Annotated in this window: 56 protein-coding genes, 2 pseudogenes and 1 riboswitch (2 of these 59 only partly in view); of the genes and pseudogenes, 17 read left to right on the top strand and 41 right to left on the bottom strand. The window is 31.3% G+C overall.

Translation table 11 applies throughout. The annotated features are described in order from the left end of the window. A protein-coding gene (pepF, locus tag J3R86_RS05450; protein WP_207518411.1) for an oligoendopeptidase F crosses the window boundary here: on the top strand, positions 1-766 show its end. It extends 1046 nt beyond the left edge of the window; 766 of the gene's 1812 nt are visible here — the last part of the coding sequence; the start codon falls outside the window, past its left edge; it ends in the stop codon at positions 764-766. Positions 767-830: 64 nt separating this feature from the next. Here the strand turns inward: pepF and phoU are convergent, their stop codons facing one another. The 6 genes from phoU to cvfB all read right to left on the bottom strand — a co-directional run bounded on the left by phoU (position 831) and on the right by cvfB (position 6505). Beyond that, on the bottom strand, positions 831-1472 hold the full coding sequence (phoU, locus tag J3R86_RS05455; protein ID WP_207518412.1) for a phosphate signaling complex protein PhoU: 642 nt from the start codon (positions 1470-1472) through the stop codon (positions 831-833). A gap of 5 nt (positions 1473-1477) precedes the next feature. Continuing rightward, positions 1478-2326 (bottom strand): phosphate ABC transporter ATP-binding protein PstB, encoded by an 849-nt coding sequence (pstB, locus tag J3R86_RS05460; protein WP_207518413.1) that lies wholly within the window; start codon positions 2324-2326, stop codon positions 1478-1480. Between the two features lie 47 nt (positions 2327-2373). Continuing rightward, a complete protein-coding gene (pstA, locus tag J3R86_RS05465; protein ID WP_207518414.1) occupies positions 2374-3291 on the bottom strand; it encodes a phosphate ABC transporter permease PstA in 918 nt (305 codons plus the stop codon). 1 nt (position 3292) lies between these two features. After that, positions 3293-4219, bottom strand: coding sequence for a phosphate ABC transporter permease subunit PstC (gene pstC / locus J3R86_RS05470; RefSeq protein ID WP_207518415.1), 927 nt, complete (start codon positions 4217-4219; stop codon positions 3293-3295). 168 nt (positions 4220-4387) lie between these two features. After that, entirely contained in the window at positions 4388-5335 is a 948-nt protein-coding gene (locus tag J3R86_RS05475) for a phosphate ABC transporter substrate-binding protein PstS family protein (protein WP_207518416.1), read from the bottom strand. Positions 5336-5599: 264 nt separating this feature from the next. Next, complete coding sequence (cvfB, locus tag J3R86_RS05480) at positions 5600-6505, bottom strand: CvfB family protein (RefSeq protein ID WP_207518417.1); 906 nt, start codon at positions 6503-6505, stop codon at positions 5600-5602. A gap of 145 nt (positions 6506-6650) precedes the next feature. Here cvfB and J3R86_RS05485 point away from each other — a divergent pair, with 145 nt between their 5' ends. Continuing rightward, complete coding sequence (locus J3R86_RS05485; RefSeq protein WP_002465042.1) at positions 6651-8252, top strand: ABC-F family ATP-binding cassette domain-containing protein; 1602 nt, start codon at positions 6651-6653, stop codon at positions 8250-8252. 140 nt (positions 8253-8392) lie between these two features. On the opposite strand, the gene J3R86_RS05490 is transcribed toward J3R86_RS05485, so the two are convergent. Then, positions 8393-8488: a type I toxin-antitoxin system Fst family toxin gene (locus J3R86_RS05490; RefSeq protein ID WP_002465043.1), complete on the bottom strand. Its 96-nt coding sequence runs from the start codon at positions 8486-8488 to the stop codon at positions 8393-8395. Between the two features lie 715 nt (positions 8489-9203). Next, positions 9204-9379: riboswitch (Lysine riboswitch) on the top strand. Positions 9380-9462: 83 nt separating this feature from the next. On the opposite strand from J3R86_RS05490, the gene J3R86_RS05495 reads away from it, so the two are divergent. The 8 genes and pseudogenes from J3R86_RS05495 to lysA all read left to right on the top strand — a co-directional run bounded on the left by J3R86_RS05495 (position 9463) and on the right by lysA (position 18281). Beyond that, positions 9463-10665 carry an aspartate kinase gene (locus J3R86_RS05495; RefSeq protein WP_207518418.1) on the top strand — a complete coding sequence of 401 codons (1203 nt, stop codon included), beginning with the start codon at positions 9463-9465 and terminating at the stop codon, positions 10663-10665. 63 nt (positions 10666-10728) lie between these two features. Further along, on the top strand, positions 10729-11718 hold the full coding sequence (locus J3R86_RS05500) for an aspartate-semialdehyde dehydrogenase (RefSeq protein ID WP_207518419.1): 990 nt from the start codon (positions 10729-10731) through the stop codon (positions 11716-11718). Position 11719: 1 nt separating this feature from the next. Further along, positions 11720-12604: a 4-hydroxy-tetrahydrodipicolinate synthase gene (gene dapA / locus J3R86_RS05505; protein ID WP_207518420.1), complete on the top strand. Its 885-nt coding sequence runs from the start codon at positions 11720-11722 to the stop codon at positions 12602-12604. Next, a complete protein-coding gene (dapB, locus tag J3R86_RS05510; protein WP_207518421.1) occupies positions 12604-13326 on the top strand; it encodes a 4-hydroxy-tetrahydrodipicolinate reductase in 723 nt (240 codons plus the stop codon). The genes dapA and dapB overlap by 1 nt, the downstream gene beginning before the upstream one ends. A gap of 26 nt (positions 13327-13352) precedes the next feature. Next, the gene (dapD, locus tag J3R86_RS05515) at positions 13353-14072 is read left to right on the top strand and encodes a 2,3,4,5-tetrahydropyridine-2,6-dicarboxylate N-acetyltransferase (protein WP_207518422.1); all 720 of its coding nucleotides are present in this window, start codon (positions 13353-13355) and stop codon (positions 14070-14072) included. A 714-nt stretch (positions 14073-14786) separates the two neighbouring features. Next, positions 14787-15938 (top strand): amidohydrolase, encoded by a 1152-nt coding sequence (locus J3R86_RS05520; RefSeq protein WP_207518423.1) that lies wholly within the window; start codon positions 14787-14789, stop codon positions 15936-15938. 4 nt (positions 15939-15942) lie between these two features. After that, positions 15943-17032 (top strand): annotated as a pseudogene (locus tag J3R86_RS05525) (alanine racemase). Continuing rightward, positions 17016-18281, top strand: coding sequence for a diaminopimelate decarboxylase (lysA, locus tag J3R86_RS05530; RefSeq protein WP_207518425.1), 1266 nt, complete (start codon positions 17016-17018; stop codon positions 18279-18281). Before J3R86_RS05525 ends, lysA begins: the two are co-directional and overlap by 17 nt. Before the next feature lie 219 nt (positions 18282-18500). On the opposite strand, the gene J3R86_RS05535 is transcribed toward lysA, so the two are convergent. The 6 genes from J3R86_RS05535 to msaA all read right to left on the bottom strand — a co-directional run bounded on the left by J3R86_RS05535 (position 18501) and on the right by msaA (position 21752). Further along, entirely contained in the window at positions 18501-19250 is a 750-nt protein-coding gene (locus J3R86_RS05535; protein WP_207518426.1) for a hypothetical protein, read from the bottom strand. 12 nt (positions 19251-19262) lie between these two features. Then, complete coding sequence (locus J3R86_RS05540; protein WP_207518427.1) at positions 19263-20123, bottom strand: ABC transporter ATP-binding protein; 861 nt, start codon at positions 20121-20123, stop codon at positions 19263-19265. After that, positions 20117-20296, bottom strand: a complete 180-nt coding sequence (locus J3R86_RS05545; RefSeq protein ID WP_207518428.1) for a hypothetical protein — start codon at positions 20294-20296, stop codon at positions 20117-20119. Before J3R86_RS05545 ends, J3R86_RS05540 begins: the two co-directional genes overlap by 7 nt. 183 nt (positions 20297-20479) lie before the next feature. Further along, positions 20480-20878, bottom strand: coding sequence for an Msa family membrane protein (locus J3R86_RS05550; RefSeq protein ID WP_207518429.1), 399 nt, complete (start codon positions 20876-20878; stop codon positions 20480-20482). Between the two features lie 194 nt (positions 20879-21072). Beyond that, positions 21073-21273 (bottom strand): cold shock protein CspA, encoded by a 201-nt coding sequence (cspA, locus tag J3R86_RS05555; RefSeq protein ID WP_000809131.1) that lies wholly within the window; start codon positions 21271-21273, stop codon positions 21073-21075. A gap of 170 nt (positions 21274-21443) precedes the next feature. After that, positions 21444-21752, bottom strand: a complete 309-nt coding sequence (gene msaA / locus J3R86_RS05560; RefSeq protein WP_207518430.1) for a DUF1033 family protein — start codon at positions 21750-21752, stop codon at positions 21444-21446. A gap of 159 nt (positions 21753-21911) precedes the next feature. On the opposite strand from msaA, the gene J3R86_RS05565 reads away from it, so the two are divergent. Genes J3R86_RS05565 through J3R86_RS05575 form a run of 3 tightly spaced genes read left to right on the top strand, consistent with a single transcriptional unit; the run spans position 21912 to position 23983 of the window. Beyond that, positions 21912-22181 (top strand): acylphosphatase, encoded by a 270-nt coding sequence (locus J3R86_RS05565; RefSeq protein ID WP_207518431.1) that lies wholly within the window; start codon positions 21912-21914, stop codon positions 22179-22181. An 18-nt stretch (positions 22182-22199) separates the two neighbouring features. Beyond that, a complete protein-coding gene (locus tag J3R86_RS05570) occupies positions 22200-22835 on the top strand; it encodes a 5-bromo-4-chloroindolyl phosphate hydrolysis family protein (RefSeq protein ID WP_207518432.1) in 636 nt (211 codons plus the stop codon). A 17-nt stretch (positions 22836-22852) separates the two neighbouring features. Beyond that, positions 22853-23983 (top strand): toxic anion resistance protein, encoded by a 1131-nt coding sequence (locus J3R86_RS05575; RefSeq protein WP_207518433.1) that lies wholly within the window; start codon positions 22853-22855, stop codon positions 23981-23983. Positions 23984-24136: 153 nt separating this feature from the next. Here J3R86_RS05575 and J3R86_RS05580 read toward each other — a convergent pair whose 3' ends face one another. The 11 genes and pseudogenes from J3R86_RS05580 to J3R86_RS12175 form a co-directional block, all read right to left on the bottom strand. Beyond that, positions 24137-26026, bottom strand: coding sequence for a vWA domain-containing protein (locus tag J3R86_RS05580; protein WP_207518434.1), 1890 nt, complete (start codon positions 26024-26026; stop codon positions 24137-24139). A gap of 13 nt (positions 26027-26039) precedes the next feature. Continuing rightward, complete coding sequence (locus tag J3R86_RS05585; protein ID WP_207518435.1) at positions 26040-26831, bottom strand: ATP-binding protein; 792 nt, start codon at positions 26829-26831, stop codon at positions 26040-26042. A 103-nt stretch (positions 26832-26934) separates the two neighbouring features. Beyond that, on the bottom strand, positions 26935-27138 hold the full coding sequence (locus J3R86_RS05590) for a DUF6501 family protein (protein ID WP_002464633.1): 204 nt from the start codon (positions 27136-27138) through the stop codon (positions 26935-26937). 23 nt (positions 27139-27161) lie between these two features. After that, on the bottom strand, positions 27162-27971 hold the full coding sequence (locus J3R86_RS05595) for a VOC family protein (protein WP_207518436.1): 810 nt from the start codon (positions 27969-27971) through the stop codon (positions 27162-27164). 110 nt (positions 27972-28081) lie between these two features. Continuing rightward, complete coding sequence (locus J3R86_RS05600; RefSeq protein WP_207518437.1) at positions 28082-28501, bottom strand: hypothetical protein; 420 nt, start codon at positions 28499-28501, stop codon at positions 28082-28084. Between the two features lie 271 nt (positions 28502-28772). Further along, a complete protein-coding gene (locus tag J3R86_RS05605) occupies positions 28773-29603 on the bottom strand; it encodes an ATP-binding cassette domain-containing protein (protein ID WP_207518438.1) in 831 nt (276 codons plus the stop codon). Positions 29604-29807: 204 nt separating this feature from the next. Further along, on the bottom strand, positions 29808-31061 hold the full coding sequence (sucB, locus tag J3R86_RS05610; protein ID WP_207518439.1) for a dihydrolipoyllysine-residue succinyltransferase: 1254 nt from the start codon (positions 31059-31061) through the stop codon (positions 29808-29810). 15 nt (positions 31062-31076) lie between these two features. Then, positions 31077-33875, bottom strand: coding sequence for a 2-oxoglutarate dehydrogenase E1 component (locus J3R86_RS05615; protein ID WP_207518440.1), 2799 nt, complete (start codon positions 33873-33875; stop codon positions 31077-31079). A 189-nt stretch (positions 33876-34064) separates the two neighbouring features. After that, complete coding sequence (locus J3R86_RS05620) at positions 34065-35420, bottom strand: HAMP domain-containing sensor histidine kinase (RefSeq protein ID WP_207518441.1); 1356 nt, start codon at positions 35418-35420, stop codon at positions 34065-34067. Then, positions 35417-36076: a response regulator transcription factor gene (locus J3R86_RS05625; RefSeq protein ID WP_207518442.1), complete on the bottom strand. Its 660-nt coding sequence runs from the start codon at positions 36074-36076 to the stop codon at positions 35417-35419. Before J3R86_RS05625 ends, J3R86_RS05620 begins: the two co-directional genes overlap by 4 nt. 452 nt (positions 36077-36528) lie before the next feature. Beyond that, positions 36529-36636 (bottom strand): annotated as a pseudogene (locus tag J3R86_RS12175) (hypothetical protein); the annotation flags it as partial. 483 nt (positions 36637-37119) lie between these two features. Between J3R86_RS12175 and J3R86_RS05630 the strand changes: the two are divergent. Both J3R86_RS05630 and J3R86_RS05635 read left to right on the top strand, forming a co-directional pair. After that, complete coding sequence (locus J3R86_RS05630) at positions 37120-37992, top strand: MFS transporter (protein ID WP_207518443.1); 873 nt, start codon at positions 37120-37122, stop codon at positions 37990-37992. Between the two features lie 80 nt (positions 37993-38072). After that, complete coding sequence (locus J3R86_RS05635; protein WP_207518444.1) at positions 38073-38333, top strand: MFS transporter; 261 nt, start codon at positions 38073-38075, stop codon at positions 38331-38333. A 316-nt stretch (positions 38334-38649) separates the two neighbouring features. Here the strand turns inward: J3R86_RS05635 and J3R86_RS05640 are convergent, their stop codons facing one another. The 15 genes from J3R86_RS05640 to J3R86_RS05710 form a co-directional block, all read right to left on the bottom strand. Next, on the bottom strand, positions 38650-39273 hold the full coding sequence (locus J3R86_RS05640; protein WP_207518445.1) for a phosphatase PAP2 family protein: 624 nt from the start codon (positions 39271-39273) through the stop codon (positions 38650-38652). Between the two features lie 13 nt (positions 39274-39286). Continuing rightward, positions 39287-40360: an undecaprenyldiphospho-muramoylpentapeptide beta-N-acetylglucosaminyltransferase gene (locus J3R86_RS05645; RefSeq protein WP_207518446.1), complete on the bottom strand. Its 1074-nt coding sequence runs from the start codon at positions 40358-40360 to the stop codon at positions 39287-39289. Positions 40361-40371: 11 nt separating this feature from the next. Further along, positions 40372-40881, bottom strand: coding sequence for a GNAT family N-acetyltransferase (locus J3R86_RS05650; protein WP_207518447.1), 510 nt, complete (start codon positions 40879-40881; stop codon positions 40372-40374). Between the two features lie 308 nt (positions 40882-41189). After that, positions 41190-42680 (bottom strand): S41 family peptidase, encoded by a 1491-nt coding sequence (locus tag J3R86_RS05655; protein WP_207518448.1) that lies wholly within the window; start codon positions 42678-42680, stop codon positions 41190-41192. A gap of 370 nt (positions 42681-43050) precedes the next feature. Continuing rightward, the gene (locus J3R86_RS05660; protein ID WP_207518449.1) at positions 43051-43272 is read right to left on the bottom strand and encodes a YozE family protein; all 222 of its coding nucleotides are present in this window, start codon (positions 43270-43272) and stop codon (positions 43051-43053) included. Continuing rightward, positions 43272-43772 (bottom strand): PTS sugar transporter subunit IIA, encoded by a 501-nt coding sequence (locus J3R86_RS05665; RefSeq protein ID WP_207518450.1) that lies wholly within the window; start codon positions 43770-43772, stop codon positions 43272-43274. The genes J3R86_RS05660 and J3R86_RS05665 overlap by 1 nt, the downstream gene beginning before the upstream one ends. Before the next feature lie 12 nt (positions 43773-43784). After that, the gene (gene msrB / locus J3R86_RS05670; RefSeq protein ID WP_207518451.1) at positions 43785-44213 is read right to left on the bottom strand and encodes a peptide-methionine (R)-S-oxide reductase MsrB; all 429 of its coding nucleotides are present in this window, start codon (positions 44211-44213) and stop codon (positions 43785-43787) included. Beyond that, entirely contained in the window at positions 44206-44739 is a 534-nt protein-coding gene (msrA, locus tag J3R86_RS05675) for a peptide-methionine (S)-S-oxide reductase MsrA (protein WP_207518452.1), read from the bottom strand. The genes msrB and msrA overlap by 8 nt, the downstream gene beginning before the upstream one ends. Before the next feature lie 83 nt (positions 44740-44822). Beyond that, positions 44823-45662, bottom strand: coding sequence for a DegV family protein (gene fakB2, locus J3R86_RS05680; RefSeq protein WP_207518453.1), 840 nt, complete (start codon positions 45660-45662; stop codon positions 44823-44825). A gap of 14 nt (positions 45663-45676) precedes the next feature. After that, on the bottom strand, positions 45677-46156 hold the full coding sequence (locus J3R86_RS05685) for a dihydrofolate reductase (protein WP_002465218.1): 480 nt from the start codon (positions 46154-46156) through the stop codon (positions 45677-45679). Positions 46157-46342: 186 nt separating this feature from the next. Beyond that, complete coding sequence (locus J3R86_RS05690; RefSeq protein WP_207518454.1) at positions 46343-47299, bottom strand: thymidylate synthase; 957 nt, start codon at positions 47297-47299, stop codon at positions 46343-46345. A 386-nt stretch (positions 47300-47685) separates the two neighbouring features. After that, positions 47686-48123 carry a bacilliredoxin BrxA gene (brxA, locus tag J3R86_RS05695; protein WP_207518455.1) on the bottom strand — a complete coding sequence of 146 codons (438 nt, stop codon included), beginning with the start codon at positions 48121-48123 and terminating at the stop codon, positions 47686-47688. A gap of 15 nt (positions 48124-48138) precedes the next feature. Continuing rightward, positions 48139-49254 carry a conserved virulence factor C family protein gene (locus J3R86_RS05700; RefSeq protein WP_207518456.1) on the bottom strand — a complete coding sequence of 372 codons (1116 nt, stop codon included), beginning with the start codon at positions 49252-49254 and terminating at the stop codon, positions 48139-48141. 30 nt (positions 49255-49284) lie between these two features. Next, entirely contained in the window at positions 49285-49536 is a 252-nt protein-coding gene (locus J3R86_RS05705) for a NifU N-terminal domain-containing protein (RefSeq protein WP_207518457.1), read from the bottom strand. Positions 49537-49547: 11 nt separating this feature from the next. Continuing rightward, positions 49548-49742 (bottom strand): zinc-finger domain-containing protein, encoded by a 195-nt coding sequence (locus J3R86_RS05710; protein WP_207518521.1) that lies wholly within the window; start codon positions 49740-49742, stop codon positions 49548-49550. Positions 49743-49987: 245 nt separating this feature from the next. Between J3R86_RS05710 and J3R86_RS05715 the strand changes: the two genes are divergently transcribed. Both J3R86_RS05715 and J3R86_RS05720 read left to right on the top strand, forming a co-directional pair. Continuing rightward, the gene (locus tag J3R86_RS05715) at positions 49988-50692 is read left to right on the top strand and encodes a queuosine precursor transporter (protein ID WP_207518458.1); all 705 of its coding nucleotides are present in this window, start codon (positions 49988-49990) and stop codon (positions 50690-50692) included. Between the two features lie 136 nt (positions 50693-50828). After that, a complete protein-coding gene (locus tag J3R86_RS05720) occupies positions 50829-51224 on the top strand; it encodes a ribonuclease HI family protein (protein ID WP_207518459.1) in 396 nt (131 codons plus the stop codon). A gap of 158 nt (positions 51225-51382) precedes the next feature. On the opposite strand, the gene ltrA is transcribed toward J3R86_RS05720, so the two are convergent. Both ltrA and ebh read right to left on the bottom strand, forming a co-directional pair. After that, positions 51383-52669, bottom strand: a complete 1287-nt coding sequence (ltrA, locus tag J3R86_RS05725; RefSeq protein WP_207518488.1) for a group II intron reverse transcriptase/maturase — start codon at positions 52667-52669, stop codon at positions 51383-51385. Positions 52670-53230: 561 nt separating this feature from the next. Next, a protein-coding gene (ebh, locus tag J3R86_RS05730) for a hyperosmolarity resistance protein Ebh (protein ID WP_207518460.1) crosses the window boundary here: on the bottom strand, positions 53231-57671 show its 3' end. The gene runs 24431 nt beyond the window's last position; 4441 of the gene's 28872 nt are visible here — the last part of the coding sequence; its start codon lies beyond the right edge, outside the window; its stop codon occupies positions 53231-53233.

Here is a 57671-nt window from a genome sequence, read left to right on the forward strand (position 1 = left end):
TGCACAAAATAAAGGCAAAGAAACAGGTGCTTATTGTGCAAGTCCCTATGCTACACATTCCTTCGTCTTTATTTCATGGACGGGCAAAATGGCTGAAACATTTGTCTTAGCACATGAGCTTGGACATGCAGGTCATTTTAACTTAGCGCAGCAACACCAACCATTTTTAGAATCAGAAGCATCTATGTACTTTGTTGAAGCACCATCAACGATGAATGAAATGTTAATGGCAAATTATTTGTTATCCAATAGTAAAGATTTACGATTTAAACGTTGGGTTGTCGCATCTATTTTATCTCGAACATATTATCATAATATGGTAACACATTTACTAGAAGCAGCTTATCAACGCGAAGTTTATAGACTTGTAGATAACGGCGAATCTTTAACTGCTAATAAATTAAATCATATTATGTTAACTGTTTACCAACAGTTCTTTGGTAACACAGTTGAATTCACTGATGGAGCAGAATTAACTTGGATGAGACAATCACATTATTATATGGGGTTATATTCTTATACCTATTCTGCCGGATTAACAATCGGTACAGTTGTCGCTAATAAGATAAACAATGAAGGTCAATCTGCAGTAGCAGCATGGTTAGAAACACTTAAAAAAGGTGGAAGTGCTAGTCCAATTGAATTGGCTAAAACTGCTGGTGTCGATATTACAACTGATGAACCGTTAAAAGCAACAATACATCATATTTCAAATTTAGTGGATGAAGTTGAATCCTTAACAAATCAAATCGAGCAACAGTTATAAAAAATACCAAGGTTATGAAGTTTTACCATTATTATGATGATGGAACTCCATATCCTTGGTTTTGTTATTGTTCATAATGTGAACCTGTTAAATAAAAATAAACACTCTCAGCAATATTAATGATATGATCCCCTATTCGTTCTAAATGTCTAGCAGCTAGGTGTGCTTGTCCTGCAACAAATGGGTCATTATCTATTAAGTATGTTGTATTAATAATATGACTATACAAATCATCAATATCTTCATCACGTTGAATTATTTCTTTTAATAAAATGATATCGTTATTTTTAAAAGCATGGTCTAAATCTTTCAACATTAACATAGCCAATTTCCCCATCGTTACTAATCTTGTTAAGACATAATCATCTGTAATTTTAGTACGCAATCTGATTTTTGCGATACTCGCAGCATTATCTCCTATTCGTTCTAGATCAGAAGCAATTTTCAAAGAAGACATCATCATCCTTAAATCTTTAGCCATTGGTTGTTGCTTAGTAATTAACATAATCACCTTTTCATTAATATCGTAATTTTGTGCATTAATTTTTTTATCGTTATTAACCGTTTGTCGTGCGAATTGACGATCATCAATACTTAATGACATTAAAGCGTTATCTATACTAAAATACACATGGGTACCTAATCTTTGTATATCTTTTATCAAACTGTCTAACTGATCTTGATAACGTTGTCTAATAATAGTCATCATTATTAACCAAACCTTCCAGAAATGTAATCTTCAGTCTGTTTATCAGCGGGATTTGAGAAAATTTTGTCAGTATCATCGTATTCATTGACGTAACCATTTAAGAAAAATGCTGTTTTATCAGAGACACGAGCAGCTTGTTGCATATTATGAGTGACCATAACAATGGTATAGTGTTCTTTCAACTCTTGTACCAATTCTTCAACACGTAATGTAGATATTGGATCAAGTGCTGATGTAGGTTCATCCATTAAGATAACTTCTGGTTCAATCGCTAAGCATCTGGCAATACACACACGTTGTTGTTGACCACCAGATAAACTGTAAGCATTTGTATGCAGTCTATCTTTTAATTCATCCCAAATTGCAGCACCACGTAATGATTTTTCAACAATGTCGTCTAGTATTTTTTTATTTTTAATACCATGAATTTTTGGTCCATAAGTAATATTGTCATAAATTGACTTTGGAAAAGGATTAGGCTGTTGGAAGACCATACCCACATTTGTTCTTAATTGTTCTTTTGAATATGTTGAGTCAAAAATATCTTGGTCTCTATATAATATTTTGCCTGCAGTTTTGACAGATGGTACAAGCTCAACCATACGATTTAATGTTTTGATATATGTTGATTTACCGCAACCAGATGGTCCGATAATTGCTGTGATTTGATTTTCTAAAATGTCTAAATTAATATTTTGCAAGGCATGATTGTTACCGTACCATAAATCAAGATGTTGTGTAGAATAAATGACCTTCTTTTTATTATCATCTTTAATCTTTTGATGGCTTTGAAATTCAACATTTTTATTTAGTTGAGAAATGTTTTTTGCTTGAGCTAATGTTTGAGTCATATTATTCTCTCCTTTTTACTAATCAATAATGTAAAAATCTAGTTTTATTAGAATTTTTTACTAAATTTGTTACGTAATAAGATAGCTATACCATTCATTAATACTAAAATGACTAACAATACAATAATGCCTGCCGATGCAACATTTTGGAATTCTTCTTGAGGCATTTTAGCCCATGTAAATATTTGGATTGGTAATGCTGAGAATTCATCTAAAATACTATGTGGTAGGACAAGAAGTATCGTTGGTATACCGATTAATACAAGTGGAGCTGTTTCTCCTAATGCTCGGGATAATGATAAAATAAATCCGGTTAATATACTTGGTAAAGCAGCCGGTAAGACGATACGACGAATCGTTTGCCATTTATTAGCACCTAAGCCATATGACGCTTGTCTAACTGAATTAGGTACTGCTCTTATAGCTTCTTGGCTTGAAACAATAATAATAGGCAAAATAAGTAACGTCATCGTTAAAGCTGCTGCCAAAATACTGTTACCCATTTTTAAACCTTCAATTCCTGCCCCACCTACAAACAATGTATAGCCTAGTAAACCAAAGACAACAGAAGGGACACCTGCTAAATTTGAAATACTTATTTTTATAAATTGCGTGAATTTATTATGAGTGGCATATTCTTCTAAATAGATAGCAGTTCCAATTCCTAAAATAATTGATAATGGAATAATGCTTAACATTAACCATAATGAACCGATTAATGCGCCTTTAATGCCAGCCATTGATGGTGTAGAAGACGAAAAATTTGTAAAAAATTCTATCGATAAATGCCCTGCACCTTTCATAATAGTTTGTGTAAGTAATGCTATTAATACTACTAAGCCTAGTAACGTACATGCTAAAGAAATATATTTAAAAATAGTGTTAATTATCGTTCGTTTTGTCATCTGACGATGAACCATTTGTTGATCTACTAAATGCTTATGCTCATTATTTGTTAATTCCATATTAGTACTCCTCTCTGAAACGTTTCGCTATCCATTGAGAAAGTAAATTCATCACTAAAGTAAAAATAAACAATGTGAATCCAACAGCATAAATACTGTAATAAATATCTGAACCAAATGTTGCGTCACCTGTAGCAATTTCAACGATATAGCCTGTCATTGTTTGTATAGAAGTTGTTAGACTTAATGATGAAGTTGGCGAACTACCTGCTGCTAATGACACAATCATAGTTTCACCAATAGCTCTCGAAATGGCTAAAACAATAGAAGCGACGATGCCAGATGTTGCTGCTGGTAAGACAACTTTTGTAGCAACTTCAAATTTAGTTGCACCTAAGCCATACGCACCTTCACGAATTTTATTAGGGACGGATGCCATAGCATCTTCACTGAGACTTGTAATTAATGGAATTATCATAACACCCACAACTAATCCAGGACTTAGTGCGTTGAATTCACCTAAACTTGGAATTATTGTTCTTAATATAGGCGTTACAAATGTTAAGGCAAAGAAACCAAAGACAATAGTTGGTATACCTGCCAATATTTCTAAAATGGGTTTTATAATACGTCTCGCTTTATCACTAGCATATTCACTTAAATAAATTGCAGCACCAAGTCCAATGGGTACAGCGAAAATAGTGGCAACTAAAGTAATTTTTAATGTTCCAATGATTAGTGCCCAAATACCAAATTGAGGATTAGAGCCAGTAGGATTCCAAGTTGTAGAAAATAAAAACTCACTGATAGGTACTCTTGTGAAGAACGTAATGGTTTCAGTTAATAACGTAAATAAAATTCCTAATGTCGTTAATATTGAAACTCCTGAAATCAAAGCTAAAATAATAGGTACAATTTTATCGCTATACTTTCCCTTTTTGTTATTATGTTCATTAATTAAAGTTTTAATATTTGTAGATGAAGTCATATTCAAACCTCTTTCTCTAGCTCCCAATTGAATAAATATAATAATAAAGATGAATCATTATTTAATACTCACATTTAAAAGTCCAATTACAACAATACCTTTTAATTATGAGTTATCGAAACTCGATAACGTTTCATCATTTTATTTTGAATAATGCGCTATAAAATATTATTTTTTATCTTTTGAAGCTTGTTCTTTATCTAACAACTCTTTCAAATCGTCTAATTGTGTTTGGTAATCTTTGCTTGGAGCAGCTACATATCCTGCTTCTTCAGCTGACTTACCTTTATCTTCTAGAATAAATTTCATGAAGTTTGACATTACTTTATTATCTTTTAATGCTTTTTCATTTACATAAATATATAGTGGTCTACTTAAGACATAACTACTATCTTGTATTGATTTTTTTGTTGGTTCAGTCGTTTGTCCTTTTGCATCTTTAATTTTAACTTCTTTTAATTTATCTTTATTTTGTTCGTAGAAATTATAGCCGAAGTATCCAATACCTTCTTTGTTTTTTGTTACTGATGATACAATCGCATTGGTATCTGCATTTTTCTCTGCTTTAATATCTTCTTTATTCATTACTTCATCTTCAAAGAAATCATACGTACCATGGCTGGAGTTTGGAGATACCGCGTTAATTTTCTTATCCGGCCATTTACTATCTACATCTTTCCATGTTTTAGCTTTACCTGAGTAAATTTCTTTTAATTGTTTCTTATCAAGTTCATTAACAAAATCATTGTCTTTATTTACTGCTACTGTTACACCATCTTGTGCTACCTTAAATTCTTTATATTTGATATTTTTTGCTGCTAATTTTTGTTTCTCTTCATCCTTGATCGGTCTTGAAGCATCTGCAAAGTCAATATCTCCTGATATGATTTTTTGGAAACCTGCACCAGTACCTGCTTGTCCTGCTGAAATTTTTGCTTGTGGATTTTGTTGTGCCCATTTTTCATTCAATTTTTCAACTATGGGAGCAACAGTTGATGATCCGTCACCTTTTGCTTGTCCTTGAAGGTCACTTTTATTACTATTTCCTCCTCCGCATGCGCCAAGTAAAAGTGTAGCTCCGATAACTGTTGAGCCAACCATTTGCCATTTTTTCATTGAAAAATCCTCCTGTTATGTAACTCAAATAATAACTATGTTTTGCTTACAATTTCATGATAACCGACAAATGTTAACTACGTTTTGAGATAATGTAAAAATTCAGCAAAGGATTGTTAAGACTTTGTAAAAAGATGAATGACTATTAATAAGTCATCTATGATAGTTAAAAATATTGTTTATAATAGAAGAAATACAAAAAAGACCCTCACTAAAATCAATGAGAGTCTTAAGTTATTTAATTATTAAATTTTGAAAGAACTGTTATTGTTCTTCAGAGTCTACGTGACTCCAACCTTTTTTAGTTAAAGTGATTTTACCAGTTTCAATATTAATCATTTTCTGTTTATAAAGATGACCAATTGCTCGTTTAAATGAGCCTTTACTCATGTTAAAGACTTCTTTAATGGCTTCAGGACTCGATTTATCCCAAAATGGTAATTCACCATCATATTCTACTAATAAATCAAAAACTACCTGACCATCATCGTCTAAACGTTCATGTGCTAATGGCAAGAATGAACCATTTAATTCACCTTTGTCATTATGTCCTATAATACGAACAGATACCAGTTCACCTAGACGAGGTTCAGCTTTACGTTCTGATTCATGAACAAATATTTTATGGCCATCATTACTTAATAAGAAACTACCAATTCTTAATACACGATATGGTCTAGCTTCTATTATTTCATTTTGTAAATGATCATCATGTACTGGTGAATACATTTTATCAACAATTGATTCACTCGCTAATCGACCAAACATTTGATTTTCACGATCTATTCTTAGTGTTACTAATATTTGATCACCAGCGACAGGCCATAATGATTTAACTTTAGGTAAATCTTCCCATGGTACTAATACTTCACGTGGTAACCCTACATCAATACGTGCACCATCACGATCAGTTTTTAATACTTTAGCAAAATCATATTTATCTTTAGTAATCTCAGGCATATTTTGTGTCGCAAATAATTCACCTGAACGGTTAGGGTAAATGAAGAAACTATATTCTTCACCTACTTCTAATTCATCGTCGTCATTTATTTCAGATTGATTTAATTTCACTTGTTCGCCATTTGGTCCTTTTAATAGATAGGTTGAACCTTGCAAACCAGTGACTTCTAAAAACTCAATTGAGCCTACTATATCTTTATCTAATGCCATGTTATTCTCCTTCTGGTCTTATATTCTTTATAATTATAACATGACTGAGACAATCTATCATTACAACTTATATGAGGTCGAAACTATTGCGAATTTATGATATAATTCATCCGTTAGAATATCGATAGTAAAAAGGAGAAAATGCATGTTACAAGTAACTGATGTTAGTTTACGCTTTGGTGATCGTAAACTGTTTGAAGATGTAAATATTAAATTTACAGAAGGTAATTGTTATGGATTAATTGGTGCTAATGGTGCAGGTAAATCTACATTTTTAAAAATCCTATCTGGAGAATTAGATTCACAAACTGGCCACGTATCACTTGGTAAAGATGAACGTTTAGCTGTTTTAAAACAGGATCATTTCGCATATGAAGATGAACGTGTATTAGATGTCGTGATTAAAGGCCATGAACGATTATACCAAGTCATGAAAGAAAAAGATGAAATTTATATGAAACCTGATTTCAGTGATGAGGATGGTATTCGTGCTGCTGAACTTGAAGGCGAATTTGCTGAAATGAACGGATGGAATGCTGAAGCTGATGCAGCCAACCTACTTTCAGGTCTTGGTATCGATCCATCATTACATGATAAAAAAATGTCTGAATTAGAAAACAACCAAAAAATTAAAGTTCTTTTAGCACAAAGTTTATTTGGCGATCCAGACGTATTACTACTTGATGAACCGACAAACGGTTTGGATATTCCTGCAATAAGTTGGTTAGAAGACTTCTTAATTAATTTTGATAATACAGTTATTGTTGTATCCCATGACCGTCACTTTTTAAACAATGTATGTACACATATTGCTGACCTTGATTTTGGTAAAATCAAAGTATACGTGGGTAACTATGATTTCTGGTATCAATCAAGTCAATTAGCACAAAAAATGGCTCAAGAACAAAATAAGAAAAAAGAAGAGAAAATGAAAGAGTTACAAGACTTTATCGCTCGTTTCTCTGCCAATGCTTCTAAATCTAAACAAGCAACAAGCCGTAAAAAACAATTAGAAAAAATAGAATTAGATGATATTCAGCCATCTTCTAGAAGATATCCGTACGTTAAATTTACACCTGAGCGTGAAATTGGTAATGATTTATTAACTGTACAAAATTTATCTAAAACAATTGACGGTGAAAAAGTTTTAGATAATATTTCATTTACTATGAATCCAAATGATAAAGCTATTTTGGTTGGAGACAGTGAAATCGCTAAAACAACTTTACTCAAAATTTTAGCTGGAGAAATGGAACCCGATGAAGGATCATATAAATGGGGTGTAACAACATCATTAAGTTACTTCCCTAAAGACAACTCTGAATTCTTTGAAGGTGTCGATATGAACTTAGTTGATTGGTTAAGACAATATGCGCCTGAAGATGAACAAACTGAAACTTTCTTACGCGGTTTCTTAGGACGTATGCTATTTAGTGGCGAAGAAGTTAAGAAAAAAGCAAGTGTCTTATCTGGTGGAGAAAAAGTTCGTTGTATGTTAAGTAAAATGATGCTTTCTAGTGCCAATGTTTTACTTTTAGATGAACCAACAAATCACTTAGATTTAGAAAGTATTACAGCTGTTAATGATGGCTTAAAATCTTTCAAAGGATCAATTATATTTACTTCATATGACTTTGAATTTATTAATACAATAGCTAATAGAGTCATTGATTTAAATAAACCAGGTAGTGTATCTAAAGAAGTTCCATATGAAGAATACTTACAAGAAATTGGCGTTTTAAAATAATATTTTAAAATTATTATATTTATAAATTGCACAATCAAGAATTATGGTGTAAAATAACATTATAACCATTGACATGGCAAACACAAATCCCCTCACTATGGTGGTAGTGAGGGGATTTAACTGTGTGGCTTTAGCACCTGCTATTTTTTACTTTTTTCATTAAGCCAATATGTGAAAAAAGCAATGGCACAACCTGAAATAATCGTGCCTAAAACGTTAATAATTACCATTGACATGGTAAACAACCTCCTTCCGTGTCAAATTGACTGGTTATGTGGTATTGGGACAGAAATAAATTTTAAATAAAATTCATTTCGTAATCCTATCCCCAGCAAGACTGTCTAGATTTGTAAAACGTTGATTGATCAGCATTTTACAAATCAGACGGTTTTTTTGTTTACATTTGATTACATCAAATGCATAAGAGCCACTAAGCCCCTACTTCGTAGTGACTGTTTTATTGTTTACATTTGATTGCATCAAATGCATAAGAGCCACTAAGCCTCTACTTCGTAGTGACTGTTTTATTGTTTACATTTGATTGCATCAAATGCATAAGAGCCACTAAGCCCCTACTTCGTAGTGACTGTTTTTTGTTTACATTTGATTACATCAAATGCATAAGAGCCACTAAGCCCCTACTTCGTAGTGACTGTTTTATTGTTTACATTTGATTACATCAAATGCATAAGAGCCACTAAGCCCCTACTTCGTAGTGACTGTTTTATTGTTTACATTTGATTGCATCAAATGCATAAGAGCCACTAAGCCCCTACTTCGTAGTGACTGTTTTTTTGTTTACATTTGATTACATCAAATGCATAAGAGCCACTAAGCCCCTACTTCGTAGTGACTAAGTGGCTCTAAATTTTCTGTTTATTTAAAAAAATCTAAATTATCGGTTTACATACATAATTGTCATATGTATAATGAATGCATATCAACTTAATAATATTTTGATGAGGCGCATCAATCAAGAGTAAGTATTAGATTACTGTCTGCTAACAGCTAATACTGAAAGGGTGCGATGCCGAAACGATTATAATAGCAGTTATAATTTGTTGGACTTTTTGGTTAAGAGCTAAGAGTTTGTCATTATTCAAAAATAATGGAGTGCATCACTTGTATATAAATTTAGAACAAGTTCGCATTCCGAACTTGTTCTTTTTTATTATTGTGTGCCCTCTTCTAAAAATGGGAGGACAAAAAAGTGTCAAGAAGTGTTTTAAAATTTGGCGGATCTTCCGTCAGTGATTTTACCAAAATAAAAAATATAGCTGAAATGCTAAAAACACGTGTTGAAAATAATGAACAGCTCATAGTTGTAGTTAGTGCAATGGGAAAAACAACAGACCTGTTAATGGAAAATGTTTCAACATTAACATCTACTCCAAAAGATCAAGAATTAGCACTACTTTTATCTACTGGTGAACAACAAACTGTATCCTATTTATCAATGGTCTTAAATGACATTGGTGTAGGAGCTAAAGCTATGACTGGATATCAAGCTGGTATTAAAACAGTTGGACATCATCTTAAAAGTAAAATTGCTGAAATTAATCCTCAAACATTTGACAATGCATTTGAACAATACGATGTTTTAGTTGTAGCTGGATTTCAAGGTATTAATGATGATTTCGAACTTACAACACTTGGCCGTGGAGGTTCAGATACGACCGCAGTTGCCATTGCAGTAAGTAACGATATCCCTTGTGAAATTTATACCGACGTCGATGGTGTATATGCTACAGATCCTAGAATTTTACCTAAGGCTAAACGCTTATCTTATGTATCATACGAAGAAATGATGGAAATGAGTGCCCTTGGTGCAGGTGTTCTAGAAACTCGTAGTGTGGAATTAGCGAAAAATTACAATATCCCCCTTTATTTAGGAAGAACTTTATCAAATGTGAAAGGAACTTGGATTATGTCAAACAAAGAATTATTAGAAAAGAAAGCAGTAACCGGTGTAGCGTTAGACAAACATATGATGCATGTAACGATTACTTATCCACTGCCAGATAATCGTTTATTAACTCAATTATTTACAGAACTTGAGCAAGGCTCTGTTAATGTCGATATGATTTCTCAAATCGTTAATCATGATGGGTTACAACTTTCATTTACGATAAAAGACAATGATGTATATCAAATTTCTACTATTTTTGAAAATCTGAGACATCAATTTGAAGCATTAGACTATAAAATAAACGAGCATTACGTCAAAATTTCATTAATTGGTTCTGGCATGAGAGATATGTCAGGTGTTGCGTCAAAAGCGTTTATGACTTTAATAAACAATAATATCGCATTTTATCAAACTACAACATCAGAAATTAGTATTTCTTACGTTATTGATTCTGAAAATGGAGAAATAGCTGTAGAAAAACTTTATGACGCATTTGATATTTAATGTTAAAATTATTATTAAAATATTCTAAAAATTTTTATTATTACAAATTGGAGTGACTGTATTATGACAAAATTAGCTGTAGTTGGAGCAACTGGATTAGTAGGAACTAAAATGTTAGAAACTTTAGATCGTAAAAATATTCCATTTGATGAGTTAGTATTATTTTCATCACCACGTTCAGCTGGTAAAGAAGTTTCTTTTCAAGGTAAAACGTATGTTGTTCAAGAATTAAATGAAGATCGTGCACAAGAACATTTTGATTATGTCTTAATGAGTGCCGGTGGTGGTACAAGTGAACATTTTGCTCCCCTTTTTGAACAAGCCGGTGCTATTGTAATTGATAATTCTAGTCAATGGCGTATGACTGAAGATGTAGATTTAATTGTACCAGAAGTGAATGAACCAACATTTAGTAGAGGTATTATTGCTAACCCTAACTGTTCTACTATTCAATCTGTTGTACCATTAAAAGTATTACAAGAAGCTTATGGCTTAACTCGAGTAGCTTATACTACTTATCAAGCTGTATCTGGATCTGGAATTAAAGGTAAGAGAGATTTAACTGAAGGTGCCAATGGTAAAGAACCTGAAGCATATCCACATCCAATTTATAATAATGTATTACCACATATTGATGTATTTCTTGACAATGGTTATACCAAAGAAGAACAAAAAATGATCGATGAAACACGTAAAATTTTAAAACAACCTGACTTAAAAGTAACTGCAACATGTGCGCGTGTACCTGTGCAAGATAGCCATAGTGTTGAAATGGATGTTACGCTTGCCAAAGAAACAACTGCCGAAGATATTAAAGCATTGTTTGATAAAGATAGTCGTGTAGTATTAGTCGATAATCCTGCTAATAATGAATATCCTATGGCAATAAATTCTACTAATAAAGACGAAGTATTTGTAGGACGTATTCGTCGTGATGATTCATTAGATAATACCTTCCATGTTTGGTGTACATCAGATAATTTATTAAAAGGTGCTGCATTAAATGCAGTACAAGTACTAGAGCAAGTAATGAGTCTAAAAGGAGAGAAATAATATGACACATTTATTCGAGGGCGTTGGTGTAGCATTAGCTACCCCATTCACAAATAATGAAGTGAATTATGATGATTTAAGACAACATGTTTCATTTTTATTAGAGAATAATGTTAAAGCGATAATCTTTAATGGTACAACTGCTGAAAGCCCAACTCTAACTGATGATGAAAAAGACCATATATTAGAAACAGTTGTAAATTTAGTAGATGGACAAGTACCTGTTATAGCTGGAACTGGAACAAATGACACTGAGAAATCTATTAAATCTTCTGTACGTGCACGTCAATTAGGTGCTGATGCAATTATGCTAATCACACCATACTATAATAAAACTAATCAACGTGGTTTAATTCAACATTTTGAAACGATTGCCAATGCAGTAGAATTACCAGTTGTCTTGTACAACGTTCCATCTAGAACGAATATGACAATAGATCCTGAAACGGTAGAAACGTTAAGTCACAATCCTTATATTGTTGCCTTAAAAGATGCAACGAATGACTTTGACTATTTAAATGAAGTACAACAACGTATTAATCAAGATGACTTTGCATTATATAGTGGCAATGATGATAATGTAGTTAAATATTATCAACAAGGTGGAAATGGCGTTATTTCAGTTATTGCAAATGTTATTCCACAAGAATTTCAAAAATTATATGACGCACATCAAAATGGTCAAAATATCGAAACTTCATTTGAACCTATCAATGAACTATTAAATGCGCTAGCAGTGGATGTCAATCCAATTCCAATTAAAGCATTAACTAGCTATCTAGGTTTTGGTAATTATGAATTACGCTTACCTCTGATTCCATTAGAACAAGCAGAAACTACAGTCTTACAACAAGCTTATGATACGTTTAAAGCAGGTGAACAATAATGAAAATTTTATTAATTGGTTATGGAACGATGAATAAACGCGTTGCACGTTTGGCTGAAGACAAAGGTCATGAAATTGTTGGTGTGATTACACCTGAAAATAATAACGACTTACCTTACAAGACTTATCAACATATATCAGAGGTTACTGATGCAGATGTAGCGATTGATTTTTCAAATCCCAATTTATTACTACCATTATTAGATGAAGACTTCACGCTACCTTTAGTTGTCGCAACAACTGGTGAAAAAGAACAGATCATTACTAAGTTAGAACAATTAGCAACACGTATGCCTGTATTTTTCAGTGCAAATATGAGTTATGGTGTTCATGCTTTAACTAAAATATTAGAAGCTGCTGTACCTCTACTACAAGATTTTGATATTGAATTAACTGAAGCACATCATAACAAAAAAGTAGATGCACCTAGTGGCACTTTAGTTAAACTGTATGATGTAATCGAGTCATTACGCGAACAAACAAACCCTGTATATGATAGACATGAAATTAACGACAAACGACAACCACAAGATATTGGTATTCATTCCCTACGTGGAGGTACTATTGTTGGTGAACATGAAGTATTATTTGCAGGTACAGATGAAACAATTCAAATTACTCATCGTGCACAATCAAAAGATATCTTTGCCAATGGCGCAATTCAAGCTGCCGAACGCTTGATTAATAAACCAAACGGATTTTATACATTCGATAATTTATAATTTTATATTAAGGAGACTTTAACAATATGGTACAACATTTAACAGCGGAAGAGATTATTCAATATATAAGTGATGCTAAAAAATCAACACCTTTAAAAGTTTATGTCAATGGTCAATTTGATCATGTCGACTTCCCTAAGACTTTTAAAGTGTTTGGATCTGAAAATTCAAAAATTATATTCTGTGAAGCGGATGAATGGAAACCGTTTTACGCTAACTACAAAGAACAATTTGAAGATGTAGAAATTGAAATGGATCGTCGTAATTCTGCTATTCCATTAAAAGATTTAACAAATACGAATGCGCGTATTGAACCAGGTGCTTTTATTAGAGAGCAAGCAATTATTGAAGATGGTGCTGTCGTGATGATGGGAGCAACAATTAATATTGGCGCTGTCGTTGGTGAAGGTACGATGATTGATATGAATGCTACGTTAGGAGGTCGTGCTACTACAGGTAAAAATGTACATGTAGGTGCAGGTGCTGTATTAGCAGGTGTTATTGAACCACCAAGTGCATCACCAGTTGTTATTGAAGATAATGTTCTTATCGGTGCCAATGCTGTTATTCTTGAAGGTGTCAGAGTTGGCGAAGGTGCCATCGTTGCTGCTGGTGCTATTGTTACACAAGATGTACCTGCTGGTGCAGTAGTTGCAGGTACACCAGCGAAAGTAATTAAACAAACTTCTGAAGTTGAAGATTCAAAACGTGAAATCGTTTCAGCTTTAAGAAAACTAAATGATTAAATCATAGTCAAAGTTGATTGCTAGTTTTTAATATTTCGAAATGAGCATATGGTTTAAATCATTCATTTCCAATAGAGTATGACATAAAAAAAGAATATAAAGAATTGGTTACTATTGGCAGTAACTGTCTGTATTATAAAATATTGATTAACTAATTATTTATAATACTAGTCAGTCTTGCCGGAGTGGGAGTGACCCGTCTAGAAAAGTTTAAGGATTACAGTTGACACTATTCGTGCAACTGCATTGGGACCCAACAAAGAAAAATTTTAAAAGGATTACAGTTGCACTATATGTTCAACTGTATAAAAGCTACTAAAGATTGTAAATCTAAGTAGCTTTAAATGTGCAAGCTGGGCAAGGGACCCAACATAGAGAAACTGTTTCACAGTTTCTACAAGCAATGCAAGCTGGGCAAGAGCTACTAAAGATTAAAATCTATAATAAATGATTACAATTGATTGCTAGCGCAACAATTGCATAAGAGCTACTAAAGATTAAAAATCTAAGTAGCTCTAAATGTGTAAGACGGGCATCTACGAAATAATTTATTTTGAATCGATTATTTCTCTCCCACTCCTTTCTTTATATCAATAACTGACACAGTAACAACTTAGTTATAATAACTAAACAATTAAGTGTTTACTATTTGTTTGACGATGTAACCATACTGCACTAATAATATAATATTTTATGAACAAAGGGCTGATAAATATGAATGAAATAGAATTTGTAACACAGCACAGACGCCATCTTCACCAACATCCAGAGTTAAGTTTGCATGAATTTGAAACAACAACATATATTAAGCAATTTTTAGATGACCTCAATATTACATATGACTGTCCACTTGAAACAGGTGTGATAGCTTATCTTGAAGGTAATGGATCTCATACTTTAGCTTTTAGAGCTGATATTGATGCCCTTCCTATTTTTGAAGAAAACGACGTACCCTACCGAAGTCAAACAGACAATGTTATGCATGCGTGTGGACATGATGGTCACACAACAGCATTAATGTTGTTCGTAAAACGCTGTAAAGATTTAGCTGATAACGGTAAACTTCCTCAAAATGTGGTGTTTATTTTCCAACCTGCTGAAGAAACTGGCGGTGGTGCTAATCGTCTAATCAAAGCTGGTGCCTTTGATAAACACCCTATTGAAGCTGTCTTCGGTATACACGTTAATCCTTTCGCTGATGAAGGTGGTGCTGTAATTAGGGATGAAGAAATTACTGCAAGCGCCACAGAGTATCGTTTTTATTTTAATGGTTTATCTAGCCATGTTGCAGATAAAGAACAAGGTCATTCATGTGGTGAAGCACTACAACATGCACTCGTACAAATATCTCAAATACAACAATTTCATCTTAATGGCTTAAAGCGTAACATTGTTCATATTGGTCATTTTGAAGCTGGTGAAGCAATTAATACAGTTCCTAGTAATGGTTATTTAGAAGGTACTATTCGCACCTATGATATTGATGATTTAACAACTGTTAAGCAACAAATGATAAAAATAGCTAAAAGTGTTAAATTATTATTTAATGTTGATTGTGAAGTGAAATTTGCTGAAGGTTATCCTCCAACAATGAATAGTCCTAAATTGCGTGCACAAGTTGAACAAGCTTTAATAGAGGCCGATTTAAAGGTTATCGACAAACCAACACCATTTTTATTCGGGGAAGATTTTAGCTTTTATGGCCAACAATTAGCCCCTGCTTACTTTGTTTTTATGGGAACACGTAACAAAGATAAAGGGTTTGTCACAGGTTTGCACACATCTCATTTGAATTTTGATGAACACGTGTTAATTGATGTGGCGAATTACTATGAAAATATTTTGAAAAATTATAAAGAGGTGTAATGTTTTGACAGCAACATGGTCAGTTAATACAGATATATTTCAACAAAATGCTGTAAAAGTTAAAAATAATCAACCCATTATGGCAGTTGTAAAAAATAATGCTTACCATTATGGTTTAGCATTTGCTGTAGATCAATTTTTGCAAGCTGGTATTACAACATTTAGCACAACATCATTACCGGAAGCAATACAAATTCGTCAACTTGCACCAGATGCCACTATTTTTTTAATGAATGCTGTTTATGACTTCGATGCTATTAGAGATAATGACATTCAGATGACGTTACCTTCTCTAAGCTATTACTATGAGAATAAACATCATTTGGCAGGTATACGTGTACATTTAGAATTTGAAAATTTACTACATCGTTCTGGTTTTAAAACTCTGGCAGAAATTAAAGAAGTCTTGACAGATCATAGTAACAATAATGAGCCGAAAATGATTATTAGTGGTATTTGGACTCATTTTGGCTATGCTGACGAATTTGATGTACCTGATTATGACATTGAGCGTAAACAATGGCTTAATGTCTTAAATACTTTATTAGACGAAGGTCATCATTTCGATATGATCCACGCTCAAAATAGTGCTAGTTTTTATCGTGAAGGTCAAGTAGTACTGCCCTATCATACACATGCAAGAGTGGGTATTGCTTTATATGGTTCTAGACCATATAGTTCCTTAAACAACAATGATATTATCCAATCTTTAACAGTAAAAGCAAATGTTATCCAAGTACGCGAAGTACAACAAGGTGATTATTGTGGGTATAGTTTTGCCTTTGAAGCAACTAGAAACCATACAAAACTTGCTGTAGTTGATATAGGTTATGGGGATGGTATTTTAAGAAGTCGTGCTCAACATGAAGTGATAATAAATAATCAACGCTTTCCTATTCGAGCATTGATGATGAGTCATATGTTTGTTGAAGTTGATGACTCAGTGCAAGCACAAGATGAAGTAATATTATATAATAATGATATGCGCATCGATGAGTTTACCTTTAAGGGTGTTGGTGCAAATTCAGAACAATTAAGTGCAATGAATCATGATTCTTTACAAAAGGAGTATTTCTAATGACTGTAAAATATAACGCTTCAGGCGAACTAACGATGAATGACATGAGTCTAAAAACAATTGCTCAAAGTTTTGGTACACCTACAATTGTATATGATGAAAATCAAATTAGAGAGCAAATGCGACGTTACCATCGTGCTTTTAAGGAAAGTGGCTTAGCATATAACATTTCCTATGCTTCCAAGGCATTTACATGTCTACAGATGGTTAAACTTGTTGCAGAAGAAGATTTGCAATTGGATGTTGTGTCAGAAGGAGAACTATATACAGCTTTAGAAGCTGGATTCGACGCTAAAAAAATTCACTTTCATGGTAACAACAAGTCTAAACAAGAAATTAGATATGCGTTGGAAAGTGGTATTGGCTACTTTGTTATTGACTCACTTGAAGAAATTGACTTAATCGATAAATATGCCAACGACACAGTAAATGTCGTTCTACGTGTTAATCCAGGTGTTGAAGCACATACCCATGAATTTATTCAAACTGGACAAGAAGATAGTAAATTCGGTTTATCTATTCGATATGGTTTAGCTGATCAAGCTATTGACAAGATTACACAAAGTAATCATCTCTATTTAAAAGGAATTCATTTCCATATTGGTTCACAAATTGAAGGCACAGAAGCAATGATTGAAACAGCTAAAATTGTCTTAAACTGGTTAAAAGAACAACAAATTGAAGTGGAGCTTTTAAATCTTGGTGGTGGTTTCGGCATCAAATATGTTGATGGTGATCAAAGCTTTCCAATCGAAGAGGGTATCGCAGAAATTACTACAGCAATTAAAACTATAGCACATGAATTAAGTTACCCCCTACCTGAAATTGGCATAGAACCAGGTCGTTCAATTGTTGGTGAAGCTGGTGTTACTTTATATGAAGTAGGTACGATCAAGGATATTCCAAATGTTAATAAATATGTTTCTATAGATGGTGGCATGAGTGATCATATCAGAACAGCCTTATATGGCGCACAATATGAAGCATTACTTGTTAATCGACATGAAGAAGCCAACGATACAGTAACTATTGCTGGTAAGTTGTGCGAATCTGGGGATATTATTATTAAAGATGCTAAATTACCTTCTTCTGTTAAACGTGGCGATTATTTAGCTATATTATCTACAGGAGCATATCACTATTCTATGGCTTCAAATTATAATCAAATGCAGAAACCTTCAGTTTTCTTCTTAAAAGATGGCAAAGCACGTGAAGTCATAAAACGCCAATCGTTAAGACAGCTCATTATTAATGATACTAAATAAGTGTTGTAGAAATATATTTCACATTCATTTTAAAAGTAAAATAATTTGCGATAAATAATCTTTAATTTTAACCTTTTAATTTTTACAATTAGCACTCCCATTTTAATTAGTGGTGGATTTTATAATCAACTTAGCCACTTATAAATAAAAAAACCATATCTTATTACTATAAGTCAAAGTTTAAAGCTTATTGTAGTAAGGTATGGCTTTATTTTTATTTTAATATTGTGTTCTTTTAAACGATATTAAAGCAACTGTATAAAATACAGCTATATATACTATAGTCAGAATAATCATTAATAACAGTTGATGGTTGAAATCAGCAACGCTATCTATCTTTGTGAAATGAGACGGTAAAAAGTGAAATTTATTAGTTGCACTTGTCACTCTATCAAAAACAAATGCTAAAATAATAACAACAATTGTTATACTATTATTAAATTTGGTGGATACCATAACACCTAAAAACACAAGAATCAATACTGTTAGTATAGTTGCTACTAATTGTAAAATCGTCAATGAATCGTATAGTTTATCACCTAGTAATATAGAATGCGAAGAGTATGAATGTTTATTCGCATAGAATAAATAAACAATCGTAGTAGCTATAGAGATTCCAATTAACGTCAATACAAAAGTTAGTACTATAGAACAAAGTTTTTGGTTGAAAATTTTAGCTCTATTTTGGTCTTTAAAAAATAATAAACGTCCCGAGGATATCTCATCATAATATAGTTGACACGTTATCATCCCAAATAATAAAAGTGGTAAAACCATTTTTAATTGTGTATCATAGACAGCCAATAATAATTCCAAAAAATTGACACTTGAAGGTTGATCTGATTCTAAAGCTATAAAATTACTTCCTAATAAATCGCTTATAAATATAAGTAATGGATAAAAACTAATAACAATTAAAAAGAAAGTAGTCTTTAATTTAAAAGTATAATTTAAGATTTGTTTAAACATTTGCTCACCACTTTATTGGAAATAAGAAGATAATTGATTATCAATATTTTCTACTGTAATTAAAGTATTATGAGGAGAAATTTCTTGATTTATGAGTTGAAAATTATTATTTTCATTTATTATTTCAATAGAATTATGATTAATAGCTATAATAAAATTAAACTTACTCATTAGTTCTTCTCTATTGTCAATTTGTTGTAAATATATTATACGCAGTCTATCTAAATAGTCATATTTTGTTAATTCTTTTATTTCACCATTTTCTAATAATACTAAACGATTACATATTTGGCTTAATTCATTTAGTTGATGACTAGAAATCAAAAAAGTGGCCGCATATTTAGATGCATAGTCTTGCAATAATTTAATAAGTTGTTCGATTCCTTTAGGATCTAGTCCAATGAATGGTTCATCTAAAACAGCAATTTTAGGTTCAGTAATTAAAGCTATAGCTAAGCATAGACGTTGTTTCATACCAAAAGAAAAATGCTTAACTTTTTTATTGTCATCAGCTAATCCAACAAATTTCAAAATCTCAGTTATTTTCGGGATAAACTTATTTAAGTTATTTACTGTTAAATAAAATAGTAAATTTTGCCGAGAAGTAAAATTTGGATAATAAATTTGATTAATCATAAAACCAAATTCAGTTAACAAATTATCTTCGTCATTAATATTAGTATTATCATAATAAATTTCACCTGTGGTTGGCTTTTGACATTTCGCAATGATTTTCATTAAAGTTGTTTTACCTGCCCCATTTTTACCAATTAGGCCAACAATGTCCCCTTTATTCAATTCTAAATTGATATTATTTAAAATGAGAGTTTGATTTTGGTGGTATTTTTTCGAAATATTCTGTAACTTTAACATATATATAATTCCCTTTTCTTAATAATTGCTACAATAGATAGAATAGCAAAATTAAATAGTGCAATAAAAATTAGCTGTGATTGTTCTTTCATATTTTCATTAATAGAGATTTCAAAATCTAAAAGAATTAAAATTAATACTTTAGTTTTAGAAATCAAAATGGATTTTACCATTTGATTCGTTTACCACGCCAGCCAAAATAAAAGCGTCGTATTTGAAGATGTAACAATTTAAAAATACTTTCCATGGTTGACGCGCCTTTCTTTTAAATGCCTTTACTCAATTATATATTATTTATATATAATTATAAATGTTTCTCCTAATACATCTTTAAAACTCCCCTGCTAGTTACAATGTCACTTTTTAATTTTATGCTTTTTATAGTAAGACAGAATGATAAAGATAATTATCATATAAATAGTTAAAAAAACAACATCATTAAAATTAAAATTATATTGGCTTAATGTAATATTATCATCTTTTAAATGATTTAATGTATCATTAAAGTGCTTGTGGTATTGTGGTGTGTCTATGAGATGAAGATTAAACATATAATAGTATAAATCTAGAAACATAATATTAGTAAAAATATACAATTTATTGTTAGTAGTTTTAAAGTAAAAGTAAGCTGCTATTAAAATAGGTATCGTTAAAATAAATATGAATATTAACAACACATTTAATTTCAAACCAACTACCGATAAAATACCATAAAATATTAAATTAAGAACTAGACTAATAAGAATATATATCAATAGTAATCACCTCATAATTCCAAGCACACTCTATTTTATAATTATATTATAAGTACTATATTATAATTATTTCAAGCACAAAAAGAGCCTCTCACAATTGAGAGGCTCTTCTATGTTACTCATAAAATAAGCATATTAAAAACACCTTACATCTTGGTAAGGTGTTAGTTAATCAATGATTATATATCAAAAGATTAAAGTTTTACAACGTTTGCAGCTTGAGGACCGCGATCGCCTTCAACTACTTCAAACTCAACTGCCTGACCTTCTTCTAATGATTTGTAACCATCTTGGTTAATTGCTGAAAAATGTACGAATACATCATTTTCTCCTTCAACTTCGATAAAGCCGAATCCTTTTTCAGCGTTAAACCATTTAACTGTACCTTGTTTCATATTCTGAAACCTCCAAGACTAAAATTCATTCAATATGCTTATTCGCATATTACAAAAAATACATGTAATATATATCAAATATTCTTTGCAATATGGAATAAAACATCTGCTTAACTATTATTATAGATGATTTACTGCTAAATTGCAATATAATAATCAAAAATTAGCACTTAATCAACTATTGGAAGTTTATAATAAACTTCATTATCTTGTAATACTATAAAACTATAAAATATTTGTAAGTCTTCTTCACAATCTTCACAAAAATTTAAATCACAATTATTATAAAATGCATAAATATTATATTTACCTGTAATATAATTATCAAAATCCACTTTACATTTATTAATTAATTGTTGATAATTTTCAATCATTTCATCGAATGTTTGATAATCAAATTGTTCAACTATATTATCTGGCCAGTCACTGAACAACCACCATCCCTCATAATCGGCTCTAATCTTAGCAACTGTCCACATACCAAAGACCCCTTTCGACACATAAAACTATATCTTTATTGTCATATATTTTACTATTGAAAATCAAGCCAAGTGTCTTGATATAGTACTTGTTTTTCGCATAGTAATTATTAGTTTTTTAGCTGAAAACTACGTATAATAACAGTATGGGGTGATTTTATGGAACGTAAACATGTTAAAGTATTTGGAACAGTACAAGGAGTCGGATTCCGATTCTATACTCAAAGACTTGCATTTAAATATAATATTGTAGGAACAGTACAAAATGTAAATGATTATGTAGAAATATATGCTCAAGGTAAGAAAGATAATTTAAATCAATTTATAAATAGCGTTATTGAAGGTGCTTCGCCAGCATCACATGTAACTCATCACGAAATTGATGAGTTAGAAATAGATAGTTCATTAAATGATTTCAGAACGATATAAAACGCTATATAAAGGAAGATGACAATGAGATATACAATTTCTCATATATTGGGTGTATTAGTAGGTATACCTATCGCCATCATCACATGGATTATAGGTGCAGTTGCTCTAGATGTTACTTTTTTAATTGATATAAGCATTGGTGTGCTAGGTTTTATTGCAAGCTATTTACCTATACAAAAGCTGACATCACGTAAATATTTGAATGAAGTCGGATTAACTAGAAAAGATTATCGCTATATACGTAGTCAACTAAATCAAACACATCAAAAATTGAGAGGTATCTTAAAAAGTTATGTCAATATACGCTCAATTAAAGATTTCAAACAAATACATGATATTTATCAAATATCTCGTTCTATCTATACTTCTGTTAAGCAAAGACCGTCTATGTTCTTTATTGTTGAAGGGTTCTTCTATTCCCATTTAGATAATGCATTAAATTTAGTTGAATCATATACACGTCTAGCTAAAATGCCACGTAAAACAAAAATCGACAAACAAAAATTAGAACAAACGAGAATTACACTTGATGAAGTTAAGCGAACTTTGCTAGCAGATCTAAGAAGATTAAACGAAGACGACTTTCAAAGATTAGATGTAGAAATTGAATTAAACAGATTAAGACAACAACAACATAAAGACAATAAATAAAATATGGAGGATTAATGATGTTAAATAATGACAAGCATACAAAGACGCATCCTCTTGATGATTTGCTCAACAATAACCAACAGCAATTAACAACAGATAGTTATGATAAACAACAACTGTCTATTGAAGAACAACAAAAAGTTGATCAATTGAGTCAACAAATTGAAACTTTAGACCATGATAGTTTATTATCTTATGGTGCACAATTACAACAACATATGTCGCATTTTTCTCATCAAATGCTAGACGATGTTCAAACTAAAAATGTTGGTCCTGTCGGTGATACTTTAAGTCACTTAATGGCTAAATTAAAAACTGTAAATCCTAATGATTTAAATCCGGATAAGCAATCAAAATTCAAAAAATTATTTACTAGAGCCAAAGCGTCTGTAAATGAAATCTTTTCAAGAATGCAATCAGTAAGCGCACAAATAGATCGAATAACGATTCAATTACAACAACATCAAGATCATTTAAGTAAAGATATAGAATTGTTAAATCAACTATATGATAAGAATAAAGTTTATTTTGATGATTTAACATTGTATATCATTGCTGCACAGCAAAAAAAGAATCAGTTACTTCAACAAGATCTACCAAAACTACAAGCTGACATACAACAAACCTCAAATCAAATGGAAGTGCAACGACTTGCTGATATGGAACAGTTTATTGATCGCTTAGATAAACGTATTTATGATTTACAGCTATCTCGACAAATTGCGATTCAAACAGCACCACAAATTAGAATGATTCAAAATGTTGATCAAGCATTAGCCGAAAAGATTCAAAGTTCTATTTTAACAAGTATTCCTCTGTGGAAAAATCAAATGGCTATCGCTTTAACACTCATGAGACAACGAAATGCTGTTGCGGCACAGCGTGCTGTTACTGATACAACGAATGACTTACTTACAACAAATGCTGCTATGTTAAAACAAAATGCGCTGGAAACAGCCACTGAAAATGAACGTGGCATTGTTGATATAGAAACTTTAAAAACAACACAACAAGATATTATTGATACGATTGAACAGACATTACAAATTCAGCAACAAGGTCGAGAAAATCGCCAACAAGCTGAGCAAGAACTACAACATTTAGAAAACGACTTAAAGCAACATTTGATAACTATGAAACGAGAATAATCACATCAATATTACAATTTAAATGTTGAAAAAAACTTCATAAAAAATCGAGATTTTCACTTTTTAGTTGTGATCATCTCGATTTTTTTAATATTTTATATTTAATTAACATTCTTAATAGGTATAAAGTACTACCTGACCATCTTCATTAAACTATAAAGATTTTAGTAATAGCTTTTTCAATAATGGTGATAAATGTGCAGGTAAATTTTCAACACCTTCAACAAAAAGAGCATATTGTCCATATATATTATGAATCGTTTGCTCTATGTCTTCAGTTATCGGTTCTTGACTTAAAAAGACATTAAATACTTCTATGCCAAATTTGCGTGCCATTTCTACTGCTTCATACGTATCAATAATACCATCTTGACTATAATTAAAGGCTGATGGTTCCCCATCGGAAAAGACAATTAAAAATCGTTGATGATGATGTCGTCGAATTAAACGTTCACTAGCTATTCGTATTGCTACACCATCACGATTATCATCTTGTGGCTCTAATGCCATTATTCTAGGACCATCTTTATCTAGTATTGAGTAATCATAGTTAATAATTTCACTCATTATATTGGGTTGCACGTTTTCATCCGCATCAAAGGCATCTTCACTAAAGGCTAATATTTCATGCTTAATATTTAATGATTTCAATGTCTCATGGAATAAAACAACACCTTTAATCGTTTCAGTCATTTTATCATGCATACTAGCAGAAGCATCAATTAATAATGTAAAGGTAGCATCAAAGGACTTACTTAAATCTTGCTCTTTGTAGAATAGTTTATATTGGTCATCAATAAACCAATTAATTAAATCTTTTTGCAAACGACCCTTTGATAGATTATATCGAGCATCTTGATGTTCGCGTTCAATGGTTTTTTTAATAATTTGAATTAAATCTTTAATCTCAAATTGCACTTCACTGCGTACGTCTTGATATTCACTAATGTATTGTGGTTCAATTTGTGGAATTTGCCACTCAATAGCAACATTTTTGTTAATACCATCTAATTGAAAGGCACTATTTTGTCCTGTAGCGCCACCTTCTTTATCATCTAGTATATCATTTTGAGAGCCTTTACCCTTTTTAGTCATCATATCAGTCATATCATCAGTTGAATCGCCTTCTCTTGCTTCATCATTACCTAATGTTTCACTATTTTCACCTTCATGTAGCTCCATTTCAAGATATGCTCCACCTTGTGATTCACTATCTGCTGATTTAGTTTCAGCATGTTCACTTTCAATCTCATCATCTTCAGAAGAAGCATCCTTGCCATCGACTTGACTCGCATCCGTTCTTGTTAAATCTTCAAATTGTTGCTCTGCAATTTGTTCATAGACTGTTCTTGGTAAATAATAATATTCATTCAACATATCTTCTTGTAATATATGATCAATTTGGAACATGACACGTTGTGCTAAATACATGTTGTCTTCAGAATTCTCATTGTAGAAAAAATTAGGTAAGTATAAATACATATTAACTAAAATGTCATCTAGTTTAGGATGAATGGTAGGTATATCAAAGAAATTCTGACTTAAAAAAGCTTTTTCCAAATATAAAAATAATAAATCAGTATACTGCGTTTTAGTTTGATAAACTTTTATTTGCGATTCAGTATATGCAATTCGTGTGTTTAAACGTAAGTCTATATATTTAGCTGTATTGGGACGTTGACTTTTAATCTTATTAAAGACTCTCATGTCCTCTAATAGTTTAAAAAGTTGTTGATAAAACTTCGTATGTTCAAATTGTCTGTCATGAACAACTTCATTCACAATATCAACATCCATTAATTGATAGCCATAAGCAGCTAGCATAACATCAGTTTTTAAGCCTGCTTGCTCTATATGCTTAGGTCGATGTGACCAAAACCAACTTGTAATGAGTACATTTTGAAGTGGATTATAAAAAGGGAATTTTTGAATCTTCACTTGCGTTTGTTCATTTTTTAAAAGTAAGCGTGCTAAATCTTGTAACATCATCACTTGCTTAGCATCAAGTTGTTCGTCATTAAATTTTATGAAACGATCACTCATCATTTATCCCTCTTTAAAAGTTTAATTCAACTGCATTAATAATTGCTTGTTGCTCACGTTCATCTTCTAATTTATCAATAATCGTACGTTTTATTGCACGTTCCACTGGCATAACTGTTAACAAGTCACATAAATCAAGTAGTGCACGAATACTAGCTGCTTCTTCAGAAATTTGTCCTTGCTGTGACATAGTGCGTAAATCTTCATTAAATTTGATAATTTGTTCTATTTTAGTATCATCTTGCAATAAACTTTGTTCTTTAATGACTTCTTTTAAAATGTCACCATCTATATAATCTACATGAATTACTACAAAGCGGTTTTTAAGTGCTTCATTCATAGGTAAGGTACCAACATAACCTTCATTAATAGCAGCAATCACATTAAAACCAGGTACGGCTTTTATTACTTCACCAGTATATGGGTTTGTAATTTGTCGACGATAGTCTAACACACCATTAAGTACTGGCAAAGTTTCTGGTTTAGCCATATTAATTTCATCAATATAAAGAATATGCCCTTCTTTCATTGCCTTAATGACAGGGCCATCTACAAAGACAATTTCTTGTTGACCTTGCGAGTTAGTCTTAATTGTTTTAAAGCCTAGTAAACTTTCGGTATCTAAATCTACTGAACAGTTAACTTGATGCATAGGAATATTAACTACATCACTTAAAGTTTCAGCAAGTTTAGTCTTACCAGACCCAGTGGGCCCTTTTAATAGTATATTTTTATTTAAATCAAATAACGCTTTGGCATCATTAAATACTGTTTGATCTGAATTTTGATATTGTTTTATTGCCATTAGTCCTATCTCCTTCACCTAAATTAAAAAACTAAGACATTGAATGACGTCAATTGCCTTAGTTTAACTATTCTATTCTTATTTATAAATGTTTAATATGATATTAAACTTCTTTAAAGTAGTCCTTATAGTAGCCACCAACAAGTCCAGAATTATCTATAATTTGATAATACTCTTCTGTTTCATTAATGACATCATATTGTTTACCAACTGTTAGCATATCAGATACTGTAAATTTTTTAGCATCTGTATTGGTAACTTCTACTTTTTTAATTGGTTCCTTGTCTTTCCATGTTTCGTGTAACATACTATCTGTCTCCCTAATTATAATTAATATTGTAATGTATATATAAACGATAGACCACTATTCTCAGTAATTCGTATCGATTCAAAATCATCTTGTTGTAACGTTTCATATGGTAATTCTATTTGGTTTAATTTTGACATAACTTCATTAAATTGTGCCTGATCTTGCGTTGAAAATTCTATTTGATCGACGACGCCATAATCAGGTAACTGTATGGTTGGATTAGCTTGACATAAATGTATTTCACCACCGAGTCCGCCTGTACCGATATTAAATACTTGCACATAATAATTAGCATCTTCATAAGGCATGTACTCTGCAAATAACTCTAAGCCAAAAATACGACTTAAAATTTGACTCGTTGTAGTCACATCATTAACTTTTAAAATAACAGGACCCAGTCCTTGAACTTGATGTAAAGGATTAACAGTGCTATTGATAGATGGCATGCCAAGACCTACTCCAGAGTTATTTTCATTGGAATAAATCGAAATGACATGATTATTATAATCTTCAAAACTAAAGTACTGATTGCCATTTAATTCTTTCAACGTCGTATGAGCAATACCATGGTTATCTAATATTTCTTGATATTCTGTTAATCCTAAATCTGAAGGTGTACGCAAACCAATACTTTCAATATGCGATGTTTCAAGTTCATCTCCCGGGACTTCTATAAAATGTATTCTAGTACCTGGATTTAAATCAGCATCACCAAAGCGCATGCCTTGGTCAATGTGCTTATCAAAAGTTAAACCTAATATATCAACCATAAAATGTTTAGTTTGTTGTAAGTTGGTAGTTCCTAATGTAACACTAGTTAAACCACACATGCTAGACACCTCAATCTTTATCTTTCAGTACCATTATAACTTATTTTAACAAGATTTTATAGCAGTGACAGATTATCTATCTTTAGAAAAGTATAACTATACGTCGACGATTAAATGACTTCTATTTTATCGTCAGCAATATTAATACATACGAGTAATATAATCATATAAACCATTACATGACAAAATAAATAAAATAAGGAGACACTATCTTCCAAGGACATCACTGATGTTAATCGAGATACTGGCGGTAAGACCCATTTAAGCCATTTGAAATATATCGATTGTTGACTGATGATGTCTTCTGAAATGACTAAAAAAGTTAGTAAACATAATATTGGCCATTGTAATTTTTTGACATGATGACATATAGTTAACACAAATGTAGTCATTAATATCGCTAATAATACAATAGCAATATGTAATACAATTGCTAAAATTAATTCTCTGACAGTAATTGCTGTATCGAAAAGATTAAAGACGATTGGATAGACTAGTGAAAAAATAATAAGTGGTAATAAAACTATCAAACAAACAAGCATTTTCAAATAGAGATAAACTCTTCTATGTTTAAGATGTACATAAAAAAGATGTCTTTCAACGTTGGAATCAGAATGTAAGATGATTTTAGTTAGCCATATCGTGATAACAAACAATACAAAGACTGACAATAAATAACTTGAAACTATGTGTTGACCTCGATAAAAATATAACAATAAAATCCAAAAGATAAAAATTAAGTAAGGAGGTATAAATGAATAATTCGACCAAATCTTTTTACATTGCAATGTGATAAAGGCTCTAATCATAATTATAATCACCTACTTCTTTTATTTCTATGTCATGATGAATTAAAGTGACCAGCAAACGATTTAAATCATCACGCTTGATCATAATATGTAATTCACGATCAAAGATTTCAATATGGTGCCACATATCTATCAAATAATTGTTAAGTAACTTTATATTATTAAAATTAATGATCACATATTTATAAGTAAATTGCGACCGCAATGTATTTATCGATGTATCCTCTATTAAACCTCCATTATGTATCAGAACTTTATGACTAATTAATTGTTGTACGTCTTGATCATGACATGTCAAGATCACTGTATGTCTGTCTTTAAGCTGTAATAAATACCTTTTAATAAATGCTACTGATTTTTTATCTAAAGCATTAAATGGTTCGTCCAAGACATATAAATCTTTATTAACAACTAAACATTGAATTAGATTTACCTTTTGTCTAGTACCCAAAGAGCAATCCTTTAATTTAGTAGTTAAAAATGGATGTATGTGTAGTTGAGAAATAAATAAATCAAAGATAGGTTGTTGAAATGCAGTACGATTTACTTGTTTAATATATTTAAAATAATCTCTGATAGTTATATTTAAATTATCAGGAAAATATTCAGGTGCATAACTGACATCATTCGTTGACATAATATAACCTTGATTTGGCTTTATTAGTTTACATAATAATTTTATAGTTATACTTTTACCAGAACCATTTTTCCCTTCTAATAATGTAATGCTATGTTTAGGTATCTTAAAGCTAATATTATCTAATATATCTTGATGATTAAGACGTTTAGAAACATGTTGAAATTCAACTGCATAAGATGACATCGCATTAGGCTCCTTATTTTTGACATAACCTTAATTTAACATAACAAAGATATTGCCACATCATACTAAAGTTATAATTGCAACGGATATTAACTATTCCCTAGCCTTTGTACTAATACTTAATAATTGATGTTAATTAAGTAAAAAAATACAACGACGATATACGCCGTTGTATCAAAGTTTGTTACTATATTTTGGTCTATATTATGATTCTAATAATAAGTCTTCTGGATTTTCAATTAATTCTTTAATTGTTTTTAAGAATCCAACAGCTTCTTTACCATCAATAATTCTATGGTCATAGCTTAATGCAATATACATCATTGGACGATTTTCAATTGTATCTTGATCAATAGCAATTGGTCTAGTAATAATTGAATGCATACCTAAAATAGCAGCTTGACTACCATTAATAATTGGCGTACTCATCATTGAACCAAAGATACCACCATTCGTAATTGTAAATGATCCATTGACCATATCGTCTAAACCAAGTTTTTTATCTCTAGCTTTAACTGCCAAGTTTGCAATTTCAGCTTCGATTTCAGCAAAGTTCTTCTTATCACAGTCTCTGACAAATGGTACTAATAATCCGTCATCAGTAGAAACTGCTACACCAATATCATAATATTGTTTAGTAATCATGTCATCGCCATCAATTTCTGCATTAACTTCTGGGTATTTTTTCAGTGCTGCAACAGCTGCCTTAGTGAAGAATGACATAAATCCTAATTTAGTGCCATCATGATCTTTCATAAATTGTTCTTTTTTACGTTTGCGTAATTCCATCACATTCGTCATATCAACTTCGTTAAATGTTGTTAACATAGCTGTATTATTAGAAACTTCTAGTAATTTTTTAGCTGCAGTTTTCTTTCTACGAGACATTTTTTCTCTGATAACTGGTTTAGATGGATTTTGATTAGTTGCTTTTGGTGCTTTTTCAGGTGCTTTAGTTTGTTGTTTAGCTGGTGCTTGTTGTTTATTATCAATATCTTCTTTTCTGACAACATCATTATTTTTAGCACTTACTTCTGCTAAATTCACACCATTTTCTCTAGCATAACGTCTTGCTGATGGTGTAGCATTCACTCTTTGGTTGTTATCATCAGTTTGTTTACTTTCTTCACTAGCATTAGAAGTTTGTTCAGTAACTTCTGATTGAGTAGTTTCTTCTTTTTGTGGAGTATCGTTGCTTGCTGTTTCATTTGAAGCATTACCACTACCTTCACCAATAACTGCAATTGCTTGGCCAACTTCAACTGTGTCGCCTTCTTTTGCTAATTGTTGTGATAATACCCCTGCCTCTTCAGAAACAACTTCAACGTTGACTTTATCAGTTTCTAATTCAAGGATAGCTTCACCTTTATCGACTTGATCGCCTTCATTTTTTAACCACTCTGCAATGGTACCTTCTGTAATAGACTCTGCTAATTCTGGAACTTTTACTTCTGACATAACTTTATTTTCCCCCTAGTTATTTTTTAATGCATATTCAATGATTTTACTTTGCACCAACTTATGGATTTCCCCATCGCCTTCTGCTGGAGCAGCTCTTTGAATTCTGCCATGATAACTTAAATCATATTTATCTGCAACTAATGCTTTGATATATGGATATACAAATAACCATGCTCCTTGATTCTTAGGCTCTTCTTGTACCCATGATACTTCTGTTAAATTAGGTAATTGTGATAATAGTGCATCAATTTCCTCTTGTGGGAATGGATACAGTCTTTCAACTGCTACAAGTAAGACAGAATCATCAGGATTTTTTGCAAGTTGTTCTTTTAAATCAATAAACATTTTACCAGTTGCTAAAATTACTTTTGTTACTTTATCTTGTTGATGTTCTTCAACTAAGATAGGTTGGAAACCACCACTTGTGAATTCATCAATTGGTTTTGCGACTGTTTTATTACGTAATAAACTTTTCGGTGACATAACAACTAACGGACGCATTTGTTCTGTACCTAAACTTGCTGCTTGAGCACGTAATAAATGGAAGTAGTTACTTGAGCTGGATAAGTTGACCACTGTACTATTATTTTCAGCTGCCAGTTGTAAGAAACGTTCTAATCTTGCTGATGAGTGTTCAGGCCCTTGACCTTCGTATGAATGAGGTAGGAATAATGTTAAACCTGAGCGTTCTCCCCATTTAGCTCGTGAACTGAATAAGAAGTTATCAAATATCATTTGTGCCATGTTAGCAAAATCACCATATTGAGCTTCCCAAATATTGAAACTTTCTTTATTTTCAACGTTGTAACCATATTCAAATCCAACCACAGCAGCTTCAGACAATGGTGAGTTATGAATATCAAATGTTGCTTTTTGGTGTGGCACGTGATGTAAAGGTGTATATGTTTCTCCAGTTTCTTCATCATGTAATACTGCATGACGATGACTAAAAGTACCACGTTCACTATCTTGTCCAGTTAATCGAATTGGTGTACCATCTTGAAGAATTGTAGCAAAGGCTAATTGTTCTGCTTGAGCCCAATCCACTAAACCATCTTCTTTATTAAATGGTTCATGACGTTTTTCAAGTACTTTATTTAATTTTTTTAAAATATGGAATCCTTCTGGATAAGTAAGCATGGCATCATTAATTTCTTTTAAATGATCATAACTGAAACTTTGTTCATCAGCTTGTAGTGGTAATGCTAAATCTTCAGGTTTTTCCATATCTGGGTTATCCATTTTATCAGCTTTATCAATTTTATCATGTGCTTGTCTTAATTCTTTTTGAACATTATCAATAACTGAATTCATTTCTTCTTCAGTCATGACACCTTCTTCAACAAGCTTGTTACCAAAGACATATTCTACTGAATCGTGTTTACGAATATTTTGATACGGTAGTGGGTTGGTAATAGATGGTTCATCCATTTCATTATGTCCATAACGACGATAACCTACTAAATCTATAACAACGTCTTTATGAAATTCTTTTCTAAATTCCATAGCAATATCAATGGCTTCGATTGTTGCTTCCACATCATCAGCATTAACATGGAAAATTGGAACATCGTAACCTTTAGCAACATCAGTTGAATAAGTTGTTGAGCGACCGTCAATGGGTTCTGTTGTAAAACCAATTCTGTTGTTTGTGATAATATGCAATGAACCACCAGTTGTATATCCTTTAAGATTACCTAAGTTCATCGTCTCAAAGTTAATACCTTGACCTGGATATGCTGCATCACCATGTATAATAATTGGCATAGCTTTATGATGATCTGTCGTTGGTGCACCAGCACGATGTGTATCGTCTTGAGCTGCTCTTGTTCTACCTTCTACAACAGGCGCAACGATTTCTAGGTGACTTGGGTTATTGGCTAAAGCAATTCGTTGTGTCGTTCCGTATGAATCAGTCGTCTTAATACCACCTAAGTGATATTTAACATCACCTGTCCAACCAGCAGTTAGCTCTAAACTACCATCTTTAGGTAAGAATTTCATTGGATCTGTATGCATAAATTCTGAAATCATCATTTCATATGGTTTTTCTAACACATGTGTTAAGACATTTAAACGTCCACGGTGAGCCATTCCAATTTGAATATTATTAATACCTTCTTTACCAGCTAATGTAATTGTGCGTTGTAACATTGGTACTAACGCATCTACCCCTTCAATTGAAAAACGTTTGGCCCCTACAAAGTTTTTGTGTAAATATTTTTCAAAGCCTTCAACATATGCTAATTTTTTAAACAAATCTTTTTTCTCACTATTATTTAGCGTCACTTTATATGGCGTTTCAATGCGTCGTTTTAACCAACCACGTTCAGTATTATTGTTAATATGTGTATATTCAAAAGCAATTGGTCCTTTATAACGCTTTTCCATTCTTAAAATTGCTTCATATGCATTGTCATAAATTTCTGAAAAATGATCGGAAACAATACCTGCAGAAATCTCTTCCAAAGTCTCTTTGTCTAAATCAAATTCTTCAATTTCTAATCTAGGAACATGATTACGCTTTGGAGGATTAACAGGATAGATATCAGCTTTTAAATGCCCATATTGTCTAATGTTATCTATTAAGCGCATCACACGTTTAATTGTTCCATCACTATTTTGACTACTTACTCCATGTGATGTTGGAACAGTAGCATCATCATTTTTTATTGCATTAAACAAGACTTGTAAATCTTCAGGTACAGATGATGGATCTTGCAGAAAATCATCATATAAATCTAGCATTAAGCCTAGATTTGCACCAAAGTTTACAGGCGCCTCTGTCACTTCTTTTCTTTCGTTAGTCATTTTACACCCTCCACAAAAATGTTGAAACGCTTACAATGTAATAATATCACTTATTGTCTATTTGTTAAAGTAGATTTACCTATTTATTGTATAAAAAAGAGAATCAACAAAACCGTTGATTCTCCTATATTTTCGTGCTTATTATCGGCATTACGTTGCATTCAATTTATTACATAAATACAACTTTATTTAAAAGATAATTTTAAATGTTGTACCTTCATTTATGTCACTGTCAATTTGTATTGTACCACCATTCATTTGAATGATTTTTTGAGCAATGGATAAACCAAGTCCATTACCACCTTGGCTTCTAGCTCGAGATTTATCAACTCGATAAAATCTATCGAAAATAAATTCTTGATCTTCTTTCGGTATCCCCATACCATGATCTCGTATTTCAATAATTTTTTGCTTATTTTTCAAAAACATACTCACCACGATATGCTTGTGTTGATTATCATATTTTATAGCATTATCTATAAAGATTAAAAATAACTGTTCAAATTGATGTGGTTTCATTTTAATTTCTAAAGTCTTTGAAGTTAGATTTGTCTCGAAACGATAATCTGGATGTAATTGTTTTAATGAATGTATGCGGGAGGTAATCTCATCATTAATATTAACAACTTGTTTGTCAGAAGAAATATCATTCACATCGCCTTTTGTTAATTGCAATAATTCTTCTACTAATTTAATAATGCGATTCATTTCTTCAATTGAAATATTTAAAGATTCTTCTAATACGGCTGGATCTTTTTTTCCCCAACGTTGAATAAGATTTAAATGCCCTTGAATAATTTGTAATGGTGTTCGTAATTCATGAGAAGCATCTTCTACAAATTGTCGCTGTTGATTGAATGATTCTTCAATTTGACTCATCATGGCATTAAATGTACTTGCTAAATTTTCAATTTCTTCATAGTTTGTATTTAATTGTAATTTATTTTGAAAACCATCTCGTCTAATTTTAATCATTTTATTAGATAACGTAACTAATGGCTTGGTGATTTGTGAAGAAAATACGTAACTAATCGTCGCTGTAATAATAGTTGCAATAACGCCGAATGCAAATGCAATGATGTATAATGATTTAACAATATTATCATAATTTTCTAGAGAGTGGATTAATAAGCTATAACCTTTGAAATCTTTGGTTACTATTGGTTCGGTAATAATGAGATAATCTACCCCATGATAATTTTTCATCATTATTCTATCAGTATGTCCATAATCAAAATCAGGAACAACATGCACGGTATTATCATTTGATGTTTCAAATAATTTATTATTATGATCGTCATAAATGATTATTTCTTGAAAATTGCCTAAAGATGCATTTAAATCAAGTGCCGAAATATTTTTAACACTTTTAGAATGAAATAAATTATTGATGTCACTGGAACTTCGTTCTGCATCATCTAGCTCACTATTATGCAAAGTATCTTTTAAAAAGAAAATAATAATTAGGCAAAATAATAAGATGGTAAAGAAAGTAATCATTGTCGTAACAAGTATCCAATTATGTCTTAATTTTCTCTTTTTCATCTAATCACATATCCTACACCACGCACGGTTTCTATCATTTTATCCCGATTATATGGTTTTAATTTATTACGTAAATAGCGGATATAGACATCAACAACATTTGTTTCAACTTCACTATTATATCCCCAAACGTGATTTAAAATTTGTTCACGCTGTAAAACATGATTACGATTTTCGGCAAGAACATATAATAAGTCATATTCAGTTTTCGTTAAATCAATTTCATGACCTTCAAATGTCACTTTAAAAGCATTTTTATCTATAGTTACGCCATGTACATCAATAATATCTTTTTGTGGTTGACGACGTAATATTGCTCTTATTCTTGCTAACAATTCTTCAATATCAAATGGCTTGACGATATAATCATCTGCCCCATAATCTAAACCTGCCACTTTATCATATGTATCACTTTTCGCTGTAATGATAATAATGGGTGTTTCTTGCTGTTGTCTAATCTTGCGACAAATTTCAAGACCATTAATACTTGGAAGCATCAAATCTAGAATAATTAAATCATATTGATTATTTAAAGCCTGATTCAATCCTTGTTGTCCATCATACTCTATATCTACTTTATAATTCTCATGTGTCAATTCTAATTCTATAAACCTTGCTAAATTTTGCTCATCTTCAACAATCAAAATATGTGTCATATTTGTACCTCTTATTACTATACAATTTTAAAAAAGGGAGTAGGATAGAAATAATTTTTATAAAATTTATTTCATAATCCCACCCCGGTAAGACTGACTAGGGTTTTAAACATTGATCTCTCAATATTTTGAAAAGCAGACAGTTACTGCTAAATGCTTAATTTTAAGTGTAAAATGCATTCTGTCCCACTCTCAACTTATTGTGTACTTTTCACTTCTTATATAAATTTTAGCATAAAAAAATAATGTTGTTATTATTTTTCTCATATTTAAATTGTATATGCTTAAGCGCCATTGTTATTTATTTAATCTTTTAATGTAAGATTTTACATCATATCTAATGGTTAATTGTTATTTAAAATGAAGACAATGACTAAGTTACAGTTATTTTAATGAGGCAGATTTAAAAAGATATTATAAACTAAAAAATTTTATTAAAAATTTTACCGAAGTAATTGACAATGATTCTCAATAGTGTATAATACTATTTGAAAATGATTATCAATACCAAATAGAACATTCCCCCCCACATACGTTTCGTTCAAAATTGGATTGGTCATTTTCAGATATTCCCCTTTTATATGCCCGTAAAAGACTATATACGTTATAACAACGTTTTTTATAAAAGCAGTAAACCTTATGACACTTTAGGTTTACTGCTTTTATTAGTTGATACAGTTGGATTATATTACTATTAATTAAAGGCTCTCTAACAATTGGGACTACTATTTTGATAACCTAGCAATGCTCATACTTTTTCCATCTTGCACATTTAAAAATTTTATTGGATTCTAGTTTTCCAAATTAGAGTTTGTAAAAACTTGAGAATCGGCTTTTTGTTACATTTCTAACGCGGAAACGTCAACATCATTCACTTTATAATTTCCTTAAAGATTTAATAATATAACATATTTTTCTTTAAAAACTAAGTTGACATATACTATCGATAAGGTAATAATACACTTAAATATTTTGAATTTTCGAAATATTATACAATGTTATATCCGATCAATTTATCTTTAATTACTGGAGGTCTTATAATTGTGAAAAGAAACTTCATTTTTTTAATTATTTTTACTTTAATTAGTAATTTTGGTAGTAGCATTTTTGCTTTTATAGTTTCTTTTTATTTTCTAAAGCAGAGTAATAATGCTATTGTATTCTCAATTCTTATAGCTACTACAACTTTATCTAATATAGTATTTAAAATAATAGCTGGCTACTTCGCTGATTTATTAAACAAAAAATACCTAGTGTTAGTTACTCAATTTTTATCTGTATTAGTTTTAGCTATTTTTTCTTTAAATACCGATTCAATAGAAAATTATAAATTTGTAATTATTCTTTTAATAATTTTAGCTATGTCGGATAGTTTTTCTTCTATAGTATTTAATAGTGGAATGGTAAATATTGTAGGAGAACAATATTTACAAAAATTTATTACAGTAAATATGGTAGTGCTAAATATTATCACAATTTTTTCTCCAATTATCGGTGGGATATTATTTTCTATATTTGATATTAAAGTATTTATCTACCTAATATTTAGTACGGAAACCATTAGTCTTCTCATCCTTATTTTAATTAAAATTCCAGAAATTAGAAATAATTTGAGTGAATCTAAAGATATTATTTCTATTAAAAGATTTTTCAAAGACTATATCAAAACTTTTAAGTATATTAGTGAATTTCAAGAATTATTGATATTATTATGTTTATCACTAGCAATGAATTTTTTCTTTTCAATTTCTAATATTGGCTTGCAAACAGGTCTCGTAAAAGTTTTTAAATTTGATTCACTAACTTATAGTTTAATAGTTTCAGCATTATCACTTGGTATAATTTTAATAAGTTTAGTTTTAATAGGATTAAAAGACCTCAATATTAAAAAAATCTTACATTGTCTATCAGTGTGATGTCGTTATCTTATTTAATATTATCTTTAAATTTCATATATTCTAATGTCGAAATAAGCAAATATACATTATTTTTTATCATGTTAGTTATAGGAGTAAGTTTAGGATTATATAATGCTACTAGTAGTATTTTTAAACAAACAGTTATTCAAGATAATTTAAAAGGAAAATATTTTGGTTTAGAAACTATGGCAGCACAAATAGCTATGCCCTTAGGATATATATTAGGTGGCATACTTTTTGAAATAAATACTTATATATATCCACTTATTTTTATCACTATCGTGTTTATATTAATAATTGTTCTATTTATATTAAGAAGAAATTTTAAAATAATTTAACACAAGTTGCAGTATATATTTCTGCTAGTTATTTTAATGAAATGTACAAGTAAGTTTTATCATAGTTATATTAAAATAATAAAACCATATTCATCAAATATTAAAATCTTTAATTCACCCCCCTCAACTTAATCATTATAGTGAGGGGGGTGATTAAATATCATCTTTTAATTAGTTGCATTATTCTACGTCGATTATGTTTTCACTTTTAATAGTGCAAAGTGTGCTACATATCAATTTATATTGACTTTGCTTTCACTTTCAATCATGTTGAAATTTGAACAATACATTTCATATCAGCATATGTCCATAATGACTACGATACATTAACAGATAATTTGTTTTTCAATAACAATGTTGAAAGTACAATACAAAAAGCGCCACCTATGATACCTGCGATAATATCAGTTGGATAATGTACACCTAAATACACACGTGAAACTGAAACTAATAAAATCATTAGTGCACATAATCCTATCAATAATCCTTGTGAATAGCCATGATCTATTCGATTAATTATATAGGCTACACTGCCAAAATATGCTGTGGAACCCATGGCATGACCACTTGGAAAGCTGAAACCACTTATATCAATCAATCTTAATAATGTTGGACGTTCACGATCAAAGATATTTTTTAAAACTGGGTTTAATATGCCCGATAAAGCCATTGTTAACATAAAGAATAGTGCTTCAATTTTGTATTTCTTTAACTTTAAGTAAGCCACTAACAATAACGATAGACTCAGCATGGCACACACTTCTCCTACTTTGGTTGCACCAAGCATAATTGCAGTAGTAATAAAGCTTTCAGATGCATAAATAAAGTCATACACTTCATTATCAATCCATTTTCCTAGTCGTGATTCATGAAAAAAGGCGATAATCCCAAATATTAGTGTAAATACAATGAGTAACGAGATGCGTTTCCATCTACTCAATTATCATAACCCCCTATTGGTTTAATGCATCTTTAATCATTTTGTTAAATAAGTCTTCTTTAGTATAACTTTGTTGGTAACTAGACATTTGATCAACTATTTGTTGACGTTGATCTTCAATTTGATTTAATTCTTGCATCAATAATTGTGATGTAAGTTGATCTTCTTGAATCGTCTTACCATAACCTTTATCTTCAAAATGTTTAGCATTATCAATTTGATCTCCTCGAGATTGATCCAAACCTAATGGGATTAGTAACATAGGAATGCGTAATGTTAAGAATTCATATATCGCATTTGAACCTGCTCTACTTATTACAGTATCTGTTATTGCAAGTAAATCTGTTAAATCTTCTTTAACAAATTCATACTGTACATAGCCTTTTTTCTGAATTGATTCATCTTTCAAACCTTTACCAGTCAAATGAATAATTTGATAATTGTGTAATAAAGCATCTAAGTTTTCGCGAATTGTGTCGTTTAATTTTTTACTACCTAAACTACCTCCCATGATAAGTAAGACTTTTTTATGGTTTGCAAAGCCAGTTAATTTATAACCTCTTTCTTTACTACCATTTTTCAAGTCTTCTCTAACAGTGGCACCGATAAAATCAGCTTTGTCTTTAGGTAAATAATTTAATGTTTCTTCAAATGTTGTATATATTTTCTTAGCAAATTTTAACGCAATTTTATTAGCTAATCCTGGTGTTAAATCAGATTCATGAATGATTGTAGGTATTTTTAAAGATTTAGCAGCAATAACAACTGGTACTGACACGAAACCACCTTTTGAAAATAATAAATCTGGTTTCTCTTTTTTTAATACTTTACGTGCATCTAAAATGCCTTTTAACACTTTAAAGACATCTTTAGCATTTTCTAAAGAAATATAGCGTCGTAATTTACCACTTGAAATAGCATAATATTTAATGTCTGGTAATTGAGATTCTATCATTTCTTTTTCAATACCGTTTTTTGAACCAATATAAAACGCGTCATGTCCTTCAGATAATGCTGTAGGAATTAAACTCAGATTGACAGATACATGTCCAACAGTACCGCCACCTGTAAATGCTATCTTTGTCATTTAAATTACCTCTATTCATCTAAATTTTTATAATATGCATAAAATGGTTCACCTTTGTCATATGGTGCATAATCCATTTTTTGCTCGCCTACTTTATGAAAACCAAACTTTGCAAATAATCCTTGAGCTGGTTTATTTAATGCAAAAGTGTCAGTTAAAATAATATTAACGCCTCTATTTTTAACTAAATCAATGACATATTGAAATAGTTCAGTTGCAGCACCTTTGTAATCTTTAGATCCTGTTAATCTATGTATTACATAAGCGTTATCTCTATTTATAGGCCAGTTAATGTCATCATACCATTCTGCTTGGTTTTGGTCGATAACTATAAACCCATAAATGTGATCATTTTCTTCTAAGACATATAAATAATCTTTAGCAATATCTTCTTCAAAATGTTCTATAAGTGGATATTGATCATCCCATTGATGATTATCTTGCTCTTTCATTATTCCTTTTGCTTCTTCTACAAGCTTTAAGATATTATCTAAATCTGATTTCTTACCTAATCTAATCATAAACATCACTCCATTTCATCGCTTAACTATAAAATAACCTTTCACTTTTGAAGCCAATTTGAAACAATTAATTTGTTCATTTATTGTTGTTATTATCATTTTTAAGTACTTTTGTTTTTAAATTTTACTTGTTCATCTTATAATAAGATGCCATTTATCGTAACAAATAGCAGCTAGTTAGCAAAGTAATTTGCTATGTTAAGACCATTTTTAAAAAATAATATCTGATCTCACTTACATAGCTAATATAAAAAATAAAACCTAGCAATAGAATAGACCTATGTCCATTGTTGCTAGGTTTTACTTTATCATTTCAATTGTTGTAATAATTTTTTAAGAACATCATCATCTTTGTTGGCTTTTTCAACTAATAACATTGTAAATCTGTTATTCGTTTTTTTATCAAAGACGCCATTGACAGTTAAGTGTTCATCTTGTTGGAATTTTTTGATAGCATCTTCTAATTCACTATCAAATGTTGTCGATTCATTATTTACTTTATAACCTAATGCAGATAATCCTATTTTTATAGTCTTAATATTTTTATTATCATCACCTAACTTAAACGTCTTGTCATTAGGAATGACACTTAAAGATTGGTACTTAGGCGTAGCAATATTAACATCAGGCTGAATACCTTTACCATGAATATAATGACCGTCTGGTGTTAACCATTTCATTTCAGTGTATTTTAATAAAGAACCATCTTTAAATTCTCTTGTTGTTTGAACAATACCTTTACCAAATGTTTTTGAACCATAAACTTTAGCTTTATGATAATCTTTCATTGCACCAGTAAAGACTTCAGATGCACTTGCTGATCCTTCATTAACTAATATAGATATATGCATATCTTTAGCCTCTTTTAAAGCATCATTATCCGTCTTAACAGCTTCTTTATGATCGCCTTTTTCAAGTTGTACGACTGTTTTATTTTTATCTATAAATATATTGGCCATTTTAACTGCTTCATCCAGTAATCCACCTGGATTATTACGTAAATCTAACACAATATTATTTAAACCTTGCTTATGCGCTTTTAATACTGCTGATTTTAATTCACCAGAGGTATCACTTTGAAATTTATTAATAGTTATAACGCCTACATTACCTTTTTTAGTATATTCCACACTTTTTACATGGATTTTTTCACGTTTAATCGCAATATCTTTTTCTTCGCTACCACGTTTAATCGTTAATGTAACTTTTGTATTTTCTTTACCTCGTACTTTTTTAACTACTTCATCTAATGATTGTCCTTTAACTGACTTACCATTAACTTTCGTTAAGACATCCTTAGGTTGAATACCTGCTTTTTCAGCTGGTGAACCTTTCATAGGACTAGTTACCATGATCGTATCATTTTTCTTCTGCATTTCTGCACCGATACCCACAAAATCACCTGAGACATCTTCATTAAATGACTTTGTTTGATCCTTAGTCATATATTCAGAGTATGGATCTTTTAGCTCTTTAATCATTCCATCAATTGCTGCTTGAGATAATTTTTCAGAGTTTTGTTTCTTATAATAATCTTTGTTTAACGTTTTATAAACATATTCAATTTTATGTAAATTAGCTCGATCTGTTTTATTCAAACCACTTATCTTATTATTGATAAATATGTATGACACGATTGTAAGTGCAATAGTAATAAGTACTATAGCAATGAGTAACACTATAAAATGCCATAATTTCAAATTAATTATTTTCGAACGTTTATTCTTATTTTTTTTAGACTTATTCGATGTCTCGTCTGGAGACTGATTTTGATATTTCGACGATTGATCTTTATCCATTGTTTCACTTCCTTAGATGTACAATTTACATTTATGTAGTTTATCATATCAATATCTTAGTTATAGCGCACTATTTTTAATAATAATTGTATTATAATATTTCAAACACACACAATTTAAAGTTGCTATCAATTTATTAGTATGAGTATTGACATTTATTTTATTGATATTCAATCAGCCCTAAATAATAGAAAAAGTAAATAACAGAGAATCATGGTTCTCTCCCAAATTGGACTGATACATAATTATTCATTTTTTATAAGTTCTGAAAAATAGAGAACCAGAATCATTTGACTTGATTATGACAAAACAAATAAACTGTCAACAAAATTCTAATTTGTCGACAGTTTAAAAATCATATAACTAATGTTTAAAATTTAAGCCATTCTGTATATTCTTCATATAAGTCATCAAATACCGCCATAGATACTGTAAAGTCACCATGTGTCTCAATATAATCTGATAACGTATTGAATTCTGTGTCATATTTTGGAAAAGCTAAATCTTCAAAGATTTCTTCTGCTAATTTTCCTTTGTCATCATGACGTCCACGTACAGTCATAGCAAATTGATAAAATGAATAATTCTTCATTAGTTCATTGTCACATCTACAACTTTTGTTTCACCTTTAATTAAAGCATTTGTAGTTTCGATATTAATTGATGCTGCTTGATCTGAATTTGTAATAATAATTGGTGAAATGACAGATTTAGCATTGTTGTTAATAAATTCTAAATTAAAGCGAATAAGTGGGTCTCCCACATTTACTTCATCACCACTATTAACTAACACTTCAAAGCCTTCTCCATCTAATTGAACAGTATCTAAACCAATGTGTACAAGTAATTCAAGACCGTTATCAGCTTTTAAACCAATCGCATGTTTAGTTGGGAAAACGTTATCTACTTTACCAGAGATTGGTGAAACGACTTCACCTTCAGTTGGATTAATACCAAATCCTTCACCCATCATTTTTTGGGCAAATACAGGATCTGGAATATCTTCGATTTTAACGTATTCACCAGTTAATGGTGCATAAATTTCTATTTCTTTACTTACTTCTTTACCTTTACCAAATAATTTTTTAAACATAACAATCCACTCCTATTTTTCAAAATGTGAAATTAAATCTCCATAACCTAGTTCTTCTAACTTATCATATGGTATAAATTGAACAGCAGCTGAATTAATACAATAACGTAAGCCACCACTTTCTCTAGGACCATCATTAAAAACATGACCTAAATGACTATTTGAGTCATCAGCCCTAACTTCTGTTCTTACCATACCGAATGATTTATCTACTAGCTCAACAATTTCTTCATCATTTAAGGCTTTGGAAAAGCTAGGCCAACCACAATCTGAATGAAACTTTTCTTCAGAAGTAAATAATGGTTTACCAGAAATTTTGTCTACATAAATTCCTTTATCAAAATGGTTCCAATATTCATTTTGAAATGGTGGTTCAGTACCATTTTCTTGAGTAACTAGATATTCCATATCTGTTAATTCATTTTTATTTTTTTTAATCATGTTGATTCCCCCAATGTGATTCTATAAATGCTTTACGTCCTGAACCACGTTGATATTGATTATAATGCATAGGGTTCTTTCGGTAGTAATCTTGATGATATTCCTCTGCTGGATAGAAATTTTTATATGGTCTAATAGGTGTAATCACCGGCTTATTGAAAATACCTTGTTCATTTAACTGTTGCTTTTTAAATTCTGCTGCTTGTTTTTGGTGTTCATCATGATAAAAAATAACTGGCTCATAACTTTCACCTCTATCAAAAAACTGTCCCTTATCATCTGTTGGGTCAAACGTTTTAAAATAAATAGCTAAAATATCTTCAAATGATGTAATGTCAGGGTCAAAAGTAATTTGAACAGCTTCAACATGTCCTGTTTGATTGGTACAAACTTGTTCATATGTTGGATTTTCAACATGACCACCACTATATCCAGAAACTACACTTTTAATACCTGGATATGTAGTAAATGGTTTAACCATACACCAAAAACATCCACCTGCAAGTGTTGCATATTCCGTTGCCATTTGAATTACCTCCCATCTATCTATTTATTAATGTAGTCTATAACTTTTATAATTGAAAGTAATTCACATCGATTTAACTTAAATTAGTTCTTAAGTACTACAAGACCTATAGCACCTTGACCAGTGTGTGTAGAAATGACTGGTGTTGTCACATTGACATCGTATTCATTAATTTGGAATGCATCATTAAATACTTTCTTTAATTTATCTACGAATTCAATAACATTGGCATGAGCAACACCAATTGATTTAATTTGATGATTGCCTAAAAATTCAGTTATTTCTTTTTTCAAATACTGAATACTACTATTTTGTGTTCTCGCATTATGCACAAGTTCAAGACGACCGTCATCTAACGTACCTATAGGTTTAATTTTCATAATATTACCTATTAAACCTTTTGTTTTACTAATTCTGCCGCCTTTAATTAATTGATTTAATTGCCCAATAACTACAAAAAGTTTAATATTTTGTCGAAACGCTTCTAAGTCAGCGACGATATCTTCAGTTGTATTACCTTGGTCAACCAATTCAACTAAATGTTCAATTTGATAACCTAAACCGTAGGAAATAGATTTTGAATCTATAACTGTAACATTGGCATCAACCATTTGGCTTGCTTGATATGCAGTATTAAACGTGCCACTTAAACCTGATGACATGTGTATACTAATAATTTCTGCTCCATCTTTACCTAATTCTTCATAAGTTGAAATAAATTCTCCAATTGGTGGCTGACTTGTTTTAACATCTTCATCTGCTTCGATACGGTCTATTACCTCAGCAGATGTAACGTCTACTTGGTCAATAAAAGATTGGCCATCAATCGTTAAACTTAATGGAATGACATGAATATCATGTTGGTCTAAAAATTCTTTAGACAAATCCGATGTTGAATCTGTAACAATAATTTGTTTAGACATAAAATTTCTCCCCTTTATTTTTTACGAACTAAATGTAAAAAGGTATGTGGAATAGTATTTTTGTCATCAAGTTGACCTTCAATAGATGATTCCACTTCCCAATCTTCAAATGTATATGGTGGAAAGAATGTATCGCCTCGGAATTTGCCTTCAATAACAGTAATATACATATCATCCACTTCATCAATCATTTCTTCAAATAATGTTTGACCTCCGAAGACAAAAACATGCCCTGGTAAATCCTTAATTTCATCCAATGAATGTATCACATCAACACCCTCAACGTTAAAGTTAGGGTTAGATGTTAATACAACATTGCGACGATTTGGCAAAGGTTTACCTATTGAATCAAATGTTTTTCTTCCCATAACTAAAGTATGACCTGTAGAAAGTTGTTTGACATGTTTTAAATCATTAGGTAAATGCCAAGGTAATTGATTTTCAAAGCCAATAACACGTTGCATATCATGTGCAACCAATATGGATAATGTCATTTGTTTCCTCCTGTTCTCTGTTGCTTGTCTGTTAATATAAGTTATCTATAATTTAACATAATTTACTTATTGACGTATGCGTGTACGATTAATTTTTAATAAAAATTGAAACCGTTTAACAAAAACATGTCAATGACTATAATATTTCTAGTTACATTTATATATAATTGACAATTTGTAATACTTTTAAACAGCAATTGGTGCTTTAATTGCTGGATGAGATTCATAATTAACTATTTCTAAGTCTTCATAGTTAATGTCGAATATAGATTTATCCGAATTAATCTTTAATGTAGGAGGATTAAAGCTATCTCTTGCCAGTTGTGTTTCAATCGCATCGATATGATTTGAATAAATGTGTGCATCTCCAAATGTATGGACAAATTCGCCTACTTCTAAACCACATTCTTTTGCAATTAAATGTGTTAATAATGCATAACTTGCTATATTAAATGGTACACCTAAAAAGATATCTGCACTTCTTTGATATAATTGACAACTTAATTTTCCATCTTGCACATAAAATTGGAACATTGTATGACATGGAGGTAACGCCATAGTATCGATTTCAGTTGGATTCCATGCTGACACAATATGTCGTCTTGAATTTGGATTATGTTTTATTTGATCAATAACAGTTGCTAATTGGTCAAAATGATTTCCCCCTTTATCTTCCCAATCTCGCCATTGTTTACCATACACATTACCTAAATCGCCATATTTACGAGCAAAATCATCATCTTCAAGGATACGTGTTTTAAACTTTTTCATTTGGTCTTTATATTGCTCATTAAAATCTTGATTTTCTAATGCTCTGTGACCAAAATTCGTCATGTCTGGACCATGATAATCATCTGATTGAATGTAATTTTCAAAAGCCCATTCATTCCAAATGTTATTGTTATATTTTAACAAGTATTGAATATTAGTATCGCCCTTAATGAACCATAGTAATTCAGTAGCAACTAATTTGAACGATACCTTTTTGGTAGTTAATAGTGGAAATCCTTGAGACAAATCAAAACGTAATTGATGTCCAAATTTCGAAATTGTACCTGTATGAGTACGGTCATCTCGTTTATTTCCTATTTCTAAAATTTCTTCACACAAATCATGATATGCTTTATCAAATGAATTTAGCATATATTAAACACCTCAATTTATAAGTTTATATTTCATTCAATTATTAGTCGATGCAGTTACTTTATTCAAATGTTTTATTAGATTAATTTTAAGTGAAATGTCATAGTTAATGAAAGAAAAATTTATGTCATATCTCTCATAAATGTGTATAACTTTACTTAAATATGGATATTTCATGATATTGTTATTTAATTACAATAAAAAAAGGATAAAACAGTTCATTAATATTTGTACAGAATTACGCCGTAGTAAGTAATAATATAAATGATGATTATGGTATTTATCATTTTCAGTTAACTGAGTTAATATACCAAACACACCTATATATTACATTGACTAATGCCTTATTCTATTACCTTTAATGAATGCTTATCCTTTTATAGTTATTATTGACAATTTTCGTCAAAGGCATCTTTTAAATCCATTGCAATATCATTGATATCTCTGCCTTCGATATGTTCACGTGGCATAAAATGTACTAAATCTCGACCTTTAAATAAAGCGAATGAAGGGCTTGATGGTGCTTGACCAATATATTCTCTCATTGTTGATGTTGCTTCTTTATCTTGACCAGCAAATACAGTAACAGTATGCGTTGGTTTATATTCATTTTGCGTTGCTACAGCTACTGCCGCAGGTCTTGCTAAACCAGCCGCACAACCACAAGTAGAATTAATGACTACAAATGTTGTATCGTCGTCATTCACTTGAGTCATATAATCTTTAACATCGTTTTCATTTTCTAGACTAGTAAAGCCATTTTGAGTAAGTTCATCGCGCATTTGTTGCGCAATTTCTTTCATATATGCATCATAGGCATTCATTATTATCACTCCATATTATTTATTTCTATTGGCAATTTGTTTCCAAACTGATCCTAAAGCTTCGTCCCCATTCTCAATGCGAGAAATAGCCATTTCTATTTGCAATTTAACTTCATATGCTGGGTCATCGACATGAGCTTTTAATGATGCTAATTGTTGTTCGTTACCTTCATCAAAGATAAACATAGCTGCACGCCATCTAACAATTTTTTGAGGGTCATCTAACAACTGTTCCATCTCAGGTAAAGCTTGTTGAAATCCTAAATCACTAATACAATCACCAGCAGTTCTTCTGACTGCAGGACTCTTATCATGTAAACCCTGATAAATATAAGGTAATACAGCTTCATCATTAATCATACCTAATAGGACAACAGCTTGTCGTCTGAGAGGAACTTTGTCTTCTTGTAGTGCTGTCTCTAATACAGGAAGATCGTTGAATGTTGGCGTTGGGAACTGATTTAACATTCTAAGTCTCTCTTTCCAGTCGCTAGCTTGTTGATATTCAGTTAATGTCACTCTATTATAGACTGGTTCTGGGACGGTTACAGATGTAGCAATTGCTTCTTTAACCATGTCATCTAATTGTTCAATTGGATAAATAGCTGTAACTTCTTCCATGATGTCAGACATAACCTCTTCCATATCACCATATCGTACACCTAAATCCAGCCACTTTCTCATAAAAACAACGTTATCATGGTCTTGTTGTGCTGCAAGCATGCTGTCAACATATACTTCTGGTAATTGTTTACGTTTTTCTTCGTTATTAGATGTCAATTTAATTTGATATGGGATACCTTTAAAGACAAGGATTTCAGCTTTAACTTCACCATAATGAGAATCTGGTGTTGGTTCTGACTGGACGATATCCTGTTCCGTATTTATTGTAGCTGTAATTTTCGGTAAGACGTCTTCCCAATTTGCTCTAGGCATTTTATCAATCGCAAGAAAATCCATAACATGAAAAATCGACTTAACATCATCAATAGCTAATAAATCGTTAATATATTGTGGTTGTTCATTATTAATTGATGTATACGTAGCTGATTTATTATCTTGTCGTTTAAAATTCAGTACTACTTTCATGGTGTTTGGACTTGGCGTTGGTTCAACACGAACTATTTCCATTTTTTATTCCCCCGTTAAATACACTAGACCTTAATTGAATACAGCTTCAATTTTAGGTAAAAGAGACTCCCAATCTGCATCATTTTCTTTATCAACAGAAATGAAATCCATAACATGAAAAATTGATTTAACTCCGTCAATATTCAAAATATCATTGATAAATTGTGGTTGTTCGTCACTCACTTTAGTATAAGTAGTAGAAGTCATACCTTCTCTCGACTCGTTTAAAGTAATCTTCATAGTATTATGATTGGGTGTTTCTGAAATTGATAATATTTGCATTTGACTTCCTCCTATTGAAGTTCATTTCCTAATTGTTTAATTTGTTTTCCTATTGAACACTCATTGATACAAAAATGATGCGCTTTTGTCTTGCCTTCATTTTTACGTAAAGTCGTTTTAATTGGGCATTGATTGCAATAAGTATTCATTAAGTCATCTATTTTTGCGAGTGCATTTTGCTCAGAATAAGTTAAAATGACTAACACTTCCTTTATATACACATAACAAGTTATTGCAATCTTGTTAACGAGTGTTTCTTAATTTAAATTAGCATAACGATATTATAACATCTTTAGCTTATTGATTTGAATAATACGATTGTAGATATTTTATGTTTTAATTTTATGATTTGTCTATTGCTAATGTCTATGATTTTCTGTAGAATAATTAAGTTGTTTATTGAGCGGTTTCTAAACACCCGCATTATCAAAATTTAGGAGGAAATTAAACAATGTATAATGAATTATTAGGACTATGTTCCTTTATTATCACCTTTATTTTAATGGTCTTAATGTATCGTGCATTTGGTAAACAAGGTTTAATTGCTTGGGTAGCCATAGGTACGATCATTGCTAATATTCAAGTTATAAAAACAGTCGAAATATTTGGTATTTCTGCAACATTAGGTAACGTCATGTTTGCATCTATTTATTTAGCTACAGATATTTTAAATGATATTTATGGTAGAAAAGTAGCTAAGCGTGCTGTATGGCTAGGATTCTCATCAACATTAGTAATGATTATCGTCATGCAGGTATCTTTACAATTTATACCATCAGCTGATGATGTTGCTCAACAAGGACTGGAGACAATTTTCAATATTGTTCCAAGAATTGCCTTAGGTTCAATTATCGCTTATATTATTGGTCAACATATAGATGTCTTTATTTTTAGTGTTATTAAAAAGATCTTTAGTTCAGATAAGACATTTATTATTAGAGCATATGGTAGTACGATTATAAGTTCAATTATTGATACTGCATTGTTTGTAACGATAGCATTCTTAGGTAGTTTGCCAAACGCAGCTGTCTTCGAAATCTTTATTACGACATATATACTTAAATTAGTATCCACAATCTTCAACGTGCCATTCGGCTATATTGCTAAATCATTTTATCGTAAAGGTAAAATACAAAAATTAGACGAAGGTTATTAATCATTTAGATGACAACACCAACTAGGAATTAGAAGTTCTTGGTTGGTGTTATTTTCTTTTAAAATGATTTCATTAACAACGATGGCATCAGTTTGATACAATAACTACAAATATTTAATAAAGAGGATGACAATCAATGGCGCAAATTTATTTTGATGCTGCAACAAGTGGTAATCCTGGACATAGTGCATGTGGCATTATCATCAATGAAAATGGAGAAAAGTATGTTTATACTCATGATTTAGGCGTTATGGATAATCACAGTGCTGAATGGGCAACGTTTATTCGTGCTTTAGAACATGCTAGATCATTAAACGTGACGACTGCCTTATTATATACAGATTCGAAGGTTATTGCTGATAGTGTTGACAAAGGCTTTACGAAAAATTCGAAATTCAAACCTTATTTCGATCAAATGTCTATATTAGAACAAAGTTTTGATTTGATGTTTGTCAAGTGGATTCCACGTGATCAAAATAAAGAAGCAAACCACCATGCTAAACAAGCTTTATATAAAATGACTAAAAAATGATATTCATTGATATGATGGTGATGATATTGAAAATAGCAGCTATTAAAAGCGAAATAGCTTTTAATAAATAGGTATAAGTTTAATCGAGTAGGAGGATAACCATTATTTGATTATCCGTCCTCTCACACCACCGAGCGTACGGTTCCGTACTCGGCGGTTCAATATCTTGCGTAAGCCGTCTCTGCGAGTTGGGTTAATGGTTCTAACCCCCACTTGTAGAGACGTTTTGTTGTAAGTGCACGATGAACTTCATGCGTTGATGATAAGCGCCAGTATTTCTTTCTTGAATTGGCAATTTTCATTGCACTCTTATGGTCAAGTCCATACTTACGTAACATCTTATATTTGGTTTTTATTCTTTTCCATCTTTTGAGGATTAGTTGTCTAATGCGTCGGTTTAACCATGATTGTAACTTCGTTACAAAACCTGTAATAAATCCTTTACCAAAGTAATTTATCCACCCTCGTGTTACTTGATTAATTTCTGATATAATCTCTTTAAAGGTACCTGGTCTATTTCGTTTCGTTAGACGTCTTAAGGTGCGTTTTAAATTTCTTCTTGCTTCCATAGTCGGTCTGAAACGATAAGTGCCATTTACTTTGGTCATTAGACAACTCAAGAACTTTAAACGTGTGATAGAACCTACCTTGCTCTTTTCACTATTTACAATAAGTTTAAGGTCTTTTTCGATAAACTTTGTCACACTTTCCATGACACGTTGACCCGCTCGTTTTGTACGTACAAAGATGACGAAGTCATCTGCATAACGAACAAAGCGATGACCACGTTTCTCCAATTCATTATCTAATTCGTGAAGATAAATATTACAAAGTAACGGGGAAATAACACCACCTTGCGGTGCACCTATTTCTCTACTTCGATAATTACCATTGAGGTCGATTGCACCAACCTGTAGGCTTCTACGAATAAATTTAGAAATGGCTTTATCTTGAACATGTCGTTCAAATAGATACATTAATTTATCATGGTTCAACATATCAAAGCACTGTTTTAAATCACAATCAACTGCAACTAAGTAACCTTCTTCATAGTATGTTGCACATTCTTTAAGTGCAGTTCCTGTACTACGATTCGGTCTAAAGCCATGACTGTGTTTTGAGAAAGTACGGTCGATACTAGGTTCAATGACTTGTTTAATGGCTTGTTGGATAACTCTGTCTCTTGCGACAGGGATTCCAAGCACGCGCTTTTTCCCATTTGATTTAGGTATTTCAACCTTTCTTACTGCTTGTGGCTTATACGTGCCATCAAGCAGTTTTTGTTTAATTTGTGGAAAGTATTTTGCGAAATGTGATGTTAATTCACTTACTCGCATGCCATCGATGCCAGGTGCACCGTTGTTTTTCTTCACTTTCTTAATTGCTTTTTGTATATTATTCTCTCTTACAACAAGCTCCATCATAGATGGAGACTCACGATACATTTCTTTCATTTCACCTAAGATTTACTGTACGCACTCATATATCCTTTTTCGTTCCACTACTTACCTTTCTATGAGTTGCCAATCATTAATTGTATTCTGTACGTTGTAAATCTCTAACCTCCATTCTTTACTTTGTATGAATATTGTTCAGTCCTTCAGTATTTCTACCTACTATGACCTCTGCTGACTTCTCATCATTCGTTATTACTACGATTTTTTTATCGCTGATGAGACCTCCCCGGGTAAGAGTAACCACTTTCCACTCATTCCACTGCATCATTTACTATATAGAACTCGGGTAGTATCGGACTTTATCTTGTATTGCAGATTCATCCATTCCACATAGCCTTGTATGATATTTCTGTTCGTCAGTGCGAGTGTTTGCGTCCGACTTCCTTCAGATTCCATTTCACAATGGACACCCTTGTCTTTCGCTAACAGTTCCTACTACCAAGCCTGTAACGGACTTTCACCGTCTAGTAATTACCCATGCCGGGCGCACAATAAAAAAAGACGGTAGGAATTCAAGTTATTCCTACCGTCTCTATTTAATTTGAAAAGTTATTTTTTCTTGTTATTACTTTTCTTTTTCTTTCTTTTTGCTACTACTTTGTTATTTTTTCTCTTTGTTGTTGCTTGTTTAGACCGTTTGTTAGTACTTTGTTTTGTTGGTTTTGACGCTGCTTTTGGTTGTTTAGTTTGACGTTTATCAATGTTCTTCGTTTTTGTCTCAGAAGATACTTGTTTTACTTTAGTTTGTTGTTTGTCTTGTGAATCTTTCTTTTGTTTAGTAGCAACTAATAAATGATCTGGATTTAAATCATCTGCATCTATAGATGATTGCTCTTCTTTTTTATGTTTAGCTCCTACTAATAGATCACTTGGATTTAAAGTAGCTTTTAAATCATTATCTTTATTGACGTTACTATCTTCTACTACTTCTTCATCTTCTTTACGTCTTCTCTTAGCTAAAATTAACCATAAGCTTGTGAATATACCACCTATTGCAGCTGCGCCAATTGATTTTTCAAGCGTACTAATAATATTGTCTATTAAGTGATTCGTATTTGCTACTGGATGTTCTTTAGAGTTATGTGCTTTATCTTTGTTATCTTTATCTGCACCGTTAGCACCATTTAACACTAAATGATCGTTTAAATATGACTCATGTAAATCTTCAAAACGATTAGCCAAGTTTGCAATCTTATGAACTGCATTGACATCACTTGTAATGAAATGAGGACCATTAGGTAGTACGATATTGGCCAATTGTTGTAAACCTATATTCAATGCTTTATAAACATCTGCTATAGTATTTGCATTATTAATGGCCTTAATAGTATCTTGCTCAATTTGATTAACATGACTAATCATTTGACCTTTATCTGAATCAGTTACAAAAGGATTACCTATAATCTCTTGAATCTTATTAGCAGCAGCTTTTCTAATTTGTTGTTGCGCTACATTTTGTGCCTGAGATTTATTTAAAGCTTTAATCACTTCTTTAGGATTTAAGTTTGTTAATTGATCAAGTGCACGATGCTTAATTTGTTCAACTTGGTTCACAGATGTAGCTTTATTAATGTCTGACAGTGCTTTCGTAATAATTTGATCGATCACTTTATTAATAGCATCTTTTTGAACCGATGTTAACTTAGGCAGTTGTTGAATTTGTTGTTTCTTAACAATACTTTGTGTTGTTAACTGCTGTTTAGCTTCAGCTTTTGCAATATTTAATGGTGATTCGACAACCACGACTGGTACTTTTACGACTGTATTTGTACCATCTGCTAAAGTTACAGCAACAATTGCATTTAACGAATCTGATAATTTGTTAGTTGGTGGTATTAAAATAACATCTGCTTTAATTTCATCATTTAAATCTAAATGTTCTAATACCTGTTGCTTAGTAATTTTATCATCTCGATAAACAGTTATCTTACCTTTAACTAAAGCATCTTGAATTGATAATGCAGGAAGATCATGTACTAATGCTTTATGGTCTGTATCCCAAATTGTAACATTAGCTATATTATTCAAATCATTGTTCAAGTCATGTGATAGTTGATTACTAGTTAAAGCATTTTCAATATCTGATAATGCCTGTTGACGAGCATTTTCAAGTGCTTTTAAGGCATTTTGACGTTGAGCATCAGTTAAATCAGGATTTTGTTCTATTTCTTGACGTTTTCTATTAACTAAATCTTCAACTGCTTGTTTAGCAGCTTCTTTAGCATTAATTAAATCTTTAATAGATTGTAAAGCATTTTTAAATTGCTCTTTAGCTTGATTGATTGCATCTTTAGTTGTTGCATCATTAATTGCACTATTTGCTTGTGCTAATGCCTGATTAACTAAATCTTTAAGTTTTTCTTTTTCAGTCGTAGTTAGATGATTATTGTTGTTAATATCATTAATGAGAGAATCACTTAATTGTGTTACATCGTCTTTAGCATCAAGTTTAGCTTTTGGTAATTCATCAGCATGTATTGATGGAATTATTTTATTGGCATTCGCAATCACTTGATCAACATCATTATTAGATTGAGCATTGTTTAAATTATCAATAGCTTGCGATAATGCTTGATCAACTTCTGCAATTGCTTGTTGTTTAGATTGCTCAGTAGCATTAGCATGATTGATTGCATCTTTTTGTGCTTCAGCTAAATGTTGAAGTTGTGCAAGAGCTTTAGCTTTACTATCTGCTAAACATTGCTCACCGTTTAAGGCTTGTTTAGCATTAGCAATGGCTTGTACTAATTGATGCACTTGATTACTATCTAATGCACTTCCTGTTGTAGGATTTAACGCATTTTTAGCTATGTTAATTACTTGATCAAAGGCTTGTTGTAAATCTTTATCCGCATTTTGATATGAAATGCTATTTTTAACTTCATTTTCATTTGTATCAACATTTTGTTGTAAAGCTTTCATAGCCTCATTTAATGACGTTGCATCACTCACTACTTTATTCACTGTTGGTATATCATTTGCTTGATTTATGTTAGCTTTGGCTTGTGCTTTTTGTGCATCGTTCAAAGCATTCAAATGATCAATCGTTTGTAGTGCATTAGCTTTGGCATTAGCAAGTTTTTCATTACCATTTAAGGCGTCTATTGCTTGTTTAATTTTACCAATAGCTTGTTTAATCTTAGCTGGTAATTGACTATTATCTTTAGCTAATTGTCGACCATCATTGATAGCTTGATTATAAGCTTGCTGTTTATCATCATCAGCTTGCGTATAATTATTATTTGTTGTAATGTCAGGATATTTATTTATTAAGTCTTTTAATTTAGCCATAACATCATTGACTTTATCAGCTAATTTCACAATATTATTTACTTTATTGATTGTTGGTACAGCATCAACAGCTTTATTAAACGCTTGTTTTTGTTTGTCATTCAAGGCTGGTAATTGATTAATGTGTGCTTTAGCTTGATCTTTGAATTTAGCAATTTGTGCATCGCCATCTAAATGATTTAGGGCTTGTTTTAACTTGTCAATCGCTGTTTGAACATCTGATTGACTTGTATCTGGACCTGTAACTTTATTAATTAATTGTTCCGCTTCATTCAAACTTTGGTCAAAGGCTTGTTTATTAGTTGAAGTAGCATCAATATAATTAGGCGTTGTCTTTGTTTGTTGTGATTTATTAACTAAATCATTTAAATCTTTCATACTGTTATTTAATTGTGTTGCATTGGCAACGATATTATTGACAGCTGTTCTCGCAGGTGCTTGATCAATTACTTGATTGATAGCTGCTTTTTGGGCATTTGTTAACGCATCAAGTTTTGCTACTACATCTTTCGCATCATTTTTATCTCTATCAAGTTTATCTTGACCATGGAGTGCTTGTTTAGCCGCTTCAATATCTGCTATAGCTTGATCTATCGTAGTCTTATCAACAGTAACATTTGTACCATTAATGATGTCTTCTGCCTTCTTAACTGCATCATCATATGCTTGTTGTTGTGCAGGGTCTTCGTTGATGTAGTCACTACTTTGTTTTATTTGATCTTTCTTAGCAACTTCACTGCGTAACGCATTCATGGCATTATCCAAATCTTGTGCTTTAGCAACAAGTTGTTTCACTTGTTCTCTTGTTGATGCTTGATCAATGTCATGATTCAATGCATCTTTTTGACCTTGATTCAAGTTAGATAAACCATTAATCGTTTGTGTCGCAGTTGTTTGATCCACTTGTAATTTATGAGCACCATTTAAAGCAGCTTGTGCTTGAGTAACACGTTGTGTCACTTGGTCAACTAATGCTTTATCCATAGTTGGATTTGTAGTTGCATTAATCATATCATTCGCCGCTGTTATAGCATCAGTATAAGCATCTTGTTCAGGTTGATCTTCATTAATGAAATTACTACTTTGTTTCACTTGGTCGGCATCTTGGATACTGTGTCTCATCGCCGCCATAGCATTATTTAAGTCTTGTGCTTTATTAACTATATTAGCGACATCTGTTCTAGTTGGTGCATTTGTGACTTCGTCTACTAAATGTTGACGTTGTAAATCAGTTAAGCTTGATAATTGACCTAATGTTGAATTAGCCGTTGTTTTATCATGTGCTAGTTGCGCTTGACCATCAAGATTTTGTTTTGCTTGTGTCACATTATTAGTAGCTTGATCAACTACATCTTTATCTAATGTCGGGTTAGTAGTATTATTAATAATTTGTTCTGCATGAGCTACAGCATCAGTATAAGCTTGTTGCTGTGGTTGATTTGCATTAACATAATTACTACTTTGTTTAATAGTATTTTGATCTTGGATACTATTACGTAATGCTGACATCGCATTATTTAAAGCTTGTGCTTTCGCAAGTTGTGCTGCAACTTGATCGCGTGTTGTTGCATTTGTCACAAGTTGTTGTTCAGCTTGTTGTTGTGCTGTAGTTAAAGATGATAATTGACCAATGTCATGGTTCGCACTATCTTTAGCATTTTGTAATTTAGTATCACCATGTAAATTATCTTTCGCTTGG

The organism is Staphylococcus simiae (genome assembly GCF_017357005.1).
Lineage (GTDB): Bacteria > Bacillota > Bacilli > Staphylococcales > Staphylococcaceae > Staphylococcus > Staphylococcus simiae_A.

What these genes read in the sequence shown, in the direction of transcription:
- brxA (WP_207518455.1), bottom strand. Translation starts at nt 48,123, where the DNA reads ATGAATGCCTATGATGCATATATGAAAGAAATTGCGCAACAAATGCGC.
- J3R86_RS05545 (WP_207518428.1), bottom strand. Translation starts at nt 20,296, where the DNA reads ATGGTAAAATCCATTTTGATTTCTAAAACTAAAGTATTAATTTTAATT.
- J3R86_RS05605 (WP_207518438.1), bottom strand. Translation starts at nt 29,603, where the DNA reads ATGTCATCTTATGCAGTTGAATTTCAACATGTTTCTAAACGTCTTAAT.
- J3R86_RS05655 (WP_207518448.1), bottom strand. Translation starts at nt 42,680, where the DNA reads ATGGATAAAGATCAATCGTCGAAATATCAAAATCAGTCTCCAGACGAG.
- lysA (WP_207518425.1), top strand. Translation starts at nt 17,016, where the DNA reads ATGACTGTAAAATATAACGCTTCAGGCGAACTAACGATGAATGACATG.
- cspA (WP_000809131.1), bottom strand. Translation starts at nt 21,273, where the DNA reads ATGAAACAAGGTACAGTTAAATGGTTTAACGCTGAAAAAGGATTCGGC.
- J3R86_RS05590 (WP_002464633.1), bottom strand. Translation starts at nt 27,138, where the DNA reads ATGTTACACGAAACATGGAAAGACAAGGAACCAATTAAAAAAGTAGAA.
- J3R86_RS05660 (WP_207518449.1), bottom strand. Translation starts at nt 43,272, where the DNA reads ATGAAGAATTATTCATTTTATCAATTTGCTATGACTGTACGTGGACGT.
- J3R86_RS05535 (WP_207518426.1), bottom strand. Translation starts at nt 19,250, where the DNA reads ATGTTTAAACAAATCTTAAATTATACTTTTAAATTAAAGACTACTTTC.
- J3R86_RS05700 (WP_207518456.1), bottom strand. Translation starts at nt 49,254, where the DNA reads ATGGAAATAGTTCGTGTTGAACCAACGCCAAGTCCAAACACCATGAAA.
- J3R86_RS05595 (WP_207518436.1), bottom strand. Translation starts at nt 27,971, where the DNA reads ATGTGTGGTTTAACTAGTGTTACATTAGGAACTACCAACTTACAACAA.
- msrB (WP_207518451.1), bottom strand. Translation starts at nt 44,213, where the DNA reads ATGATTAAAAAAAATAAAAATGAATTAACAGATATGGAATATCTAGTT.
- J3R86_RS05635 (WP_207518444.1), top strand. Translation starts at nt 38,073, where the DNA reads ATGTTAGTTATAGGAGTAAGTTTAGGATTATATAATGCTACTAGTAGT.
- fakB2 (WP_207518453.1), bottom strand. Translation starts at nt 45,662, where the DNA reads ATGTCTAAACAAATTATTGTTACAGATTCAACATCGGATTTGTCTAAA.
- J3R86_RS05490 (WP_002465043.1), bottom strand. Translation starts at nt 8,488, where the DNA reads ATGTCAATGGTAATTATTAACGTTTTAGGCACGATTATTTCAGGTTGT.
- J3R86_RS05720 (WP_207518459.1), top strand. Translation starts at nt 50,829, where the DNA reads ATGGCGCAAATTTATTTTGATGCTGCAACAAGTGGTAATCCTGGACAT.
- J3R86_RS05715 (WP_207518458.1), top strand. Translation starts at nt 49,988, where the DNA reads ATGTATAATGAATTATTAGGACTATGTTCCTTTATTATCACCTTTATT.
- J3R86_RS05575 (WP_207518433.1), top strand. Translation starts at nt 22,853, where the DNA reads ATGTTAAATAATGACAAGCATACAAAGACGCATCCTCTTGATGATTTG.
- J3R86_RS05520 (WP_207518423.1), top strand. Translation starts at nt 14,787, where the DNA reads ATGAATGAAATAGAATTTGTAACACAGCACAGACGCCATCTTCACCAA.
- J3R86_RS05705 (WP_207518457.1), bottom strand. Translation starts at nt 49,536, where the DNA reads ATGCAAATATTATCAATTTCAGAAACACCCAATCATAATACTATGAAG.
- dapA (WP_207518420.1), top strand. Translation starts at nt 11,720, where the DNA reads ATGACACATTTATTCGAGGGCGTTGGTGTAGCATTAGCTACCCCATTC.
- J3R86_RS05625 (WP_207518442.1), bottom strand. Translation starts at nt 36,076, where the DNA reads ATGACACATATTTTGATTGTTGAAGATGAGCAAAATTTAGCAAGGTTT.
- msrA (WP_207518452.1), bottom strand. Translation starts at nt 44,739, where the DNA reads ATGGCAACGGAATATGCAACACTTGCAGGTGGATGTTTTTGGTGTATG.
- pstA (WP_207518414.1), bottom strand. Translation starts at nt 3,291, where the DNA reads ATGGAATTAACAAATAATGAGCATAAGCATTTAGTAGATCAACAAATG.
- dapB (WP_207518421.1), top strand. Translation starts at nt 12,604, where the DNA reads ATGAAAATTTTATTAATTGGTTATGGAACGATGAATAAACGCGTTGCA.
- J3R86_RS05540 (WP_207518427.1), bottom strand. Translation starts at nt 20,123, where the DNA reads ATGTTAAAGTTACAGAATATTTCGAAAAAATACCACCAAAATCAAACT.
- J3R86_RS05690 (WP_207518454.1), bottom strand. Translation starts at nt 47,299, where the DNA reads ATGCTAAATTCATTTGATAAAGCATATCATGATTTGTGTGAAGAAATT.
- pstB (WP_207518413.1), bottom strand. Translation starts at nt 2,326, where the DNA reads ATGACTCAAACATTAGCTCAAGCAAAAAACATTTCTCAACTAAATAAA.
- J3R86_RS05585 (WP_207518435.1), bottom strand. Translation starts at nt 26,831, where the DNA reads ATGGCAATAAAACAATATCAAAATTCAGATCAAACAGTATTTAATGAT.
- J3R86_RS05475 (WP_207518416.1), bottom strand. Translation starts at nt 5,335, where the DNA reads ATGAAAAAATGGCAAATGGTTGGCTCAACAGTTATCGGAGCTACACTT.
- phoU (WP_207518412.1), bottom strand. Translation starts at nt 1,472, where the DNA reads ATGACTATTATTAGACAACGTTATCAAGATCAGTTAGACAGTTTGATA.
- J3R86_RS05500 (WP_207518419.1), top strand. Translation starts at nt 10,729, where the DNA reads ATGACAAAATTAGCTGTAGTTGGAGCAACTGGATTAGTAGGAACTAAA.
- dapD (WP_207518422.1), top strand. Translation starts at nt 13,353, where the DNA reads ATGGTACAACATTTAACAGCGGAAGAGATTATTCAATATATAAGTGAT.
- cvfB (WP_207518417.1), bottom strand. Translation starts at nt 6,505, where the DNA reads ATGGCATTAGATAAAGATATAGTAGGCTCAATTGAGTTTTTAGAAGTC.
- J3R86_RS05650 (WP_207518447.1), bottom strand. Translation starts at nt 40,881, where the DNA reads ATGATTAGATTAGGTAAGAAATCAGATTTAGATAATATCTTAAAGCTT.
- J3R86_RS05620 (WP_207518441.1), bottom strand. Translation starts at nt 35,420, where the DNA reads ATGAAAAAGAGAAAATTAAGACATAATTGGATACTTGTTACGACAATG.
- J3R86_RS05665 (WP_207518450.1), bottom strand. Translation starts at nt 43,772, where the DNA reads ATGTTTAAAAAATTATTTGGTAAAGGTAAAGAAGTAAGTAAAGAAATA.
- J3R86_RS05685 (WP_002465218.1), bottom strand. Translation starts at nt 46,156, where the DNA reads ATGACATTATCCATATTGGTTGCACATGATATGCAACGTGTTATTGGC.
- J3R86_RS05570 (WP_207518432.1), top strand. Translation starts at nt 22,200, where the DNA reads ATGACAATGAGATATACAATTTCTCATATATTGGGTGTATTAGTAGGT.
- msaA (WP_207518430.1), bottom strand. Translation starts at nt 21,752, where the DNA reads ATGTGGACAGTTGCTAAGATTAGAGCCGATTATGAGGGATGGTGGTTG.
- J3R86_RS05485 (WP_002465042.1), top strand. Translation starts at nt 6,651, where the DNA reads ATGTTACAAGTAACTGATGTTAGTTTACGCTTTGGTGATCGTAAACTG.
- J3R86_RS05565 (WP_207518431.1), top strand. Translation starts at nt 21,912, where the DNA reads ATGGAACGTAAACATGTTAAAGTATTTGGAACAGTACAAGGAGTCGGA.
- ltrA (WP_207518488.1), bottom strand. Translation starts at nt 52,669, where the DNA reads ATGTATCGTGAGTCTCCATCTATGATGGAGCTTGTTGTAAGAGAGAAT.
- pstC (WP_207518415.1), bottom strand. Translation starts at nt 4,219, where the DNA reads ATGACTTCATCTACAAATATTAAAACTTTAATTAATGAACATAATAAC.
- J3R86_RS05615 (WP_207518440.1), bottom strand. Translation starts at nt 33,875, where the DNA reads ATGACTAACGAAAGAAAAGAAGTGACAGAGGCGCCTGTAAACTTTGGT.
- J3R86_RS05645 (WP_207518446.1), bottom strand. Translation starts at nt 40,360, where the DNA reads ATGACAAAGATAGCATTTACAGGTGGCGGTACTGTTGGACATGTATCT.
- sucB (WP_207518439.1), bottom strand. Translation starts at nt 31,061, where the DNA reads ATGTCAGAAGTAAAAGTTCCAGAATTAGCAGAGTCTATTACAGAAGGT.
- J3R86_RS05580 (WP_207518434.1), bottom strand. Translation starts at nt 26,026, where the DNA reads ATGAGTGATCGTTTCATAAAATTTAATGACGAACAACTTGATGCTAAG.